The sequence below is a fragment of the Rhizobium changzhiense genome (assembly GCF_013087625.1).
Taxonomy (GTDB): domain Bacteria; phylum Pseudomonadota; class Alphaproteobacteria; order Rhizobiales; family Rhizobiaceae; genus Rhizobium; species Rhizobium sophorae.
Genome location: NZ_JABFCQ010000001.1, coordinates 1,283,789 through 1,340,860 on the forward strand (window position 1 = coordinate 1,283,789; position 57,072 = coordinate 1,340,860).

Sequence of the window (57,072 nt, forward strand, 5' to 3'; positions counted from 1 at the left end):
TCGTCGAGCCGGGGGCACAGGTGCGCCGCAACGACCGCGTCGTCGTGCGCACAAATGAGGGTGAGGTGATAGCCAAGGTGCTGCTGCGCCAGAGCCCGCGGTCGATCGAGCTGATGTCGCTCAATCCCGAACATCCCAACCGCACCCTCGAGCTTTCCGACGTCGACTGGATCGCCCGGATCATCTGGGCCAGCCAATAGGAAGATATTCCATGCGTCCTGCCGCCTTCATCACAGGTATCACGGGGATGGCGGTGGTGGCCGGCCTGCTGCTGGCAGGGCAAGCAAGGCTTGGCGGCGGCACGGCCGGGGAAGACATGGCGTCCGCAGAGGAGACGGTGACGGCAGCTGCGGATGCTGCTCCCAAAGCCGGCGAACGTGCGACAATCTCGGACGACCGTGCCGAAATGATCGCTCGCTCAGTGGAGCCAACGGCTCCGCCGTCCCCAGACCCAGGCGACAGCGGGGCACCCAAACCGGCCGATGTACCGCAACAAGCGGAAACGCCGGCCGGGGAAACGGCAAGTCCAGCCGCGAAAAAGGCGGTGGAACTGGCGCGGCCGATGGTCGAAAATGCCGGCATTCTTTCCTTTGGCGAACGCCGGCTTCTGCTTGCCGGCATCGTGCCAACACCGACCGACAGGATATGCGGGCCGGCGGGTCGGCAATGGCCCTGCGGCATGATGGCGAAGACGGCGCTGCGCCTGCTGTTGCGCAACCGCAGCGTCAGCTGCGATCTCGAGACGGTGGAATGGAAGGAAACAGTAACGACTGCCTGCCGGCTCGGCACAGAGGATCTCGGCTTATGGCTCGCCGAAAACGGCTGGGCGGAACCGGCGGCCGGTTCGCCGCTTGCGGCCGCCGCCGAAAAGGCCAGGCAGGCAGGAAAAGGCCTCTACGGCGACGATCCACGCCGCCATTAAACCGGCAGCCATAACAGCGGTCGGACAGCCCGGGATCGGGCCGATCCCTTGTAATGGCTGTCGCCAATTCCTAATCTGGGCTGACCGAAAAAGGAATCAGAGATGAACAAGCCGCTTTCCGCCCATGATGCGCTGATCTACGTGATGGTGATGGCATCCGCCGTCGACAGCACGATGAACGACAGGGAAATGACAAGGATCGGCCAATTGATCGGATTCCTGCCGGTTTTCCGGGATTTCGACGACGACAAGCTGATTGCGGTGGCGCGCGACTGCGCCTCGCTGCTGGCCGGGCCGGAAGGCCTCGACGTCGTGCTCGAAACCGTGCGCGATACCCTGCCCGCAAAGCTCTACGACACGGCCTATGCACTGGCCGTCGAGGTGGCATCCGCCGATCTCTCGGTCAAGGCGGAGGAGTTGCGGCTGCTCAGCCTGCTGCGCGACCGGCTCGGCCTCGACAAGCTGACCTGCGCGGCGATCGAGCGCAGCGCGATTGCCCGCTTCCGCAAGGGCTGAACGCACAATTTGGACTGCAGCTTCAATAGAGCCCGTAGGGGAAATAACGCAGATAGATTTCCTGGAGGCGGCCGTTGCGCGACAGCGTGGCGAGCGCGTGGTCGATGGCGGACGTCAGCACGCTGTCCTTCTGCCGCAGCATGATCGTCATGCCCTCGCCGAGGAAATGCTCGGAGAGATAGGGGCCGTCGAACAGCGCGCAGCATTTGGCAGAGGCCGGCGAAGAGACCCAGAAGGAAAGCTGCAGCGCATCGGCAAAGGCGGCATCGACCTTGCGGTCCTTGAGCGCCGCAAGCAGGGCGTCCTTCGTATCGAACGGCTCGGCCTTGAGCGTGGGGAAAAAGGCGGCCAGCATCGCCTCATGCGCCGTCCCCCTGACGACGCCGACCGGATGGCTGGAAAGCGCGGCAGCGGTCTTTCCGTCGAGCGGCACGGCGAGATTGCGCACGAAGCGCGCCGGCAGCATCAGATAGGGTCTGGAGAAGAGGAATTGCCGGCGCAGCTCCGGGGTCACGGCAAGACCGGCGATGATGGCATCGCCCTGTGAGGCGGCGAGCGCATCCCTAAGGTCGGCAAAGGGGAGCGCCTGGATCTGGCACTTGTCTGAAATCTCCAACTCGCTGCAGATTTCGCGGGCGAGGTCGACATTGAAACCGGAAAGCTTGCCGTTCTGATCGGTAAAATTGAAGGGCGGGAAATCGACCGACGTCAGGAAGCGCAGGCGCACCAGAGAGGAGAGATCGGGCCTCGCAAGACGTTCGCGCGCATCGAAGAGCAGCGGCAGCGAAGGTGCAGCCTGCTGGGCCGACGCGGCAAAACTTGAAAGCAGCGCGCCGAAAAACAGGCCGAGCGTGAAAAAACCCTTCAGAGTCAGGGATGCCAGCTTGGATTGCATCATCGTGATTGTGGTCTCAGGGTTAAGCGCGAAGCGTACGGCGTCGGCAAGATGTATCAGAGTCATGCGTGGTGGGGAATATGCGTGGGAGCGAGGGAAGCGGATGACGGTCACGAACTCATCGGCCTCGTAGCAGCGCGGCGCCCTCCAACGTCCCTCATCCTGAGGTGCGCAGGCCAAGGGCCGGAGCCTCGAAGGACACGCCGCAACGCCGCTCCTTGCATAGATCCGACGCCGGAATGCCCGCCTCGCCCTTCGAGGCCCCTGCGGGGCACCTCAGGATGAGGCTCTCTTGAATGCCGGTGCTCTGCGGCTTGGTCTTTGGGGGGCCATGGGACCCAATCTCTCAGTCCCTAAAAATCACAGCCAGCCACCGCCTCGTGTTAGCGCGGAATTAAAGAATATCGCCTTTTATTTGTTGCGACGACATCGGACCCCGCCAGCCGATCGCATGATGCAAGCGTCAGCCCAAACGTAATCCCTAAACCGCGATATTGAAGCAGCGTTTTTCTGCAACAATTGATTTCATCAGCACCGGGCGCGCGAGCACGCCCCGTCAATCGGGTGACATTTCCATGCTGAAACATCTGAAAATCCGCACAAAAATCATATCGGTCGTGGCGCTCCTGGGGCTGATCACGATGGCCGGGCTGATCTACGTCATTTCCGAGTTCCGTCGTGCGGACGCCGCCTACAGCGCCTTCATCGATCATGAGGCGCAGGCCTCGATGCTGAGCGCGCGTGCCAGCGCATCGGCGGTGGCCTCGGTGCTGCAGGTAAGCTTGCTTGCCGACATGAAGCCCGATACGCCGGAATTCCAGAAGGCGCTCGCCACACCGAGCAAGCTGCCGCAGGCGCGTGACCGCATGAAGCAGGCGCTGGCGCTGGTTCCCAGCCGAAAGCCGGCGATCGATGAAATCCAGGCGGGCATCGATGAGATCGAAACCCTGGCGAACAAGATCATCGAACAGAGCAAAGCCAAGGACGGCGCCGGCGCCCAGGCGAATGTTGCCCTGATCAATGCCAAGCTCGATGCACTGACGCCGAAGATGATCGCCAACAATGATGCGATGATGGCGATGCTCAACGATGGCGGCGATGCGCTCTCGGCTTCCGTCAACGAACGGATCGTCTTCTGTCTCGTTCTGATCGGCATCGCCGTTCTCGCTGCCGTCGGCTTCAGCGTGGTCGTGGCCCAGATCGGTATCGCCGGCCCGATGATGCTGCTGCGCCAGCGCATGACGCGGCTTGCCGAAGGCGATACGACAAGCGATGTCAGCGGCCTCGACCGCGGCGACGAAGTCGGCCAGATGGCAAAGGCCGTTTCGGTCTTCCGCGACAATGCGATCGAGCGCGCCCGGATCGAAGCGCGCGCCGAAGCAGACCGCGACATTGGCGACAGCGAGCGCCGCGACCGCGAAGCGCAGAAGGCCCGCGAAGCATCCGAGCTCGACCGCGCCGTCACCGCACTCGGCGACGGCCTGCGCCGCCTTGCCGCCGGCGATCTCGCCTCGCATATCGCCGAACCCTTCGTCGCGCATCTCGATGCGCTGCGTGAGGATTTCAACAACTCGGTCGAGAAGCTCAACGAAACCATGCATACGGTCGGCGCCAATGCCCGGGCGATCGGTGCCGGCGCCAACGAGATTCGTTCCTCCGCAGACCAGCTTTCCCAGCGGACGGAACAGCAGTCGGCCTCCGTCGAGGAGACGGCAGCCGCACTCGAGGAGATCACCACGACGGTGCGCGACGCCGCCAAGCGGGCCGAGGAGGCGAGCCAGCTCGTCGCCCGCACCCGCCTCGGCGCCGAGAAATCCGGCGAGGTCGTCCGCAAGGCCGTCTCCGCCATGCAGCAGATCGAGAAGTCGTCGGGCGAAATCTCCAACATCATCGGCGTCATCGACGACATCGCCTTCCAGACCAACCTTTTGGCTCTGAACGCCGGCGTCGAAGCCGCCCGCGCCGGCGATGCCGGCAAGGGCTTTGCCGTCGTCGCCCAGGAAGTGCGCGAGCTTGCCCAACGCTCGGCCAAGGCCGCCAAGGAGATCAAGGCGCTGATCAGCACCTCCGGTTCGCATGTGCAGACCGGCGTCTCGCTGGTCGGCGAAACCGGCAAGGCGCTCGACGCGATTGTCGCCGAGGTGCAGGAGATCAACCAGCACGTCCACGCGATCGCCGAAGCCTCCCGCGAACAGTCGATCGGCCTGCAGGAGATCAACACCGCCGTCAACACCATGGATCAGGGCACGCAGCAGAATGCGGCGATGGTCGAAGAATCCACCGCCGCCAGCCACAACCTCGCCACCGAAGCGGCAGCGCTCAACAATCTGCTCAGCCAATTCAGGCTGACCGGCACCGGCGGCTTCACCACCAGCGCGCCAATCGCCACAGCACCACGCGCTGCCGCCCGCCCGGCAGCCAGGGCAGCTCCGGTCCGCGTCGCCCGCGAAGGCACCGCCCGCCCAGCCGCCTCGCCGGCCCGCGCGCTCGGCCAGAAAATCGCCAACGCCTTCGGCGCCGGCAGCAGCATATCGTCAAGCCAGGATCCCGACTGGACGGAATTCTGAGCCGATCAAGACAGGCATCGGCAAGGGCGGCTGCGGCCGCCCTTTCTATTTGGGGACCTAACCCGGCCGCCAGCCGATCTCGACGAGGATGTTTCCGGGTGCCGTGCAATAGAATATCCAGCCGCCGCGCAAGGCGTTTCGGCAACGGATGGGTCATCACGCCTGGAGGAACCGGATCTTCGCCCTAATATCAATAAGTGGATGTCGCGTCCGGTCGCTCGATCACGACGTCCCCAGGGATGCTTCTCAAAGGATTGAAGAGCGGCATGAGCATTCGTGTCGTGAGCCCTATTCGGCGAGGCGTAGAGTGATACTATTCACGGCATTGGGAGGGATGGACATGAAACCTGCAGTCATCGGCCTCGTCGGCACGCTCGTTCTCGCGGGATGCAACACCGTCAGCTACGACGGACCGGGCCTCGAACCCATCCCCGGCAGCATCACCTATAGTGGCCAGCCGCGCACCAAACTCACCAAATCGCCGCCCGGCTCCAGCTTCCCACATGATTTCATCGACCAGTACGGCCGGCAGGTGGAGGAAACCTACATCATCCAGCCAGACCGAAGCCTGATCATCGCGCACCGCCAATACAAGCCGATCCGGTTCTTCGGGGATTAGATTTTGGAGATGGACGTGTGAAGAAAAGCGGTATTTTGTGACATCGAGTATAGCCTGCCCGAGCCGGACTAACCCGTCAGGGCCAGCCAATCACCGATCGTTTTTCCGTAACGCCGCGTCGAGCGGATGGCCGGAGCCGGCCGCTGTTGGGTTGCCACCGTCCTTCGGATTTCACGCGGGCTCAGCCCGAATTCGTGGATGAAGGCGCGCGTAAAATTGGCGGCGACCTCGAAACCGGCGGCTTCTGCGATTTCTGAAATCGGCCTGTGGTCGGCCGAATTGCTGAGATCCGCATAGGCCTGCAGCAATCGCCGCTTGCGAATATAATTGAGCACGCCTCCGCTCGCCTCAAACAGTTGATAAAGCCGCGTGCGCGAAATCCCCAACGCGCGGCACATCACGTCCGGTGTCAGGTTTTCCGAATGGAGATTGACGTGAATGTAGCGGTGCGCCCGCTCCATCAGTCCCATGTTGGCCTGGTTTTGACCGGTATCAGTCCTCGTGGCCGATGCGGCGCCCGCAACGACCATATCGCCGATGGTTTGGATGATCCGGGGCACTTCCTCTATCGTCAGATTCCCGAGGTTCGTTTCGAGGCCGGTGAGATAGCCCGTGAGCAACTCGGCGTGGCTGCCCGAAAGAACCGTGTTGCCGGCGCTCTGGAGAAGGCTCGCATCGCGAGCCAGCATCTCATACGGCAGGAACACCAGCAAAGCTTCGGTATCGGTCGTCCGTCCGCGATAGGGGCTGCCGAGAGACATGAAAAATATCTCGCCGGCACCGGTCTCGGTGACACGACGGTTGACCTCGGTCCAGGCCTGGCCGCTGCGCTGCAGGCCGACGTTCCAATGGTCGATGGGGCTCGATCGAAGCATGGCCTGATCGCGGATATATCTGTGGGCATGCGCGCGCTGCTGGACGATGAGGATATCGCCGAGATGCCAGCCGGTCTGCTCCGCGAGGAATCCGTCTTCGGGTGATTTTCCCTCCGGCAGATGAACATCCACGAGCGGCGCCATATGTGCCCGCCAGGCCTGGAATTGTTCTGCCGGTGGCAGGTCCTGCGTCGAGAATCGCAGCGGCTCGAGTGCAGGGGAGGCATGGGGTGGGCGTTCCTTGCGCATAGCCGGTTCACGCGGCCAGCGCCGCCGCTCCATATGCGCCGGCCGTTCCTGTTCCGCGGCAGGATCATCGTCGGATTCAGACCCTGTAGCCATCCAATTCCTCCAGCGCATAACCCGACCCGAGCCATGGAAATTGAGAAAAGCAATTGTTTTTGCGGCTGAAATCTCCGCAGAACTCCGTCTGAAAAAGCGGAAGCGCCCGAAGAGTCTCCTGCATAAGTTGTTTATCATATTCCTTTTCGCTCTGAAATGTACGGAGCGATAATTTCCAGGACGCGAGGATAACGACAATTGCTTTTCTTAGCTGTATCTAAATAAGCATCGGTTCATTCCAAAAGAAAAACCGGACGAATAAAATATTCGCATGATCGAACGACTTGGTTTCGCGATATGTCGAAGTAAATATCGAATATCCCATAGCAAACTCTGAAAACACGGGAGGTAGTCGTGAACTATCTTGGCAGGATTCGTGCGCGCTCTGTAAAATCTTCGGCTCGTGATGCAAATTGTCTATCCGGAATACACCACGCTCCCAAGAGAGTTCTTGTCACCGGCGGTGCAGGTTTCCTCGGATCCCATCTCTGCGAGACGCTTTTGGCCGCCGGACACCAGGTGATCTGCCTCGACAATTTTTCCACCGGCATGCGGCGCAATATCACCCATCTGAAGCGAGTCGATCGCTTCAATGTCATCGCCCACGATATCGTCCACCCGCTCGATCTGGAAGTCGACGAGATCTACAACCTCGCCTGCCCGGCATCGCCCCCGCATTATCAGGCCGATCCGATCCATACGACTAAGACCTGCGTGCTGGGCTCCCTCAACCTTCTGGAGCTGGCCGCGCGCACCGGCGCACGTATCCTTCAGGCATCCACCTCCGAAGTCTACGGCGACCCGAACGTCCACCCGCAGGTCGAAAGCTACTGGGGCAACGTCAATTCGTTCGGGCCACGCTCCTGCTATGACGAGGGCAAGCGGTGCGCCGAGACGCTGTTCTTCGACTTCCACAACACGCACGGCGTCGAGATCAAGATCATCCGCATCTTCAACACCTACGGCCCGCGGATGCGTCCGGACGACGGCCGCGTCGTCTCGAATTTCATCGTTCAGGCCCTGACGGGGCAAGACATCACGATATATGGCGACGGTTCCCAGACCCGCTCGTTCTGTTTCGTCAATGATCTCATCAGCGGCATGGTCCGCATGATGGCCTCACCGTCGTCGCTGACGGGGCCCGTCAATCTCGGCAATCCGGGCGAATTCACGATCCGGGAGCTGGCCGAGCAGGTGATCGGATTGACCGGCTCCCGGTCGCAAATCATCCATCGCGCTCTGCCGGTTGACGATCCCCGTCAGCGTCGCCCCGATATTTCGCTTGCCATGCAGGAACTCGACTGGCGGCCGAAGATCGACTTGTCGAGCGGTCTGCGTCAGACGATCGACTATTTCGATGGCCTTCTCACCCGTCCGGCACGCGAACTGGAGGCGGTCTGATGGATGCGCCCCGGGTCCTTGTCACCGGCGGTGCCGGCTATATCGGCAGCCACACCGCCAAGCTCCTCCGCTCGGAGGGGATTGAGCCTGTCGTCTACGACAATCTCACGACCGGAAACCGTTCGTCCGTGCGCTGGGGGCCTTTCGTCGAAGGTGACGTCCTCGACACGTCATGCCTGATCGAGGTCATCGAGAAATATGCTCCCGATGCCGTCATCCACTTTGCCGCCTCGGCCTATGTGGGCGAGTCCGTGCAAAACCCGGCGAAATATTACAACAACAATGTCTGCGGTGCATTGTCGCTTATCGATGCCTGCCGGCAGACGGGGCTTCAGAACGTCATCTTCTCATCGAGTTGTGCCGTCTACGGGGTCCCCTCCGTGCTGCCGATCGACGAGACGTTGCCGAAGGCTCCGATCAATCCCTACGGCAAGACCAAGCTGATCTTCGAGCATATGCTCGCCGATTATGCGGCGGCCTACGGCCTGCGGTATGTTGCCCTGCGTTACTTCAATGCCTGTGGAGCCGATCCGGATGGCGAGCTTGGCGAATGGCACGTTCCGGAAACCCATCTCATTCCGCGGGCACTGCTGGCCGCGGCCGGCCGGATTCCGCACCTGGAGATATTCGGCGATGATTACGATACCCCTGACGGGACCTGCATAAGGGACTATATTCACGTCGCAGATCTCGCGCGCGCCCATGTTCAGGCCTTCACCCATCTCGCCAAAGGCGGAGCAAACCTCGCTGTCAACCTCGGCACCGGGCGGGGTTTTTCCATCAGGGACGTCCTGCGCGTGATCCAGGAAACGACCGGGTGCGAAGTCCCGGTCGTCATCCATCCACGCCGGCCGGGCGATCCGCCCTGCCTCTACGCCGACGCCAGCCTGGCCCGCGAGACGCTCTGCTTCCAGCCTCGATATTCCGACCTCGAAACCATCGTGCGGACGGCGGCTCCGTTCTTCGGACTGGAGGCGCGCGCGTGACCGAACTTGCGATTACCCAAGCGACGCATGCTCCGGGACCCTCCCACGAGCCGCTTCTTGTCCCGGTTCTGACCGGGCATCGGCGGACCGAATATCTGTTCTCGGCGGCCGTATGGGCCTGCGCCTTCGCCTATTTCTGGATCTGGTGGCTGGAGCCGCGCCATCACGTCGATGCTTTCGGCACAATTACGGTGAGCCTCGTTCTTGCCTGGGTTACCGCTCTGCCGGCCTATTTCATCGTCGTCTTCTATCGGGCGGCAAGACCGAACGGTCCCTTGCGCCTGCCGGCGGGCAGTCGAGTGGCCATGGTCGTGACCAAGGCGCCGGCCGAACCCTTCTCGGTCGTCCGTGAAACCCTGCTGGCAATGCTTGCCCAGGAGGTGGAACACGACACCTGGCTTGCCGACGAAGACCCTTCCCCCGAGACTCTCGACTGGTGCTCCGGGCACAGGGTCCTCGTCTCGACCCGCAAGGGGCGATCCGATTATCATCAGACGTCGTGGCCCCGACGCACGCGGTGCAAGGAAGGCAACCTCGCCTTCTTCTACGACCACTACGGCTACAGCCGCTACGATTTCGTGGCGCAACTCGATGCGGATCATGTTCCCGCGCCCGACTATCTCTTCCACATGCTGCGTCCGTTCGCCGATCCAAAGGTCGGCTATGTCTCGGCCCCCAGCATTTGCGACAGGAACGCTTCCGAAAGCTGGTCGGCACGTGGAAGGCTCTATGCCGAGGCCAGCATGCATGGCTCGCTCCAAGCCGGTTACAATGGCGGCCTGGCGCCGATGTGCATAGGGTCGCATTACGCGGTGCGTACCGTCGCCCTCAAGCAGATCGGCGGCCTCGGTCCGGAGTTGGCTGAAGACCATTCGACGACATTGATGATGAATGCCGGCGGCTGGCGGGGGGTGCATGCGCTGGATGCCATCGCCCATGGTGACGGCCCCAGAACCTTCAGCGACCTCGTGACGCAGGAATTCCAGTGGTCGCGCAGCCTGGTCATGGTGCTGTTGCGGTACTCGCCGAGCCTCGTCGGCCGGCTGCCGCCCCGGCTCAAGTTCCAGTTCCTCTTTTCGCAACTCTGGTATCCGCTTTTTGCGTTCTTTATGTTGCTCATGTTTGCGCTGCCGATCATCGCGCTCGTGCGCGGCCAGAACTTCGTGACGGTGACCTATCCCGATTTCCTGGCGCATTTCGCACCGCTTTCTATCGCTCTCGTGGTGATGGCCTATCGCTGGCGCGCCAGCAGCTCTTTCCGCCCCTACGACGCCAAGATCCTGAGCTGGGAATGCATGCTCTTTCTCTTCGCGCGCTGGCCCTGGGCGCTCGCTGGCACGCTGGCTGCGGTGCACGATTTTGTGACAGGCTCCTTCGTCGATTTCCGCGTCACGCCGAAAGGGCGGTCCGAAGTCGATCTGCTGCCGGTGCGTGTCCTGGCGCCCTACGCTTTGCTGGCGCTCATGGCGGTATTGCCCGCCCTGGCAATCGACGATGCCGGCGCTTCCAAGGGGGGTTACTTCTTTACCGTCCTGAACGCGGCGATCTACTGCGCGCTGCTGTTGGTCATCGTCGGGCGCCATTCGAAGGAAAATACCGTTGCGGCGGCCCCGCGTTTCTACCGTCCGGCGATGGCGACCGTGCTTGTTGCGCTCGTCGCGCTGCCGGGGGTTGCAACCGTCATGCGCGGAAAGGATGCGACCGAGGCACTCGCCTGGGGCAGCGGCCGCCTGCAGCTGTTCGAAGAGCGCTATGCCGTCGCCGGTGCAGGCCGGGGCGGGACCGCCCTGCGCACGATCTTTTTCAAACCACGATGGATTTCCGATCCGGAGGAGATCCAACTGAGAACCGATGCCGCTCACCCGGATGTGCGGCCGAGCGTGGAGGAAGTACACAATGCATAGCCCATCCAAAATAGCCCTGTTGTCGTTAACCGGCCTGTTGCTGTCGGGAGTCGCGATCCTGCCGACCGCTCTGGGCAGCTCTGCCGAAGGGCAGCCGCTTGCAATGACGACATCGTCCATTGCGCCGCCGGCCAAAATGCCGGTCATCACGAAGGAGTCGATCACGTTCGGCGCCTATGATCCGCACGGAGATTTAGGCGCCTCGTCCGATTCCAAGATCGAACACCTCTTCCTGCCCTGGGAAGATGTCGATCTCCAGACGCTCGCCATCGCCGACAATTATGCGCAAGCGCGTGGCCGCACCCTGCTGATCTCGGTCGAGCCCTGGACCTGGTCACCCGATTGGCGCCAAACCTCGCAGGAACTGCTGCACAGCATCCTGGACGGTTCGCGCGATGCGAACATGGCCGCCGTCTGCTCGACTGCTGCCAAGCTGAAAAGTCCGGTCATCATTCGCTGGGGACAGGAAATGGACGAAACCGACAGCCAGTTCTCCTGGTCGCATTGGCAGGGCGCCGATTATGTCAAAGCCTATCGCCGGATGGTGGATGTCTGCAAGGTCCACCTGAAGACGGCCAAATACATGTGGTCACCGAAGGGCAATGAGGGGCTTCAAGCCTTCTATCCCGGTAACGATGTCGTCGATCTCATCGGGCTCTCGGTCTTTGGCCTGGAGCAATACGACAGGGACAAGACTGGCCGCGACCAGACGTTTGCCGAGCACCTTGCGCCCGGATACGCCCGTGTCGCTGGTTACGGCAAGCCCATCATGGTTGCCGAACTCGGCTACGAGGGCGACGAACCCTTCGTGCGAAACTGGGCCGAGAGCGTAACGAAACGCTATCCCCAGTTCCCGGCGCTCAGCGCCGTTGTCTACTTTAACGACCGTGAAGTCTATCCGTGGCCGGACGGCTATGGCCGCCCCGACTGGCGGCTCGTCCGCCAAAGCATCAATTGAACAAGAAGGAACCTGACCATGTTCATGCTTCAAAAAATGCTCCTGGCCGTGGCCCTGACCAGCGGTATCGCCACGGCTGCGTCCGCGGCCGGAACCAATGAGCCTGCGGGGATCGAGACCGCAAAGCCGATGAGCAGCTCGGAAATCTATCGGCTCTACAACCAGAATTCCTGGATGTGGAAAGCCGGCGCCGGCCACTTCTCCGCAAAGGCGCGTCGCTTTACCGCCTGGTCACGGGAAAATGGCTCGCCGTCCTTGGGCACGGGCCGCTGGTTCATCACGGAGTCGGGGAAACTCTGCTTCAACGCCGCCTGGCACGCCAGGACCGGAACGGCGACGGCAATCACCTGCTTCAGCCACCGCAAGAAGGGCGGCCTGATCTATCAGAAACGCGAACCGGACGGTGAATGGTACGTTTTCAAGAGCGCACCGGCACAAGCCACCGACGAATTCGCAAAGCTTCGCCACGGCGACTACGTGAGGTCTCAATTGGGGAGAATTGAGACGAGCGTCAGTAAGACCAAATAAAGGCGAAGCTAGGGGTTGCGCGCGGCCGAGGCGCCATCTGTGTCCTTGTAGGAGCCGATGTCTGCGCGCAACCCTTTTCATAAAATATCGCGAAGCGCCTTCAAAAGGCGGCGAACGAACGGCTGGGGCAGCTGGAGCGGGTGAAGGGAATCGAACCCTCGTATTCAGCTTGGGAAGCTGCTGCTCTACCATTGAGCTACACCCGCGATGAGCTGAGATTTCCAACAGATGGGGGCGGCTGTCAAGTCGCGCCAGATGTAATGCCTCAGATGCGGAAGTGTTTCGAGAGTTTCAGGCCCTGGGCCTGGTAGTTGGAGCCGAGGCCGGAGCCGTAGAGGCTGGCGGGCTTTTCCTGCATATGTTCGTAGACGAGGCGGCCGACGATCTGGCCGTCTTCGAGGATGAAGGGCACTTCGTGGCTGCGCACTTCGAGCACCGCGCGGCTGCCGCGTCCGCCGGCAGGCGCATGGCCGAAGCCCGGATCGAAGAAGCCGGCATAATGGACGCGGAATTCGCCGACCAGCGGATCGAAGGGGGTCATCTCGGCGGCATAATCCGGCGGCACGTGCACCGCCTCGCGCGAGACGAGGATATAGAACTCGTCGGGATCGAGGATCAGTTCGTTGCGGCCGCGGCTATAGAGCGGTTCCCAGAAATCATAGATATCGTGCTGGGCTTTCTTGTCGACATCGACGACGGCGGTGTGATGTTTGCCGCGATAACCGATCAGGCCTTCCTTATCTCCGGCGAGGTCGATCGACAGCGCGATGCCGCCGCCCGAAACGTTGGGCAGCTTGCTGGCGACCAGCGTCTCGCTTTCGTGCAGTTTCAAAAGTTCCGGCTCGCCGAGCAGAGCCTGGCCGACGCGGAAACGGATCTGCGACAGGCGCGAGCCGCGGCGCACGACGATCGGGAAGGTGCGCGGGCTGATTTCGAGATAGAGCGGGCCGGAATAGCCTGATGGGATCTTGTCGAATTCCTGGGCGTAATCGGTGATGACGCGGGTGAAGATATCGAGGCGGCCGGTCGAGCTCTTCGGATTGGCCGAGGCAGACATATCGGCCGGCAGCGCTAAGCTCTCCATCAGCGGCACGATGTAGACGCAGCCGGTTTCGAGCACCGCCCCTTCGGAGAGGTCGATCACGTGCAGGCTCAGCCGGTCAAGCTTATCGGACACAAGATGCGAGGGGCCTGGCATGAAGCTGGCGCGCACGCGAAACGCCTTGCCGCCCAAGCGCAAGTCAAGGCTTGCCGGCTGGATCTGGTCGCGGTCCAGCTCCCGTTCGGAGATCAGACGCCCCGTTTCGAACAGCGCGGAGATCGCGCGATCCGCCAGAATTCCCGTTTCGCGAGCCATCATGCCTCATCCATCATTTGCCGCCGACAAAACCAAACTCGGGGAATTGACGCAAGCAGCTAACAGCAGTATTGCAGAATTATCCCGTGGTGATTTGGCCGGTCGGCTTGCAGCCACGTTAAACAAGTGGCTAAAAAGACCGGGTTGAAACCGGTCTGCTTTTGCGACCGGTTTTTTTGTTATGTGAAGGTGATGGCATGAGCAAGACCTGGCGCCCGGCAACCCAACTCGTTCACGGTGGCACGCTGCGTTCGCAATATGGCGAGACGTCCGAGGCAATCTATCTCACCCAAGGCTTCGTCTACGAGACGTCGGAGGCGGCCGAAGCCCGCTTCAAGGGTGAGACGGAGGGCTTCATCTACGCCCGCTACGGCAGCCCCACCAACGACATGTTCGAAAAGCGCATGTGCATGCTCGAAGGCGCCGAAGACGCCCGCGCCACCGCTTCCGGCATGGCCGCCGTCACCGCGGCGATCCTCTGCCAGCTGAAATCAGGCGATCATATCGTCGCCGCGCGTGCCCTGTTCGGCTCCTGCCGCTGGGTGGTCGAGACGCTGGCGCCGAAATACGGCATCGACTGCACGCTGATCGACGGCCGGGATCTGGCGAATTGGGAAAAGGCGATCACAGCGAAGACGAAGGTGTTCTTCCTGGAAAGCCCGACCAATCCGACGCTCGAAGTGATCGATATTGCAGGCGTCGCCAAGCTCGCCAACCAGATCGGCGCCAAGGTCGTTGTCGACAACGTCTTTGCGACACCGCTCTTCCAGAAGCCCTTGGAGCTCGGCGCCCATATCGTCGTCTATTCCGCCACCAAGCATATTGATGGACAGGGCCGCTGCCTCGGCGGCGTCGTGCTTTCCGATAAGGAATGGATCGACGAGAACCTGCACGATTATTTCCGCCATACCGGCCCGGCCATGTCGCCGTTCAACGCCTGGACTTTGCTGAAGGGCATCGAGACGCTGCCGCTGCGCGTGCGCCAGCAGACCGAGAATGCCGCAAAGATCGCCGATTTCCTGGCCGAGCAAGGCAAGGTCGCCAAGGTGATTTATCCCGGCCGCAAGGATCATCCGCAGGCCGATATCATCGCCAAGCAGATGACCGGCGGCTCGACGCTGGTCGCCTTCGAGCTGAAGGGCGGCAAGGATGCCGCCTTTGCGCTGCAGAACGCGCTCGATATCATCAAGATCTCCAACAATCTCGGCGACAGCAAGAGCCTGATCACCCACCCGGCAACGACGACGCACAAGAACCTGACGGAAGAGGCCCGCGCCGAACTCGGCATCTCGCCTGGTACGGTCCGCCTTTCGGCCGGCATCGAAGATACCGACGACCTGATCGAGGATTTCGCGCGGGCGCTTGCCAAGGTTTCGGCCTGATCTAGGGGTAAAGGCGGCCGGACCTCTAAAGCGCGTCGCATTCGCTCCTCGCGCTTTAGTTTTTGTTTTACGCATGTCGTTATCGCAAAACCGCTGCACATTTTTGCGCGACATGCTTGGAGTTCGGCCGTGCCGGATCTCACCAAGGTGAGACCGGGGGGGAACAAGTTCGTCTGCCGCGGCGTTCCGAAACGGAATTAACACTGACAATTAGGCTTAACGATCGAAACCCCTTCGGATCACAGCCATTTCAGCGATGATAATTGTTCCGTTTCTTGACGGACAGGGCCTCTTATAAGATACGGGTAACATATCTTGACTAAGGTGCAAGGCATGTATCGCGCCCTCACAAGAGAGATCGAAGTAGTCGTCGAGCCGTTCTATCTGGAGGAGCAATCCGATCCGGAAGACGATCGCTATGTCTGGGGTTACCGGATTGTCATCAGCAACAATTCCAACATAGCCGTTCGGCTGGTCAATCGTTACTGGAACATCACCGACCAGAACGGCCAGGTGGACGAGGTGACCGGCCCCGGCGTCGTCGGCGAGCAGCCGCGGCTCAGCCCCGGCGACACCTACGAATATTCCTCCGGCTGCCCGCTCGACACGCCCTCAGGGCTGATGTTCGGCCATTACCAGATGGAAACGGACGATGGAGAGATGTTCGATGTCGACATCCCCGCCTTCTCGCTGGATTCGCCTGGACTGCTGCGCGTGCTCAATTGAGAGCGTAGGTTCGCGGTCGTTTCGTCAGTGCAAACACGGCGCTCGGACGCGGCCGGCTGCAGCCTTCCAGTCAGTACCAACATGGACGCCGTGCCCGCGGTCGTAAATCCTCGGGCTTGCCCAGTCATCAATCTGCTAAAGGTCAAAAGGATCCGAGGCCTGGGTGCCTGGCTTTGCTTCGAACGGATCTTTTGATTGTGGCGGCGCCGGCTGTTTCATGACCGCATCGTTTACCGCCTTTTGGCAGGCGAGCAACTCATCCGCTGCCCTCTCGGAATCTTTCAGACCGAGGGCAGCAATTTCTTTTCCGTTAAAGCGGGCGCGGAAACTCAGTTTACCAGAGAACTCCTCAATCAAGTCGGTATCGTCGGTATCGATCCACAATGATTTGAGGCCGTCGAGATCCAGACCTCTCGCGTCAGCCGTCCATTGAGTCTGGTCTAACGACAGTTCGATGGGATAATGCTTACCTTTCTCCAAGGATTTCCAGTTCGGATTTCCGAGCAGAATGTACAGAGGTTTGTCCTTTTTTCGAAAATTGAAGCCAAGACGAAAAATGGTGTCGTCATCAAAGGACGTCAGAACAAAACAGCCATTGTCTAAAGTCGGGTCGACAGCCACGGTCCAGCCGCCGACCTCTTTCCATTGGATTGTCTCGTTATCAGCCAAGCTCATTCGTGGCATCGCAGCTATGAGCGCGAGTACAAAAAACATAAGTCGCATCAACGCCCCATCCCGCTTCTTAGGCCAGAACCAATGAAGCAGAATAGGTGCACAGTGACTACCGAAAGTCGAGTCACTGTGCTGGATCATCGCTAATCTTTTGTATTCGTTCAACGTGTCCTTAACCGCGCCTACTCCGCCGGCTGGAGCTCGGCCGGCTCGAAGCGGTAGGTGGTCGAGCAGAATTCGCAGGTGACGGCGATCTCGCCGTTTTCCTGGCTGGCCTCGATCTCCTCGGCCGAAAAGCCCTTCAGCACGCCCTTGATCTTGTCGCGCGAGCAGCTGCAGCGATCGAAGACGGCGCGCGGTTCGTAGACGCGCACGCCGCGCTCGTGGAACAAGCGGAACAGCAGCCGCTCGGTGCCGACAAGCGGATCGGTGAGCTCGTCGGCGTCGATGGTTTCGACCAGCGAACGCGCTTCGACCCAGGCGTCGTCGTCGCCATGCGGGCGGCTGCCGGTGTCGCCGTCGCCGCCGTGCAGATCCGGCTGGCGCATGCGCTCCGGCGCCTCCGGCAGGAACTGGGCAACGAGGCCGCCGGCCCGCCAGCGATGGCGCGGCTTGCCGGCATCGTCACGGTCGAAAAGTTCGGCCGCGGCAAGGCGGACACGCGTCGGGATCTGCTCCGACTGGCGGAAATAGACGCCGGCAATTTCTTCCAGCGTGGTGCCGTCGAGCGGAACGATGCCCTGGTAGGGCTGGCTGAACTTGCCCTGGTCGATGGTGAAGGCGAGCACGCCCTTGCCGAGCAATTGCTCCGGCTCAGTTTCACCAGACTCGATCGCCTTGTTGAGCAGCGCCTGATCGAAACGGGCATAGGCGCGGACATTCTCCGGCGTCGAAAAATCGGCGACGAGAAGATCGACCGGGCCGTCACCCTTGGTCTGCACCGTGAACTTGCCGTCGAACTTCAGCGAGGTGCCGAGCAGCACCGTCAGCACGACGACTTCGGCAAGCAGCCGGGCAACGGGTGCGGGATAATGATGGCGCTCTAGGATCGCATCGAGCATCGGGCCGAGCTGGACGGCGCGGCCACGCACATCCAGCCCCTCTACCTGGAAGGGGACGACATGGTCATCGCCGGCGAAATCGAACTGGCCGAGGGCGGCTGCAGCTTCTGCCATGGCCTTCACTCCTAGTTTTCAGAGCGACGGGCCAGCGTGCCCTTCGCTCACGCGGTCGCGAGTCTGTGACTCGCGACATCCGATTATGGTTCAGATCGCGCCCAGGCACCAAGCAAGAATCGACTTCTGCGCATGAAGGCGGTTTTCCGCTTCATCGAAGACTACGGATTGCGGACCGTCGATCACTTCGTCCGTCACTTCCTCACCGCGATGGGCGGGCAGGCAATGCATGAACAATGCATCATTGCCGGCTTTCGCCATCAAGGCCGCGTTGACCTGATAAGGCTGGAAGACATTGTGACCCCGGGCCCGATGTTCCTGATTCATGGAGACCCAGGTATCGGTCACCACGCAATCGACGCCGGCGACCGCACGGTCGGCATCATGGCAAAGCATGATTTCGGCGCCCTCATTGCGGGCCCAGTTCAGATAGTGATCCTTGGGCTCGGAGCCAAGGGGTACGGCCATGTTCATGCGGTAGCCGAAACGCGCGGCACCCTCGACCAGCGAATGCAGCACATTGTTGCCGTCGCCGGTCCAGGCGATGGTCTTGCCCTTGATCGGGCCGCGGTGCTCTTCGAAGGTCATGATGTCGGCCATGATCTGGCAGGGATGGGTATCATCCGTCAGCGCATTGATCACAGGCACGGTCGCATGCTGGGCAAGCTCCAGCAGCCGCGAGTGCTCGGTGGTGCGGATCATGATCGCATCGACATAGCGCGACAGCACCTTGGCCGTGTCGCCGATCGTCTCGGCGCGGCCGAGCTGCATCTCGGTGCCGGACAGAAACAGCGTTTCACCACCGAGCTGGCGCATGCCGACGTCGAAGGAGACGCGGGTGCGCGTCGACGGCTTCTCGAAGATCATCGCCAGCATCTTGCCGGCGAGCGGCTTGTCGCCCGTGCCTGCCTTGAAGGCCTGCTTGCGGGCGAGCGCATCGTTCATGATCGTTCTGAGATCGGCGGATGTAACCGCCGAAAGATCGAGGAAGTGTTTAGGGCTCATATCGTCTTCTTACCTGTGCTGCGCCCGAAGGCGGCAATTTCTTCAAGCCGTCTTCTTGACCTTGGAAGCGCGGATGCTCTCGGCGGCGCGCTCGATGCGGACGAGCCCCTCGCGGGCTTCCTCGGCGGTGACCACGAGCGGCGGAAGAAGGCGGATGACGTTGTCGCCGGCGGGCACGCCGAGCAGATGGGCGGCGCGGATCGCCTGCAGCAGTTCGGCTGAGGGAACGGCAGCCTTGATGCCGAGCAAAAGCCCCTCGCCCCTGATATCCTCGATCACATCGGGATAACGATCCTTCAGCGAGGCGAGACCCTGGCGGAAGACAAGTGCTACGTCGCGCACCTGCTGGAGGAAGCCATCGGCAAGGATGATGTCGAGCACGGCGCTGCCGACGGCCATGGCAAGCGGATTGCCGCCATAGGTCGAGCCATGCGTGCCGGCCTTCATGCCGGAGGCGGCCTCTGATGTGGCAAGGCAGGCGCCGAGCGGGAAACCGCCGCCGATGCCCTTGGCGACAGCCATGATGTCCGGCGTGATGCCCGACCATTCATGAGCGAAGAGCTTGCCGGTGCGGCCGACACCGGTCTGGACCTCGTCGAGGATCAACAGCAGGTCGTTGTCGTCGCAGAGCTGGCGAAGCGCCTTCATGAACTCAGGCGTGGCAGGACGGACGCCACCCTCGCCCTGTACCGGCTCGATGAGGATGCCGGCCGTCGCCTCGGTGATCGCGGCGCGGACCGCTTCGATGTCGCCGAAAGCCACCTGATCGAAACCCGGCGCTTTGGGGCCGAAGCCTTCGAGATATTTCTCCTGGCCACCAGCGGCGATCGTCGCCAGTGTCCGTCCGTGGAAGGCGCCTTCGAAGGTGATGATATGGAAGCGCTCGGGATGGCCCTTGGAAAACTGATAGCGGCGCGCCGTCTTGATCGCGCATTCGAGCGCCTCGGCGCCTGAATTGGTGAAGAACACCTTGTCGGCGAAGGTGGCGTCCGTCAGCCGTTTTGCCAAGCGCTCCTGGCCGGGGATCTCATAGATATTCGACAGGTGCCAGACCTTGTCGGCCTGCTCCTTCAGCGCGCCGACCACATGCGGATTGCTGTGGCCGACGGAGGTGACGGCGACGCCGGCGCCGAAATCGAGATATCGCTCGCCGCTTTCGGTGATCAGCCACACGCCCTCGCCTCGCTCGAACCGCAGCGGGGCACGAGAATAGGTGTCATAAAGCGGCGTGGCTTCAGCCATTGCGCGATCTCCATCAAAGTTGCCGGGCAATGACTCCGGCTAAGGAAACAGGCCCGAGAAATTAAAAATGCCGCCTTGCGGCGGCGACTGGCACTATTTCCTTTTCGCGCTGCAATGTCAACAAAACTGCGCCCTTAGCCTATGCAGCAAGGGTGTACAGCGGCATTCTCAGTCTTCAACAGGCATTATTGCAGAAATGACACGCAGAGGCAGCAAGTTGGGGAAAACTACGAATTCGATTCATCCGGATTCATGCGACTCTTGTCACGGAGTCAGCCTCACACTAGGTTAAAGATCAATTACTAGACTGCATGCGGCGGAACTAGTCACCAAAATTGATCAAGCGTTTCTTGTTTCGGAGCTCCCGGGACAACGGTGAGGGATTCTGCCATCACCAACGCAAAAGGTGGAGACAGGGCATGAACTGGACAGACGAGCGGGTCGAGAAACTCAAGAAGCTTTGGGCCGAAGGACTGAGCGCCAGCCAGATCGCTGCGCAACTCGGCGGGGTCAGCAGAAACGCGGTCATCGGCAAAGTGCACCGGCTAAGCCTTCCGGGCCGCGCCAAGGCCGGCGGCACCAACACCGCGGCGCGAACGCCGAAACGCAATACATCGGCGCCGCGCGCGCCGAACTACGCCTCCCGGATCACCACCCGCACCGTTACCCGCCAGCAGGGCGCGACGATGCTGAAGGAAGAGATCGAGATCGAAACGATCGAGGAAATGGAATACGTGCCGAGAGGCAATGTGGTGGTGCCGATTTCGCGCCGCCTCGGCCTGACGGAACTGACCGAGCGCACCTGCAAGTGGCCGGTCGGCGATCCGCTGAAGGACGACTTCCACTTCTGCGGCTGCGAGTCCCCCGACAATTCGCCCTATTGCAGCTATCACCAGAAGCTTGCCTACCAGCCGGTCAACGAACGCCGCCGGGCGGCAGCGCGGGCAAGCTGAACGCGGGCAGCCATCGTCAGAATGTAGAAACGGGCCGAGTGGCCCGTTTTCTTATGCGCGGATGGAAGCTCAGGCTTCCCTCCGTCATGCTCGGCCTTGTGCCGAGCATCTGATCACCTCAACTACTTGAGGGAAAACCGTTTATTTTCAGTTGCTTAATTTGGCGTGCGCAGATCCTCGGCACAAGGCCGAGGATGACGTCGCGGGCTTTGCCAGGGCTTTGTCAGCAGGCTCAGATGGAAGCCCTCAGGCTTCCATCGAATAACCGGCGCCGCGGACGGTGCGGATAACGTCCTGCATGTTGGAAAAATTCAGCGCCTTGCGCAGGCGGCCGACATGGACGTCGACGGTGCGCTCGTCGACATAGATATCGTGGCCCCAGACGCCGTCGAGAAGCTGCGAGCGGGAGAAGACCCGGCCCGGCGACGACATCAGGAATTCCAGCAGGCGGAATTCGGTGGGGCCAAGGCGGACTTCGCGGGTCTTGCGATGGACGCGATGGGTCTCGCGGTCGAGCTCGATGTCACCGCATTTCAGCACCGTCGACAACACCTCGGGACGGGCACGGCGCAGCATTGCCTTGACGCGGGCAACGAGCTCGGGGGTCGAGAAGGGCTTGACGACATAATCGTCAGCACCCGTCGACAATCCGCGGACGCGCTCGCTTTCCTCGCCGCGCGCCGTCAGCATGATGATCGGCAGGCGCTCGGTTTCCGGCCGCATACGCAGGCGCCGGCAGAGCTCGATGCCGGAGACGCCCGGCAGCATCCAATCGAGGATGAGAAGATCGGGCGTGCGCTCCTGAAGCCTCATTTCGGCTTCGTCGCCACGAAGGATGGTATCGACCTCGAAGCCTTCCGCTTCGAGATTATAGCGAAGAAGCACGCTGAGGGCTTCCTCGTCTTCAACAACTGCAACTCTCGGGATCATGCGTCTCGATCTCCTCGCGCATGATCCTTAAACCAGGGTGATTTAAGCAATGCATCCTGCGCAAATTCAGAAATTGGCTGCGACCTCTTTGCGCGCCCGGACGGGCGCGCACGCAATTGACTGGTGTGGGCGCTATTCGGTGACCGCGCCGACGGTGTTGGCGCTGTCGTCCTTCGGACGATCGCCTTCCGGCTGCGCACCTGTCGCCATGTAAAAAATCGTCTCGGCGATGTTGGTGGCATGGTCGCCGATGCGCTCGATATTCTTGGCGCAGAAGAGAAGATGCGTGCAGCTGGTGATGTTGCGCGGATCTTCCATCATATAGGTCAGGAGTTCGCGGAACAGCGATGTGTACATCGCGTCGATCTCGTTGTCGCGTTCACGGATCGCATTCGCCTTGTCGGCTGAACGATTGGTGTAGACGTCGAGCACTTCCTTGAGCTGGACGAGCGCCAGTTCGGACAGATGCTCGAGGCCGCGGGCAAGCTTGCGGGGAACGCCGGTGCTTTGGACGGCGATGACGCGCTTGGCCGTGTTCTTGCCGAGGTCGCCGACACGTTCGAGGTCGGCGGCGATGCGGATCGAACCCATGATTTCACGCAGGTCCGAGGCCATCGGCTGACGGCGGGCGATCGTGACGATCGCCTTATCGCCGATTTCGCGTTCGGCGTGATCGAGGATCACATCGTCAGAGATGACCTTCTGCGCCAGCGCGGTATCGCCGTTGACCAGCGCCCGCACGGATTCGCCGACCATCTGCTCGGCCAGGCCGCCCATTTCGGAAATCCGCCTGGACAGGAACTTCAAATCATCATCATAGGCAGAAAAAATATGTGTCGATGCCATGGGGCTTTATCCTCGAATAACGGGAAGGCTTGGTGTCGCCAAAATCAGCCGAAGCGACCCATGATGTAGTCCTGGGTGCGCGGATCGTCGGGATTGGTGAACATCTTGTCGGTGTCGTTCTCCTCGACGAGATTGCCGAGGTGGAACATGGCGGTGCGCTGCGAGACGCGCGCGGCCTGCTGCATGGAGTGGGTGACGATGACGATCGTGTAGTTCTCGCGCAGCTCGTGGATCAGTTCCTCGACCTTGGCGGTGGCGATCGGGTCGAGCGCCGAGCAGGGTTCGTCCATCAGGATGACTTCCGGGCTGACGGCGACGGCGCGCGCAATGCAGAGGCGCTGCTGCTGGCCGCCCGAGAGACCCGTCCCGGATTCGTGCACGCGGTCCTTGACCTCGTTCCAGAGGCCGGCGCGCTGCAGGCTGGTCTCGACGATCTGGTCGAGATCGGCCTTCGACTTGGCAAGACCATGGATGCGCGGACCGTAGGAGACGTTTTCATAGATCGTCTTCGGGAACGGATTCGGCTTCTGGAAGACCATGCCGACGCGGGCGCGAAGTTCGACGACGTCGATATCGGGATCATAGACATCGTCGGTGTCCAGCGTGATCTTGCCGGTGACGCGGCAGCCGTCGATCGTGTCGTTCATGCGGTTGAGGCACCGCAGGAAGGTCGACTTGCCGCAGCCGGACGGGCCGATCAGGGCGGTTACGGTGTTTTCGCGAACGTTCAGGTTCACATCGAAAAGCGCGCGCTTCTCGCCGTAGTAAACCGAGACATCCTGGCCGATCATCTTATACGGGACGTTGCTCATCTTCTGATCCAGCGCCTTCTCAACTGCAGCTTCCGTCAACATGTTCATGATCTTGTAACTCCGTTTACCAGCGGCGCTCGAAGCGACGACGCAAGAGGATGGCGCCCATGTTCATGACGATCAGGAACAGGAGCAGGACGATGATGGCACCCGAAGTACGCTCAACGAAGGCACGTTCGGCCTCGTTGGCCCACATATAGACCTGTACGGGCAGAGCGGTCGAGGGATCGAGCGGTGTCGTCGGCGCATTGGCGACGAAGGCGACCATGCCGATCAAGAGCAGCGGCGCGGTTTCGCCGAGCGCGTGCGCCAGGCCGATGATCGTGCCGGTCAGGATGCCGGGCATGGCGAGCGGCAGCACATGGTGGAACACCATCTGCATTTTCGAAGCGCCGAGGCCGAGCGCTGCGGCGCGGATCGACGGCGGCACGGCGCGCAGTGCCGCACGCGTCGCGATGATGATCGTCGGCAGGGTCATCAGCGTCAGCACCAGGCCGCCGACCAGCGAAGCCGAGCGCGGCAGGCCGATGAAGTTGATGAAGACGGAAAGACCGAGCAGACCGTAGACGATGGAAGGGACCGCGGCGAGGTTGTTGATGTTGACCTCGATCAGGTCCGTCAGCTTGTTCTTCGGCGCAAACTCCTCGAGATAGATCGAGGCGGCGACGCCGATCGGCAGAGAAAGCACGAGCACGATCAGCATCAGGTAGAGCGAGCCGATCAGGGCGACGCCCAGGCCTGCGGCCTCCGGACGGCTGGAATTGCCGTTGACGAAGAGGCCGGTGTTGAACTGCTTGTGGAGAGCACCGCTCGCCTTCAGCTCGTTCATCCAGCCAACCTGCTTGTCGTTGACCTTGCGGTTCTTCTCATCGACCAAGAGGTCGATCTGGCCCTTGTTGGCGCTGTCGACATTGGCGTCGGCGAGCACCGTGACATTGACCGTCTTGCCGATGATCGACGGATCGGCGATCACCATATCGCGCAGCTGGATCGGCGCACTCTTCGACAGCATGGCGGATGCATCGCGCACGTCGGGACGGCTCGAGGCATTGATGTTCAGCTGCTTGACGATCGCGTCGCGCAGGAGAACCGGATAGTTGGCGGCGATCAGCACCGAAGGGTCGGTCGCACGCTTGTTGTTCGGGTCGATCGTCTTCTCGACGAATTCGATCGGCAGGGTGATCGCCGTCTGCTGGAAGGCGGTATAACCTTTGCCGATCACCGTCCACAGCAGGATGAAGAGGAAGACGAGACCGAAGGTGATGGCGGCGATGCCATAGGCCTGGAACCGGCGCTCGGCGGCATAGCGGCGCTTGATGCCAATATCGCGGCGGGCTGGCGCCTTGGAAACGGTGACGCCTGATGTGGGAGAAACAATATCCGTCATTCGTACTGCTCCCGGTATTTGCGCACGATGTAGAGCGCATAGATATTGAGGCAAAGCGTGATGCAGAACAGGGTGATGCCAAGGGCAAAGGCAACCAGTGTCTGCGGCGAGGTGAACTCAAGGTCGCCGGTCAGCTGGTTGACGATCTTGACGGTCACCGTCGTCATCGGCTCGAAGGGGTTGATCTGGATGCGGGCAGCCACACCAGCGGCCAGCACGACGATCATGGTTTCGCCGACGGCGCGGGAGGCAGTCATCAGCAATGCGCCGACGATGCCGGGAAGGGCTGCGGGCAAGACCACTTTCTTGATGGTTTCGGAGCGCGTGGCGCCAAGACCGAGCGAACCGTCACGCAGTGACCGCGGCACGGCGGTGATGATATCGTCCGACAGCGAGGACACGTAAGGGATCAGCATGATGCCCATGACGATACCGGCCGTCAGAACGCTCTGCGCCTGAATGAAATTGCTGTAGTTGCCGGAGAGAAGGCCGCTGACCTGGGCGGAGAAATCGCGCAGGAACGGGCCGACGGTGACGAGCGCGAAGAAGCCGTAGACGATCGTCGGAATGCCGGCGAGCACTTCAAGCAGCGGCTTGGCGATCGAGCGCACCTTCATCGAGGCGTATTCGGCCATGTAGATGGCGGCAAAGAGGCCGACCGGCACGGCGACCAGCATGGCGACCAGGCCGATATAGATCGTGCCGAGCAGCAGCGGGATCAGGCCGAACTGGCCGAAGGACGAGCTGCCGGCGCCGGCAAAGCGCGGATCCCAGACGGTGCCGAAGAAGAAGTCCATGGCGGGAACGGCCGCAAAGAAGCGGGCGGCTTCCGACAGCATGGAGAGCACGATGCCGATCGTCGTCAGAATGGCGATCGAGGAGGCGAGCAGCAGGCCCCAGAGCATGACGCGCTCGACCCGATTGCGGGCACGGAAGCGCGGAGCGATGGAGCGCAGCGCGTAGAAGGCGCCGGCAACGGCGAGAGCGAAGACGATCGCCGTCATGGCGATGCGGCTCGTCATGCTCATGGCGTTGAGCGTCCTGGCGGCGTCGATCATGTAAGGCAGCGGCTGGCTGGCAAGCGGCACGCCCTTTTCGAGGAGCTTGGCCTGCAGCGCAGCCGGATCGTTGCCGACCGCAGCGGTTTCATCCGATGTCAGCATCGTAAGGCCACGGGCAACCGTTGCCACCGTCGAATAGCCGAGATCCTGCTCGACCGAGACTTGAGCCCTGATGTCTTCGGGAAAAGCGCCGCGAACCGAAGACTGGATGATGCCGGGGCTGATGGAGAGCCAGAGGCCAAGGACGATGAGGGCGGGAAGAACTGCCCAGATCGCCGCATAGGCGCCGTAATAGGCCGGCCGTGAATGCAGTGAGGAGGATCTGCCTCCGGCAAGCGCCGTGGCACGGTTGCGCGCGACCAGATAGGCGGCGACTCCGATCACCACAAGGCACAAAAGTATGATGGATGTGCTCATTCGTTACGTCCCCAGGCCCATAGCCCCAAAAAGCCCGGCAGCTTGATCAGCCTGCCTTCAGCTTCCAATCATGGAGAAGGAATTCAACCCTGCAGCTCCGGAACCGCCGGCGCGCAGGGCATAAGCAATGCCGGCGCGGGCCAAAAGGCACCGCGCCGGCAAAAGTCATTACATAGCCTTACCGGCTTCGACGTCCTTGCGGATCGCTTCGCGCTCGGCATCCGGAGCGGCAACCAGGCCGTATTCGACGAGCGGGCTGTCAGGGCCGATCATCTGGTCGGATACGAAGAAGTTGACGTATTCCTTCAGGCCCGGAACAGCGCCGAGATGTGCCTTCTTGACGTAGAAGAACAGCGGGCGGGAAACCGGGTAGGTGCCGTTGGCGATCGTTTCGGTGGACGGAACGATACCGCTCATCGAAGCAACCTTGAGCTTGTCGGCGTTGTTTTCATAGAAGGAAAGGCCGAATACGCCGACGCCGGTCTTGTTGGCGGCGATGCGTGCGAGGGTTTCCGGATAGTCGCCGTCGATGTCGACAGCAACGCCGTCCTTGCGGACTGCGACGCAGGCCTTGCCCTGGGCAGCCTTGTCGGCGATTTCCTTGGCGATGACGTCGGTTGCGCCAGAGGCCTTGCAGCCGGCAGCGAGAACGTTCTGTTCGAAGACTTCGCGGGTGCCGTGCTTTTCGCCCGGAATGTAGGCGGCAATATCAACAGCCGGAAGCTTCGGGTTGACTTCCGACCACTTCTTGTAGGGGTTGGCGACGAGCTTGCCGTCGACGACGACCTGGGCTGCGAGGGCCTTGTAGATATCGGCAGGAACGTAAGCGAGATCAGGGTTGGAAGCGTCGGTTGCGAAGACGATGCCGTCATAACCGATCTTGACTTCCTGGATGTCGGTTACGCCGGCAGCCTTGCAGGCTTCCACTTCGTTCTTGTTGATCGGACGCGAGGAATTCGCAATGTCGATGGTGTCTTCGCCAACGCCCTTGCAGAATTCCTTCAGGCCAGCGCCCGAGCCGCCGGATTCGACGACCGGCGTCTTGAAGTTGGTGAAGGTTTCGCCGAAGGACTCGGCAACGATCTTTGCGTAAGGCAGGACGGTGGACGAACCAGCGATCTGAATCTGGTCGCGGGCGACGGCAGCGCCAGCGAAAGCAGCAGTTGCAGCGAGCGCGGCAACGGTGAGCTTGAAGGTGTTCATTAGAAATCTCCCGGCATTTGGGCTTGTGTGAGTGCGGCCATTAGAGAGGCCCTCGCAGTGCCTTTTTTCATCGGCGGGACTCTCTTAGCTCTTGAAGCCTCGTCCTTTTATGTCAAATCGATGAAACATTTGTGACAATATAAGATATTGATTTAAAACAATAAAATTATGCAACGTAAAAGTGTTGCGACATGTGGTCAGAAACGAACGGTAAAATCGGTCCCCTTGCCGACTTCCGACTTGACGATCAGCCGCGCCCGGTGGCGGGTGAGGATGTGCTTGACGATGGCAAGGCCGAGGCCGGTGCCCTTTTTCGAACGGCTGTCCTCGATGCTGACGCGGTAGAAGCGCTCGGTCAGGCGCGGCACATGTTCCGCCGGAATGCCCGGACCTTTGTCGACGATGCTGACCTCGACCGGCTGGCCGGTGCCGTTCTTCAGCCAGACATCGACGATCTCGCCTTCCTGGCCGTATTTGCAGGCATTTTCCATCAGGTTCTCGAAGACCTGGACGAGTTCGTCGCGGTCTCCCAGCACCTCGACCTTGCCGTCGGGCAGATGCAGGTTGATGTCGACGCCGACATCCCTGGCAAGCGGTACAAGCGCGTCTCTGACATGGCCGAGCAGCGGCACCAGATCGATCTTCTCATCCGGCGCGATGTGCGATTTCAGCTCCAGGCGGGAGAGCGACAGCAGGTCGTCGACCAGCCGGCTCATGCGCGTCGTCTGGTCGAGCATGATATTGAGGAAGCGCGCCTGCGCCTTCAGATCGTTCTTCGCCGGCCCCTGGATGGTCTCGATAAAGCCACGCAGCGAGGCAAGCGGCGTGCGCAGCTCATGGCTCGCATTGGCGACGAAATCCGACCGCATGCGGTCGATGCGGCGGACCTCCGATATATCGCGGAAGGACAGGATGAAATAGCGCTCACGTGGCCCGTCATCGGCCGCGAATTCGACGGGTGCGCTGCGCACGATATAGACGCGCTCGGAGGGCAGCCGCTCGGCATGCTCTATCTGGTTCGGCGCGTTGGTGGCGATGGTTTCGCGCACCATGTCGAGCACGCCCGGCGAGCGCAGGCGGGCCGATATATGGGCGCCGAGCGCCACTTCGCCGAAGGCCTTTTCGGCAGCGCGGTTCTGGAAGAGCACCGAGGCATCGTCCGAGAGCACCATGACGGGGATATCGAGGCCGGCAAGCGTGGCGGAAACTTCAGGCAGGCGGCTTGGCGGCAGCTCCGGCTCGATCTCGACCGGCTCGGCGGGTTCCGCCTTGATGATGGGCGCCTCGTTGAAAAGCGCGGTGAGGATCATCATAAGCAGCAGGACAAGCACAACCCACTTGTTCATACCGGCGGCAAGCGCGGCGAGCGCGCTGAGGATTGCCGCAAGCAGCACCGGCCGTTCGCGCCTTATGCGCGCCAACAGGCTTTTTCTCCATGGAGTTTCGTCTGGCAAGTGCCCTCGCGGCGTCGATTCGTTTTTCTTATATTGGAACTCTGCCTGATAGCGGCAATTCATGACAGAAGTTTTCGGCCGGCCGCTCCGAAGTGAAAAGCCGCAGCCGAACCCACGAAAAATTGCCGATCGACCGCGAGAGATTTGATTTTCAACGGTAAATATGTTCGCTTGCAGGAAGAGAAGCGATCGGGCGTGGAGGCTGATATGGACGAGGACGTCGAAAACAGGGCCGTGGAGCTGGAGATCCGCGGGAAGAAGCGCATCTTCGACGTCGACGATCCCACCCTGCCGGCCTGGGTGGACGAACGCGCGCTGGAATCCGGCGACTTTCCCCACAAGAAGAAGCTCAAGGAGGAGGACTATCTGGAGCAGCTGGAAAAGCTGCAGATCGAACTCGTCAAGGTGCAGTTCTGGCTGCAGGCGACCGGCAAGCGGGTGATGGCGCTGTTCGAGGGGCGGGACGCTGCCGGCAAGGGCGGCGCGATTTCGGCCTCCTCGGCCAATATGAACCCACGCCTTGCGCGGGTCGTGGCGCTGACCAAGCCGACCGACCGCGAGCAGGGACAATGGTATTTCCAGCGCTATGTCGCGCAATTTCCGACAGCCGGCGAATTCGTGCTGTTCGACCGCTCCTGGTATAACCGCGCCGGCGTCGAGCCGGTCATGGGCTTCTGCACGCCGCAGCAATATGAGGATTTCCTCAAGCAGGCGCCGCAGCTCGAAAAGATCATCGCCCATGAGGGCATCTTCTTCTTCAAATTCTATCTCGATATCGGTCGCGAGATGCAGCTCAAGCGTTTCCACGACCGCCGGCACGATCCGCTGAAAGTCTGGAAACTGTCGTCGATGGATATCGCGGCGCTGACGAAATGGGACGATTACAGCGACAAGCGCAACCGGATGCTGAAGGAAACCCATACGGATTTCGCGCCCTGGACGGTGATTCACGGCAATGACAAGCGACGGGCGCGTCTCGAACTCATCCGCCACATGCTGAACAAGATGGATTATGACGGCAAGGACAGACAAGCGCTCGGCACGGTCGACGCGGAGATCATCGGCTCAGGGCCTGGCTTTCTGAAATAGGGCACCGATCGCATCTGGCCCGACGCCACCGGCTTCGCCGGGGCTGGGGTCACCGGCTCTGCCGGGATCGGGGTCACTGCCCCGGCAGGATGCGGATGGCGAAGAGATTGATGCCGCGCGCCTTGCCGTCGAGATCGCTGTTGATCGTCAGCGTGCCCGGCGAATTCGGCGCCAGCGAGCGGTCGAACTTCACCTGCAGCAGCGCATCCGACTTTTCCCGAGTAACGTTGAAGCGATGGCGGGCGCAATTGCCGAGCGTCTGGAAATTGCATTCGACGGTGATCTGCGTCGGCTCGTCGGTGGTGGATTGCAGCGTCAGCGCGATCGTCGAGGATTTGCCGGCCAGCTGCTGCAGCACCGACGGCGGCACGCTGATCGAGACATTGCCATCGGCAGCCCCGCTTTCGGAAATCAGCCGGACGGCGGGGCCGTCGTTCTCGGCGATTTTTTCGGTGCGCGCCCGCGGGCCGCTCTGGATCTTGTCGGCGTCCTCAGGCTTGAACAGCGGGATCCAATCGGCCGAAAAGCTGTTCTGCGGATCGATGGTCACCGGCTGATCGGTGTGAGAGCCCGCATTCCCGGCGCCCTCGTCGTTGCCGGTAAAATCCTCGGGCTGCGTGCTTGCCGGCGGGTTGGCGACGCTGGTGTCGCGCTCGGCCGCCGTCATCAACAGGCCAGACGTATGCGCCCACCAGGCGCCGATGCCGATGAAGGCCAGCAGCACGCACCAGACAAGCAGCCGCGAAAAGAATTTTCTGGGCTTGCGTCGGCCTGCCGCCCGCTCCGGACGGAAATCCATATTGGTGGCGCGCTGACCGCGCGCGAGCCGCTCCTCGCCGACGGGGGCGGCAGCCAGGTGATCGGCGCTCCCGGCATGCACGTCGTCGAGGCTCGACTCGTCGCCGCGGTGCATACGCTCAGGCGCGCGGGTCTCACCTGATACCGCGGGGCCGTCGAACTCATCGGCTTCGGCTTTGTGAACCGGCGGCGCCGGCATTTCCACGACCGGCGGCACGGGCACTTCGGGCGGCCTCTGGCGGGGGTGAAGACGGTCGCGCTCTTCGCCTTCGATGGCGTGGATGGTGCTTTCCAGGCGATGGCGGTGATGGGCGACGACTTCGGTGTCGGTGATGTCCTGCTTGCGAAGCCCGGCTTCCAGCGCCTGGCGGGCCGACTGATAGATCCTCGCTCGAACCTCCGGATTATCGCGATCGGAATTCTCGAGCGCTGTTCTGATGGCCGTTTCTAATCCGCTCACATTCAGTCCTTCACCTTGAATTCGGCATCGGACTGCAATCCCTGCCGTTCTCCATCAAAATTCGGTAGCGGCAAGTGCGGCAAACCGCAAGCCTTGCAGGCCGCGCTGCCATTGATCGGCGGAGATATCGGCAGGTTTCACCGCTTGCGGGCCTTATTCTATTAGCTTTCTTGGACGCAGATATTCCGGCTGAAATCGACCAAGGCATGGCAGCCGGTCTTTTATCGGCTTTTCATCTCTGTTATGAGATTGACGTTTTCGTAAACGTCAATGGAAGTGGTGAAGCATGGCCCTGCCCCCGATCCTCAAGGACAGATTGAGACTGCCGGTTATCGGCTCGCCACTGTTCATCATCTCGCATCCGGCGCTGACGCTGGCGCAATGCAAGGCCGGCATCGTCGGAGCGTTTCCGGCACTGAACGCCCGACCGGAAAGCCAGCTCGACGAATGGCTGGCGGAGATTACCGAGGAGCTCGCCCGCCACGACGCCGCCCATCCGGAGAGGCCGGCGGCCCCCTTTGCCGTCAATCAGATCGTCCACATGTCGAACAAGCGGCTGGAGCACGACCTTACGCTCTGCGTCAAATACAAGGTGCCGATCGTCATCTCCTCGCTGGGCGCCGTGCCGGAGGTCAATGCCGCCGTCCATTCCTATGGCGGCATCGTGCTGCACGACATCATCAACAACCGCCACGCCCATTCGGCGATCCGCAAGGGCGCCGACGGGCTGATTGCGGTCGCCGCCGGCGCCGGCGGCCATGCCGGCACGCTGTCACCCTTTGCCCTTGTCCAGGAAATCCGCGAATGGTTCGACGGGCCGCTGCTGCTGGCCGGCGCCATCGCCACCGGCGGCGCGATCCTCGCCGCAGAAGCGATGGGCGCCGACATGGCCTATATCGGCTCGCCCTTCATCGCAACGCAAGAAGCGCGCGCCGCGGACGCCTACAAGCAGGCGATCGTCGAAGGGGCCGCCAGCGATATCGTCTATTCCAACTATTTCACCGGCGTGCACGGCAACTATCTCAAGCCCTCGATCGTGGCTGCCGGCATGGACCCGGACAACCTGCCGCTTGCCGATGTCTCGAAGATGGATTTCGAGCAGGCTGTCGGCGGCGCCAAGGCCTGGAAGGACATATGGGGCAGCGGCCAGGGCATCAGCGCCATCAAGGCCGTCGAGCCTGTCGCCAAACTCGTCGACCGGCTGGAAGCCGAATACAGGGCGGCGCGTGCCCGGCTGGCGCTCTGAGCCGCGCCTTCTTGGCCCCTCCCCTCTTTTTTGCCAAAGCCATGACAGGGCGCTTGAAATCTTCGATCAATGCCTGTATCAGCGCCATGCAAATCGCAGGCCGCATGCTTCGGCCGTGAAACGCCGCTTTAGCTCAGGTGGTAGAGCACATCATTCGTAATGATGGGGTCGCAGGTTCGAGTCCTGCAAGCGGCACCATTTCTTTAATGGCTTAGGTTGTACATCACCGGCCCAGCCGATTGGACATCAATCTATGCGGGCCAGTTATCTCGCCGACTGCTCATAAGGCAAACTGACGTTCGAATCCTGTCGGGTGCGCCATTCTCGAACGAAAGTGGAGTTTCCCGGCGCCTTGGGAAGCGGCCCTCGCGAGATTTGACTTCGAGCCGGTTACCCCTATGTCCTCCTCCTTGACGCGCACCTCCGGCATCACCATTGCCGAGGCTTATCGTTCTGATGCTTGTTTCGATCTGCTCTCTCGTCGGCCGACTACACATAGGTCTGTAGCAATGATTGCAGGCGATGCGGGTTAAGGGCATGCTCGATGATCTCGCTTAGCACGCGCAGGGATGCATCGAATGCCATGCGGGAGAGTTGCGTCAGGGGGCAAATTGTATAGTCGAGCGCGGGATCGATTCAATGAGGCGACGTGTATACGGGTGCTGCGGGTTTCCGATGACCCTTTCCGTCGGCCCCTCCTCCACGATCTCGCCAAGATAGAGGACATAAATGCGCTCAGTGATCTGGCGGACGACAGCGAGGTCGTGCGCGATGAAGAGATATGAGAGCTGGTGCTCAACTTGCAGGCGCCTGAATAGGTTGAGCACCTGTGCCTGCACCGAGACGTCGAGCGCCGATACTGGTTCGTCACAAACGAGGATTGCCGGTTTGACGGCAAGTGCGCGTGCGATGGCGACTCGCTGGCGCTCGCCACCCGAAAGCGACTCCGGACGGCGCGTTGCATATGCGGGAGACAAGCCGACTTCCGCCAGTAGCGACGCGATCCGGTCCGGTGTCGCTGCGCTCGTAGCACTTGCCGACGCCCCGAGCGCCTCCCTGAGGGCTTGCCCGACACTATGCATGGGATTTAGTGTCGAATACGGGTCTTGGAAGACCATCTGAATTGTCCGCCGAACACGGGCGCGGTCGGCCTTCGCCATGGCGCCGAAATCCGCTGCCGCAATGCCGTTAATGAGAATCGTGCCAGCAGTCGGGGTTTCGAGGCCGACGAGGCAGCGCCCCAGCGTGGTCTTGCCCGAGCCAGATTCGCCGACGAGGCCGACGCTTTCCCCAGGCATAATGTGTAGCGATACGTCCTTTACCGCACAGATCGGACGGCCCCGCCTGCCCACGAATGTCTTGACGAGCGCATCGACGCGAACGAGCGCCCCTGCGGTTTCCCCCCGGCGCGGCGCTATCGGCGCCGCCGAGAGCGTCGCCGTGCGCAGAGCGTCGAGTTCGCCCTGAATCTCGTCCTGGCGGATGCATGCAGTGAACCGGCTCGCATCGCGAGCAGCCAGCGGTGGCTTACCGGCGCGGCAAATCTGCTTCACCCAGTCGCAGCGGTCGGCGAAACCACAGCTGTCGACAACATCGGCCGCGCGCGGCACGGAGCCCCGGATCGCGACGAGCCGAGGCACGCGAATATCGACCGGCGGTTCCGAGAGCAGAAGTCCCAAGGTGTAAGGATGGAACGGCTGACGCTCGACAGCTGCCGCGTCGCCGACTTCGAGCATTGAGCCGGCGTAGAGCACATAGATGCGTTGGCAGGTCGAAAACGCGAGCCGCAGGTTGTGGGTAATGAGTATGAGGCTCATGTGTCGCTCGCGCTGGACACGACACAGGAGCTTGATGATCTCCGCCTGAGTCGTTACGTCGAGCGCCGTCGAGGGCTCATCGGCAATGAGCAGCTCCGGGTCGCGAGCAAGAGCGGCGGCAAGTGCGACGCGCTGGCACATGCCCCCCGATAGCTGGAATGGCATGCGGCGGGCTACATCCTCGTCGACTATGCCGACTTCTGCGAGGCGTCTTTTCACCTCCTCCGCTCTTGCGGCGCGCGAGGCGAATTCGGGCCGGTAGCGCAGCATCTCGTCAATGTGGTCGCCGCTTCGCATGAGCGGATTCAGCATCGTGAACGGATCCTGCATAAGCATCGACACGCGAAACCCGCGGATCTTGCGGAGTTCGCTCTCGGCAAGCTGCATCAGGGGGATGCCGTCGAGCGTGACGGCGCCTGTGGCATTTATGCCTGGCGGCAATATGCCGGCGATTGCCCGTGCCGTGAGCGATTTTCCGGACCCGGATTCGCCGACGATCGCAATGGTCTCGCCCCGCTCCACCACGATGCCCAAGGACGTCGTAATGGGCACCGCGCCGTGTGAGATCGCTAGCCCCTCGACCTCGAGGAGCGGACCCTCCTGACCTGCGCGCGTCACGGCCGTGTTCACTTTGCAAACCGCTCGAACAGCCAGTCGCCGATGAGGTTCATGCTGGCCGCGGTAAGGATGATCATTCCTGCGGGCAGGAGCAGCGCAACCGGATTGGAAAAGAGGATATTGCGGTTCTCGAAGAGCATCCGACCCCAGTCGGGCGTCCCGGGCTCAATACCGAGGCCGAGGAACGACAGCCCGGCGAGATTAACCAGCGCGAAGGCAAAGTCGAGGACTACATACGCGAGGATGATCGGCGCGACGTTCGGGAGGATGTGCACGAACAGAATACGCGTCTTCGAGATGCCGAGAGTGCGCGCGGCTTCGATATAAGGAAGCGGTCGCTGATCGAGGACCGCGCTCCGCACAATGCGCGTATCGGGGGCGGTGAAAAGGACGACCAGGACGAGGACGGCGGTCCAGTATCCACCTCCCACTACGCCGACGACGACAACCGCCACGAGCGGCCCCGGCAACGCGAGCATGAAATCCACCCAGCGCATGATCGTCGAATCGACCAGACCGCCGAGATAGCCCGAAAGGAGGCCAAGCAGGGTCGCGATCGCGAACGCTCCGGCGGCGACAACGACCGGGCCGACCAAGGCCGTTCTCGCACCGTAGATCACACGCGACAGCACATCGCGGCCGAGTAGATCCGTCCCGGCAACGTGGACTGGGGAAGGCGGCGTATCGCCGACCCCGAGACGCTGGAGGAAGGGCGAATCGGGGGCGATCCTCTCCCCAAGGACGGCGCAGATCGCCACCGCCGTGATAATCAGCGCAGCAATGAGAATGACGATTGGAACGCGCAATGGCTGCTTCCTCCTTCGTGTCTCGCTGATGGCTGGGGCGCTCATGACTCGACTCTGCCGAAACGGATGCGCGGGTCGATCAGCGTATAGATCACGTCGACCGCAAGGTTGACCAGTACGACGAAGGCGGAGAAAAGCAGGGTGGTGCCTTGGATCGTCGGAATGTCGCGCTTTTGGATCGCATCGACCGTCAAAGCGCCGAGACCTGGCAAAGAAAACGTGACCTCGACGTAGATCGCGCCGGCCACGATGCCAACGACGATGAGCCCTGCTGCCGTGACCACGGGAATGAGGGAGTTCCTGAGCACGTAGGCAAACAAAATGCGACGCGAACTCAGGCCGCGCGCCCGCGCAAAGGTGACGTAGTCTCGTGCCAGCTCCTCGACCATCGCCGCGCGCGTGATTTTCACGACGATCGCCATGACCGAGATCGCAAGCGCAAGCGCCGGAAGCGTCAGGTGCCAGGCACGGTCGAGGAATCCTCTTCCCGGACCGAAGATCGGGAACCAGTGCAGCAGAACGCCGAAGACATAGAGAAGGAAAATGCCGGTGACGAAGGCCGGCGAGCTGATGCCGAAAACACCGAACATGACGACTGCCCGGTCGAGCCGCGTGCCACGGCGGAAGGCGGCGACCGCACCGAGCAGGATGCCGAGGCCGAGAACAAGAATAGTGCTCATCAAGGTGAGGAAGATGGTGACGCCGAGCCGATCTACAATTGTGCTCGTCACCGCCCGGTTTCCCTGGATGGAGACGCCGAGGTCGCCTCGGATCACCTGCGACAGCCATTTGCCATATTGGACGAGGAACGGATCGTCCAAGTGGTAACGCGCGCGGATGGCTGCGAGCGTTGCCGGGTCTGAAGCGCGTGCGCCAAGCAAGGAGCGCACCGGGTCGCCGGGCGCGATGTGGACCAGCGCGAAGACGCCGAAGGAGATTATAAGGAGCAGTGGGATCGCCACGGCGAACCGTCGCGTGACGAAACCGATGAGGCTCGAGCCCGTCATCGGGGCGACCCGAGATAGCGGTCGAACCAGCCGATCGTGCGGCGCCATGCATCGAGCTGGTGCTCCCGCTCGCGCACGCCATGCCCTTCGCGCGGATAGACAACTAGCTCCGACTCGACACCGCGTTCGAGGAGCGCCGCATATAATTCCTGCGCCTGGCCGAGCGGAGTGCAGGAGAGATCCAAAGGGAAGCGCAGCTTGTGAAGTCGTCCGACGTTCGCTTCAAAAAGGTCCATCCTGCAGACACCTTCAATCCTCGGCTGGACGCACGGGCGCCGGTCCATGCGGCGAAAACAATGAAAATGGCCGTGCCCAAGCAGCGCAGCGATCCTTTACTTTAGGCCTAAACCCCGGATCGCCCACGGAATACTGTACCAGAAGGCGGTGTAGCCGGTGAGCTTGTACTTATTGTTGATCGCCATCGCCGAGTCGGGCCAGAAGATCGGCACGACTGCGACGTCCTCGTGGGCGATCGCGAACACGCGCTTTAACGCATCGGCGCGCGCCTTCGGCTCGGCGTTCTCGTTGGCGATCTTCAGTTTCGCTTCGACTTCGTCGTTTTTGAAGTTCGACCCGTTCATGCCACCCTTCTCAGCATTCCGCTTCGAGAAGAACAGGTAGGGATAGTTCGCGGCGTCGGGGTAGTCCGGATAGTACGCCATGATCTGCATGCCTAGTTCTTCGTGGTTGATGTAGGTCGTGAACCAGGTGTTGTTGTCGACGGGCTGGATGTGTGCGCGGATACCTATCTGCTTCAGGTTCTCCACCACCGACTGCATGATGTTGACCATATAAGGATCGTCGGTCGATGCGGGGATGGTGACGTCAAAGCCGTCCGGATGGCTGGATTGTGCCAGTTCAGCCTTCGCCTCGTTCAAGTCAAACCTATAGTGCGGCAGCAACGTAGCGTAGAAGGCGCGAACCTCGTCAGGAGGCAGCACGCCCGACCACATTTCGGGCGGGTTCAATTCCGTCGCCGGCTCGCCGTGGCCCTTGAGGAGCGCCTTGACCAGGCCTTCCCGGTCCACGGCATGGGCCACGGCACGACGCACGTGGATATCGTCGAACGGCGGCGCCGAATGGTCCAGAATAAGGGCAAACACACCAAGCGACGGCTTGGCGATGATTTCGACGTTGCCTAGCGCCTTCCACTGGTCGACGTCTGAGATGGCGAGATCGAAGGTACCGTCGATTTCGCCTTGCCGCATGGCAAGAAGCCGGGCCTGCCGGTCTGGAATCGCCCGGAGGGTAATCCGATTGACCACTGGCTTCGGCCCCCAGTAGTCGTCGCGCGCCTCGAGAATGACATGATCTGACGGAACGAATTCAACAAGCTTGTACGGGCCGGTCCCCAGCGGCAGAACCTCGGGCGTTCCGATGTTCTTGTCTGCGAGCTGTTCTTTCTTGAAGACGAATCCCGCCATGTGAGCGGCGGTAAAGGCGAACTGCACGTTCGGCGCCTTTAATTTGACGGTCACCTCATCGGGGGCCGTCGCCTCAACGTTCGCCACCGAATTGTAGAAGGAGGCGAGCGGCGAGCCGGAGTCCGGGCTCATGTGATACTTAAAGGTGGCGACGACATCGTCGCCGGTGAGTGGACTTCCGTCGCCGAATTTGACGCCGCTCCGCAGGTGATACTTGATGGTCGTCGGATCGACCTGCTCCCACTTGTCGGCCGATGCGGGTTTGAGAGTGAGATCGTCGCCGAAGGTTAGCGGTCCTTCCTGGACAAGCGACATGATCACGCCAGTATAGGTCGTCCAAGCACCCGGAATGAAAAGCGTATTGGGCATGCTAGGCAAAGCCAACGTGATCGCTTCAATTTGCTCGCTTGCCTTTGCCGAAGGCGCTATCGAGAGTGTCCCCATCATGACGACGGCGGCAGTGAGCACCACCCCGTTGAGTATAGCGCAACGTCGCGTCAACCCCTTGTCCATTTGCTCCCCCGTTGTTCGCGGAATCCAGACGCACAGGCTAACTGAATGTACGCGTCTAGTCGACTGCATCGCAAGTCAGTGAAAGGGGGCGTAGGAAGGCGGTAAAGGCGGCTAGCGCTTTGCCATTGTCGCGCCGCGTGCCAGCAGCGGCTTCGCGTAATCCGATAGTGATCAGTGCAGCACCATGTCGCTTATGCAACAAGCAGCAGCTTATCGTCTTCATCTGAAAGGATCCTTCGGCGGCGTTGAGATGACAAACGGCTGCTTTTCGAGTGGTAACCGACCTTGTACTGGTCCGATTCTGGTCGTCGAATTCGCAGCAATGAGCTATTGTTTCATTCCGTAATGACAGTGATAGGGGCAAAGCTCCCGCGCGGAGGCCGATTCTATGACATTGCCTCGGGTCGGGCGAAAACTGGCCGCAATACTGGTTGCGGATGTCGTCGGCTACTCGCGCCTCGTTGAGGCCGACGAAACCGGGACGCTGGCCGCGGTGAAACATCTGCGGCAATCCCTCATGGAGCCTCTGCTCGCCGAGCACCGCGGCCGCGTCGTTAAGCTGATGGGTGACGGTTTAATCGCGGAGTTCGGCTCCGTCGTCGATGGGGTGGCCTGCGCTGCGGCAGTGCAAAAACAGGTTGCCGACTGGCAGGAACCCATGAGCTCCGAACGCCGCATCGTCTTGCGCATCGGCGTAAACCTAGGAGACGTCGTGATCGAAGACGACGATCTGCTGGGTGACGGCATCAATGTGGCGGCTCGTCTGGAACAACTCTGCCCACCAGGAAGCGTGATAATCTCAGGCTCGGCTTACGAGCAAGTCATGGGCAAAATCGATGTCCATTTCGAATATGCGGGCGAGCAGCGGCTCAAGAACATCACCCGGCCCGTGAAAGTCTATCAGATGGTCGCTTCCTCGGCTCCGGCTAAGCCGGCAGCGCCGGAAGCGCGGGAGCCGAGCCCGGACGCCCGCAAGACGGTCACGATCCTCTTCACCGACATCGTCGATTCCTCGCGGCTCGGCCTCTCGCTCGATCCCGAAGCGCTCCGGAACCTGCTTACCCGCTACTTCGGCGAGCTGAGCGCTATCATTCAACGGCACGGCGGAATCGTGGATAAGTACATCGGGGACGCGATCATGGCGGTGTTTGGCGTGCCGCTCCTCCACGAAGACGACGCGCTACGCGCGGTGCGGGCGGCGGTGGAGATACGCGAAAAACTTGCCATCCTCAACCACGAGCTTCAAGCCGGTTGGGGCGTCCGCCTTGCGCACCGAATCGGCATCAACACCGGGGAGGTAATCGCCAGCGACAACACGCAGGGATATTTGTCAGTTGCCGGAGAGGCCGTCAATGTCGCGAAGCGCCTCGAGGAGGCAGCGGCGGCGAATGAGATCCTGATAGGGGAGCCGACGCACAGGCTCGTGCGCGATGCGGTCGTCGTCGAGCCGAGCGGGCCGCGCGGGCTCAAGCACGGCGAGACCATCCGCGCCCTTGTCGTGGTAAAAGTCCTCGCCCACGCCCCCGGCCTTGCGCGCCGCTTCGACTCGCCTTTCGTCGGGCGCGAACGCCAACGAGCCTTGCTCGAGACCGTCTTCCGCAATGCGGTCGGCGACAGTACCTGCCACCTGGTCACCATTCTCGGCGACGCGGGTGTGGGAAAATCGCGGCTCGTACGGGAGTTCGCGAGCGACCTTGCCGAGGATGTCACGGTCTTGCACGGCCGCTGTCTGCCCTATGGCGAGGGCATCACCTATTGGCCGCTGGCCGAGATCGTCCGGGAGCTCACGCGCGCGGAGGGACTGGACTCCGGCGAGCAGCTCGCAGCTGTGATCGGCGCGCGGCTCACAGGCGACGAGAAAGCCGGGCTGATTGCCGAGCGTGTGGCCGGGGCACTCGGGCTTGGCGGCGCGGGACAAGGGACGACCGAGGAGACCGCCTGGGCCGTCCGGAGGCTGTTTGAGGCGCTCGCGCGCGCGACACCGCTCGTTGTCGTGGTGGACGACGTCCATTGGGCTGAGTCGACGTTCCTCGACTTAATCGAGCATGTCGCCGACTTCTCACGCGATTTCCCGATCCTGCTCATCTGCATCGCGCGTCCGGAGCTTTTCGACACGCGTCCCGGCTGGGGGGCCGGCAAGCGCAACGCGACGTCGATCCTCCTCGAGCGGCTGAGCGACGCGGAATGCCGCGAGCTGATCTCCAACCTGCTTGGCCGCGCGCCTCTGCCGCCCGCGGCCGAGTCGAGGATCTCCGGCGCGGCCGAGGGCAATGCGCTCTTCGCCGAGGAACTCGTGGCGATGCTCGTCGACGACGCGTTGCTGCGCCGCGCGCCCGATGGCTGGGTCCCCGCGTCCGACCTCGCCGAGCTGCCCGTTCCCTCGACGATCAACGCGCTGCTGGCTGCTCGCCTCGAGGGCCTCCCGTCCGTCGAGCGCGCCATCCTGACGGCGGCAGCCGTCGAGGGCGCATTTTTCCATCGGAGTGCCGTCAGCGAGCTCGCCGGCCCCCTGCTCGACACACTCGAGGACGGCTTGCTCGCGCTCGTCCGCCGGGATCTGATCCGTCCGGAGGCGCCGTCATTCGCCGGAGAGAAGGCCTATCGCTTCCGTCACGTCCTGATCCGCGACGCCGCGTATCGCTCCCTGCCGAAGAACGCGCGCGCCGACCGGCACGAGCGCTTCGCCGCCTGGCTCGAACGAAGGGCCAAGGACCGGCTACGCGAGTTCGAGGAGATTGTCGGCCATCACCTCGAACAGGCCTTTCAGTACCGTGTCTCGCTCGGCCCACGCGATGCGCGCGCGGCTTCGCTTGCCGCCCGAGCGTGCGAACGGCTTGAGGCAGCCGGGCGGCGGGCGCTTGTCCGCAGCGACCTTCCGGCGGCGATCAGCCTGCTCGAGCGGGTTTCCCGGCTGCTTCCCACCGATGATCCACAGCGGATCGCGCTGCTTGCCGAGTTGAGCGGCGCGCTGATCGAAAGCGGCCGGCTGGACGATGCCGGGCGCGTGCTGGACGAGGCGGAGCGGTTGGCTGCCGCCGCTGACGACCAGCGCTTGGCTGCGCATGTGCTCGTCCGGCGGCAGTTCCTGCGCCTCCTCCAAGGCGAGAAAGGCGGGCTGGAGAAGGCGGCACATGCGGCGGCCGACGTGATCCCGATCTTCGAGGATCGCGGGGACGACCTTGGCCTGTGCCGTGCACGGCGGCTCGAAGCGTGGATTTTATTTAACGGCGCTCGCGGCGAAGCGGCCGCCGCGGCGTGGGAGCGCGCGGCTGCCCACGCGCGACGGGCAGGGGATCTGCATGAGTACTACGAGATTCTCACATGGATCGCGTCCGCGCTCTGGTTTGGGCCCACCCCGGCCGCCGAGGGAATCCGTCGTTGCGAGGCGATGCGCGCGGAGGTGGGCGAAAGCCTTGAGTCCGAGGCAGCGATCCTCCGCCAGCTCGCATGCCTGAACGCGATTGTCGGCCGCTTCGCGATTGCCCGCGAACTGATCGCGACGAGCAACGCCACCTACGCCGACCTCGGCCTCACGCTCTACGTGGCTTCATCCGAGCACGAGGCCGTCGTCGAACTGCTCGCCGGGAACCCAGCTGCAGCCGAGAAGAGCGCGCACGCGGCGTACCGCGCGCTTGAGGAGATGGGCGAACGGGCGTTCCGCTCGACGATGGCCGCGTCCCTTGCCGTCATAATCCTGGAACAGGGACGCGACGAGGAGGCCGAGGAATTTGCTAAGCTCAGTTCACAGCTGGCTGCGAGCGGTGACTTGGTTACGCAGGTCCGTTGGCGCCGCGTGCGCGCACGCGTGCTCGCACGGCGGGCGGATATCCCCGCTGCGGAGGCGCTGGCGCGGGAGGCATTGGCGATCGCCGAATCGACCGACTTCATCAACGACCACGCGGACGCACTAGTCGACCTCTCTCACGTGCTCGAAACCTCCGGCCGACGCGACGACGCGGTCGCCGCTGCGTCTGAGGCGCGGCGTCTATACGAGCTGAAAGGAAACGTGGTCGCGGCGGCCGCGACTCGACTCCGGCTAGGCAAACTCGTCAAAAAGTGACACTCTAGGAAGGCGGCAAGAGGGGAGGCGGCAAGGGGGTGCTGCCGGAAAGGTGTCCGCTGAAGTGCGTTTCGTCAGCGCCCGCGAGTTTAAGCTGGTAGGTCGCTAACTTACGCACCGGCAACTCTCCGAACGTTTCCTTTCCCTTTCTCATATCAAGCAGAAACCGATAATCCGACTTGTTGAATGCCCCTCTCCCACCGGGTGGGGATGCTACTTCTTGATATCACTTTCGAAGAGGTCAAGTATGGTCACGAAAAAGAATGCCCCAGCGAAACAGGCTTCCAAAGCGACGAAGGCACGAAACGAAACCCCGAGGAAGCTAACGCCGCGGCAACGCCCCAAATTCCCGAGCCATTACGCGACTTTCTCAAACGAACATCAATTCCCAAGGCATTCGTTAACACTAAGCCGATAGCGCTGTCGGAGCTGCAAAAGCGCCTGATTGAACTGAATCTGAGGCCAACCGTTTCGATAGAGCCACTGTTGGCCAGCGCAAACCGCATCGAGCCGGCGACCCTTCCCTTGAAGAATTTGCCGGAAGACGTCGAAGAGTCTCTCCCTGCGCTAAAGCCGGGAATTCGACGTTTTCACGGCGTTAAAATTCCGCTCTACTGGTTTCCGTTCCCGTGGCTGAGTTCTGCCTGTGCAGATCGTTTTGGGTACATGTCGTCACCGGCCACCCGTGAGGCAACGAAGTTGCCATTCAATGTCGCGACGCAAGCACTCCTCGGCCAGCTCGGTATCATGATGGGAGACGCCGGCCGTGATCCCAATCCTGCGTCTGACAATCCTGCTGACGCGGGCGTGTCTTCGATACCGGCAGGCTTCACTTATTTTGGTCAGTTTGTGGACCAAGACATCACGTTCGACGTCTCGTCGACTCTCGACGCCGATACTGATGCGAATACGATCAATAACATGCGCAGCCCGGCGCTTGATCTGGATCCTGTTTACGGCCGCGGGCCTGGCTTGGATCCGTTTCTCTACGATTTTCCTGCGTCCGGTCCCGCTACCGCAATCAAGCTGCACGTGGGCACGAACACTCCTGCTGGGCCAGGCGGTCCCAGCAACAACGCTAACCCATCGGGCATGGTCCCGCAGGCGAACTGGGATGTGCCCCGCATGCAGGGTACGAACACTGCCGCAATCGGTGATCCGCGCAACGACGAAAATCTGATCATCGTACAGTTCCAGCACGCAATGCTGCGCTTCCACAATGCCGTCGCGTTGACCTGCTGCTGGCTGTAGCATTCGCGGGGGACATCTTCGCAGAGGCCAAGCGAATCGTGACCCATCACTACCAATGGGCCGTGGTGCATGACTTTCTTGAAAAAACCTGCGGATCGGCTGCCGTGAACAACGCGATGACGAGCATTTCTGCTCCCACCGGCAGTCCGTTCCAAATGCCAGTCGAGTTCGCCGTGGCAGCATATAGGTTCGGCCACAGCATGGTCCGCGATACGTATTGGGTGAATTTCAACTTCCCGAATGCCACACTCGGAAAGGTGTTCGAGTTCAATCGCAATCCACGGCTGCCGGTCTTTTCAAACCGGGCCGTCGACTTCAATGCGTTCTTTGATACTGGAGTGCCAGTGCCGGTTCACAACAAGGCCCGGAAAATCGATAGTTTCATGGCGAACGGATTGGAATCACTGCCCGGCTTCTCAGGAATGATGGCGATCCTGGCAACGCGAAACCTCCGGCGCGCTCTAGCTCTCGGCCTGCCGAGCGGACAGGGCATGGCCAACGCATTCGGCATCGCACCCATGACCACGGAGCAATTGACATCTGGATTGCCGGCGGCCGAAGTGGCTGTGCTGAATTCCAGCGGCGGTTTACTGCTGAACAAGACGCCCCTGTGGTATTACATCCTGCGCGAGGCTGCGGTCCTCCACAGTGGAAATCAGTTGGGTCCGGTCGGCGGCAGGATCGTGGCGGAGACGTTTGTGAGGATTCTGAAGCGCGACGCCTCATCCTACCTCAACGTTGCTGGCGGGTTCACGCCTATTCTGCCTTCGTCCACTGCTGGGGACTTCACGGTGGCGGATTTGGTGACCTTCGCCGGGGCAACGCAACCGTAGAGATTGCGTGCGAACGCCGATGCCGGGACGTTCAGCCGGGCTGACTTCAGCTTCGCTCCAAAACCAGTTTACCTGTCGCACTGCAAGCCCTTCAAGCAAGTATTGCCGCAACCCAACCATCGGTTCCGAACAGTCGTATATTACTTTTGCCGCAAGACCTCCTCCACAGATTTCCCTTCGTTCATCCCTTGCTTCAGTTTGTCAATCTGGGGTTGGGCCCTGTCGATCGCCTCCCCGACCCTCCGTTGCAAAGTCTTAAGGACTTCGATCTGCATTTCGTATTTTTTGATAAAAGCGTCATCGATGACCATTTCATCCTCCAATCTATGCGTCGCTCGACGGTTACCGAGCTCTAAAATAGAATGATTGGGTCAAACCACCAATCGAACTCATGATCCCCTGTGACTTTATTGCGCATTGCCAGGAGCGTGATCCCCAATGCCGGCCCGGCATAGAGGGTTCCGCTTTTCCACCCAGGCTCGGCTGCAGTCCACTGGCCCGACACGAAACCTGTCCAAGAACTCTGGGCGGTGCTTTGACTGGGGCCACTCCAGATCATATCAGCTTGGTTCGTGCCGGTCCCCTGCACAACCCAGGCCTCGACCCACGTGGGCTCAAAGTTTGCGTGGAGGCCTGTCATCGGACCCGTCGGCCACTCGACTCGACCGTTCAAAAGCTTCTGAAGTGGTGCCCAATTTGCTGGCATGACATATCTCCAATCGTTGCCGGCGCGACTCGCCTCACCCGGAACCATGAACAAGAGATGAAACGGAACTTACCCTGTCCTGTTTTCTTAAAGTTAAACCTTGCGTGGATAGTATCTTATGGTTCTCCATCGCTAGAAGTAGTATAGCCCATTTTAAAGATTGAGACAATTTAACCAATAGTAGCAGTCCCAGTGCGGCCGATATCTTTACCTTTCTCACAACGACGGCGAACCAAGCTGCAGAGGCCGCACAAGCTCAAGAAAAAGACTACGACCGAGATGGAGAAATCGGACCGAGAACATATTAGTTAAGGATCAAGACTCTGCCTGCTGAATCTGGCAGTGTCCGCTCAGTTAGCACCACGCAACCTCGTGACGCGGCTCTGTTCCTAGCGCGCGGCAGTTCACGACAGTCCCTCTACCGCCGAACTTTCGGTTCGGGAAGCAACTGGCAGGGATCAAGTTTCGCGGCCGATGGTCCAGTTCTCAGTTTCATCCCTCCGGCGCGCCATTTTTCTCCGCCGCTTCAGAATAAGCATAGGCCGCTACGCGGACATCGATTGCTCTGCCGGGCCGGCGCATCAAATAGATCTTGATGGGATGTCGAGGATCTGGGCGCGCTCGATCGACCACAGAAATCCATTTCGGCGTTCATGCCGCGATATTCAGCCGTCACGTGGGTAGGCTTGTTTTGCTTCGTCGCGGCTTGGGAAGATCTTGTTCGATAAGTCGTCGAACCACAGCGACAGCGCATCAGCCTTGGAAAGGGTATCGATTGGGGCCAGTTCCGACGCGTGATCCAGCATGCCATCTGAATATAGCTTACCTCATCATCCAAGTCCTGGCCGTTTCCGAAAGGCTCCGATCAAAACGTCGAGGTTGTGCCCTGCCCTCTCGGGAATGACGCCGCCCGCGTACCGAATGTGTCCATTGAGGGCGACTTCTATAGCGTGACGAAGGTTGAACACGGCAAGGAAGATAAGATTGTCAGCCCTTGGCTCTTCCTGCAGCATCTTCTTGAGTAGGATGAGACCGGCGTCAAAGTAGCCTTCCCAGATTCGGCATTATCGCCATCCACCGCCGAACTTGAATTCTATACTTGGGGTGTCGTCCTAGGCCGGCGCGATGAGCCGCGTGCCGGTGCGCTCAGGAACCTGCCGTAAAGCGCCTCGGCGAGGCATGCCCGCAATGAGGATAAGGCGATTATTCGCCTTCCCTCCTGATAGAACGAAGGCCCGGCGGAATGGCGCCGGGCCTTCGTTTCGCCCGCCACTTCGCCGACATGCGCGAAAACGATGGCTGCCGTCAGAAACCGGTCGCGGACTGCTTTACCGGCCGGCCTCGAGAACGTAAAAGAGCGGGTATCACTCCGCAAGCGGCACATCGCCCCACACCCAGCCGGCCTGCCGATATTACCGGCATCTGCGGAGCACCCGAAGAGGATCGTCATGCCGAATGCAGCGCAACGCTCGAACCGCGTGCTTATCGTCGCCACCATCATGCTGGCGACCTTCATGGTGGCGATCGAGGCGACGATCGTGGCGACCGCGATGCCGCGCATCGTCGGGGAGCTCGGCGGCTTTTCCTATTACAGCTGGGTGTTTTCGGCCTTCCTGCTGGCGCAGTCGACGACAACGGTTATCTACGGCAAGCTTTCCGACATTTTCGGGCGCAAGCCAGTGCTGATCGGCGGCATCCTGATCTTCCTCGTCGGCTCGGCTCTCTGCGGGCTTGCCTGGTCGATGATGTCGCTGGTGCTGTTCCGGCTGCTGCAGGGGCTCGGCGCCGGCGCCATCCAGCCGGTGACGATGACGATCATCGGCGATCTCTTCAAGCTCGAGGAGCGCGGCCGCGTGCAGGGCGCGATGGCAACCGTCTGGGCGACGTCGGCCGTCGTCGGGCCGCTGGCCGGCGGCATCATCGTCGACAATATCTCCTGGGCATGGATCTTCTGGATCAACCTGCCGATCGGCGTCATCTCGATCATCGCCTTCATGGTCTTCCTGAAGGAGGACGTGGCGCCCAAGCAGGCAAAGATCGATTACCTCGGATCGGTGCTGTTTTCGATCTCGATCGTGGCACTTCTCGTCATGCTGACGGAAACCGGTGCGAGCGCCTGGATCCTGCTTTCGCTTTTCGCCGTCTTCGTGGTCACCGGCCTGCTCTTTCTCGCGCAGGAGAAGCGGGCACCGGAGCCGATCATCTCGATCCCGCTCTGGAGCCGAAGGCTGATTGCGACCAGCAATGCGGCAACGCTGCTGGCCGGCATGGCGCTGATCGGACTTTCGACAATCCTGCCGCTCTATGTGCAAGGCGTGCTCGGCCGCTCGCCTCTTGTCGCGGGGTTCACGCTCACCATGCTCGTCGTCGGCTGGCCCTTGGCGGTGATCCTCTCCAGCCGCTTCTACAAGGCCTTCGGTATCCGCCGGACGCTGCGCGTCGGCAGCCTGATGTTTCCTTTCGGCGCCTGTTTCCTGTTGTTCCTGACCCCTGACAGTTCGCCTGTCGTTGCCGGCGCCGGCTCGTTCTTCATGGGCTTCGGCATGGGTCTCATCAGCCTCACCAGCATCGTGCTTGTGCAGGACAGCGTCGAATGGTCGATGCGCGGCAGCGCCACAGCCTCGATCATCTTTGCCCGCAGCCTCGGCAATACGCTCGGCGCCACCGTGCTCGGCGCCATCCTCAATGCCGGCATCAACCATTATGCGAGCGGCGCGGCGGCGGCGGGCCTGCATCAGGCGCTGAACCAGCCGACCGGGCTTTCAACACTCGCCGCCGATCCGGCGATCCGCGCCGTCTTCAACGCGGCCCTGCACTGGAGCTTCTGGGGCGTGGTCGTCGTCGCGGTGCTGACCTTCTTCACCACCTGGCTGATCCCGGTCGGGCCTAGCCAGAAGCGCGAGAGGGCGGCTGTCGCCAGCGAGGCCGCCTCGCATTAAGCGGTTCAGCCGTTCGGCGCGACTTAGGTAAGAGGCTCTGATGGGTTACGATCTTCACATTACTCGCAAGACAAATTGGTTCGATGCGTCTCCGTCGATCGCTCTCGACGATTGGCTCGAATATGTCGCCAATGATTCCGAAATTCAGCATGACGGTTTTGCTGAAACCCCCACCGTCGACGGGGTGTTTTACGGGTGGAACAGGCGGGCATTTGCGTGTGGACAGGATACTCACGCGGCGAAAATCGGGAAAATGCCGCATGGCTTTGGTGGAGCGTAGGCAACATCGTCGTTAAAAATCCCGATCAAGAAATCCGTCGGAAAATGTGGCTTATCGCGCAATCTCTCGATGCCAAAGTCCAGGGAGAAGAGGGAGAATATTATGGCCGTGATGGCGAGATCATCGTGACGCCGACGAATGTCATACTCGCGTCCGAGCGTTCGGTGTCTCCCGATCCAAAGCGTCCATGGTGGAAATTCTGGTAGATTCCAGACAATGCTGTTCTGCACTGCCCTGTCACACCGGTGGATTATGTTGGGAGAGTTGTCGAACGATGGGTGTTTTCGTGTTGCTTTTGGGGTTCCCGGGCGTCGGGAAGCTGACAATCGCCAAAGAACTCAGCTCGCTTATATCAGCAAAGATCATCGACAATCACTGGTTTAACAACCCGATCTTACGCCTTCTCGACGAGGATCAAGCCGCTCCGCTGCCGAAGGGCATATGGGAGTACACCGCAAGGGTCCGGCAGGCCGTCCTGGATGCGATCACCGCCTATAGCGGCCCGTCGGCGAATTTCATCTTCACCCATGCCGGTGTCGAAGGTGATGAGCGCAGCATACGGACGTACCAGCAGTTCGTCGACGCCGCCAGACAGCGCGCCGCGGTCTTCGTTCCGGTGCGATTGCTGTGTGCCAAAGAAGAATTGGCGCGTCGCGTTTCATCCCCCGCACGGCGCGACCATCTGAAAACCACCGACGTCGAGACGTCGAGGAGCCGAAGCCGACAGGCCCTGGTTCTTGATATCCCACACCAACACGCGCTGACGTTGGATGTGACCTTCATGTCGCCGTCAGAAAGTGCCGCGGCAATACGGGATCATGTTGCGAGATGCAGCGCCTGAGGAGCGCAGCCGTTCGCGCCGATAGCGGAAGATCGGCCTCGGGCCGGAATGCACCGCGTGGTGGGATAGATCAACGAGAGCGAAAATGGGACGCCGTGACTTTGCCAGCCGATATGGGCACCCACGGCTGCAGCCGTTATGACAATCGAAACGGTCCATACGATTTTGACCAATGAGATCAAGCGGTGAACAACTGTATGTTTTTCTTCCGTCACGGCGCAAAGTAACCTTCCGAAGCACCTCGATGTCCTGAATATAATGTTGAATTTCTTCCCACCAAGAATGCTTGCCTTGGCCGTTGTCGCGAGGAAATTGCCCCAGCATAGTGAGTGCAAGCTTACAGGGCATCCTGGATATCGAAGCGGACGATCTTGTCGCCTTCCATGCAGAAGATATGCGTCACGGTCTTATCCTTCAGGCCATGACTTTGCCCTTCCAGCGGCCGGCCATCGAGGTCGAAGACCGACTGGATCACCTCGACAGCGATAGCGCCATCTGGCGTTTCTTCAAATGCGACCGGCTCGACATGGGGACTGATGACGGCCCACTGCCGTGTCCAATAGTCGCGTACGGCCTGACGGCCATGAACGTGGCCGCCATCCATGCCGTTGGCCCAGGCGACATCATCGGACAGGACGGCAAGGACAGCGTCGATGTCTCTGGCGTTGAAGCTGGCATAGATGCGCTTGATCATTTCGACGTCATTTTGAGACATGTCATGTCCTCGATGGGATTAAAACATTCGCTGCGCGGCATCGAAACGGCCTTGCCTCATGCCGCACGTCAATATACATACGTACATATATATCTCGCGGTCAAGCACAGACAAGGGGTCAAGCGGAATGGATGAAGACGTGCTTTCTACGCCGGGGCATCTCATCAGTCTTGCGGCGCGGGGGTTCGCCCGTCTCAGCGAGTCACGCCTTAAACCGCTCGGCTTCGGTGTCGGCCAGTTGCCTGTGCTGGTGGCGCTGCAAAATGGCAAGGCCAGCACGCAACGCGACCTCGCCCGCTTTGCCAGGGTCGAGCAACCGCCGATGGCGCAGATGCTCGCTCGCATGGAGAGGGATGGATTGATTGAGCGGACACCCGACCCGGCTGACGGTCGCAGCAGCCGCATCGTGTTGACGAAAACCGCGCAGGAACGCATGCCGGAGGCAATTGTCGCCTTGTTCCAAGGAAATAAAGAGGCATTGACTGGGTTCACGGATGCGGAAGCGGGACAACTTGTCGATCTGCTCACGCGGCTGATCGAAAATCTGGATCAGATTGCAAGCGCGGAATCCTCGGCGCGGTTTTAGAGGCGCGATCGGGCTTATGAGAGGAACGTTTATGCATAAAGGATCCTGTCTGTGTGGCGCGGTAGCTTTTGAAATCGACGGCGATCTCAGAGCGCCGGATGCGTGCCATTGCTCCAAATGCCGAAAACAATCCGGCCATTTTTTCGCTTCGACCGACGTGCCAAAGCGTCAGATCACCATCCAGGGAGGCGAAAGTGTCACCTGGTATCAATCCTCAGAAAAGGTGAGGCGTGGATTTTGCGCCGTATGTGGATCGTCGCTGTTTTGGGATCCACCTCATCATGACTGGATTGCTGTCGCGATGGGTGCATTTGATGGCCCGACCGAAACCAAACTGAAAATGCATATCTTTGTCGCTGACAAAGGCGACTACTACGACATCACCGACAACCTGCCCCAGAACGAGCAATAGGTAGCTGTTGCTCATCCGCGAGCGCCCTTCAATTTCTATTCTGGGACGGTGCCGCCTTCATTCGAACTCGTGCTGCCTTTCGGCAGTGAGGGGTTCTTCAAAACGCGCGACAGCAAGTTCCGTTTTCTCTTGCGCGGGACAAGATCAATATCGCTGACAAGCTTTGCGCCGCCCTCGCGCCGCTCCAGCGTGATCTTGCGGCTATGGAAGGCTTCGAGCTCAGCCCGATGCGCGACGCTGATGATGGTCACGTCAGGCAATTCATCGATCACCATCTGCATCATCTTATCCTGGCTCTTCTCATCGAGTGCTGAGGTTGCTTCATCCAGCACGATGATATCGGGATGGTGGAGCAGCAGACGCGCGAAGGCGAGCCGCTGCTTTTCACCGCCAGACAAGGTCTGGTCCCAGGGCGCATCTTCCTCGATCTTGTCGTTCAGATAATCGAGCCCCACCTTGTCGAGCGCCGCCTTGATCTTATCCAGTGTCCAGCTATCGGCGGCGCCGGGATAGGCGACGGCACGGCGAAGCGTGCCCGAAGGGATATAGGGCCGTTGCGGCAACATGAACAATCGTCTGTCGGCGTGGAAATTGACGCTGCCCTCACCCCACGGCCAAAGACCTGCGATGGCCCGCACCAGCGTGCTCTTGCCGGACCCGGATTCGCCGGCGACGAGCACCCGCTCGCCCGCTTCGATCACGACCTGGGTTTCCTTGACCACGGCGGTGCCATCGTCAAGCGATACGGAGAGATCGTTCAGGCTGAGCATCGCATCGCCTTCGGTTTCACCATGCTTGATGCGCCCCAGAGAGTCGCTCTGTTCGGCGCGCTCGAGCCCATCGAGCGACATCATCAGCGAAGCGATGCGCCGTGCACAGGCGTTCCAATCGGCAAGACGGGGGTAGTTGTCGACCAGCCATCCGAACGCGCTCTGAACGATGGCGAAGGCAGAGGCAGCCTGCATGACCTGCCCAAGCGTCATGCTGCCTTCGAGATACTTGGGAGCGCACAGCAAAACCGGGACGACTGGCGCAAACAGGCTCGATCCCTGCGACACAAGCGCTGTGCGCATGTGCTGGCGTGCAAGCAGCGCCCATTGCCTAAGCACACTGGCGAAGGTCTTGCCGAGGTCGTTCCGCTCCTCCTCTTCGCCGCCGAGCAATGCGATGCTCTCGCCGTTTTCCCGGACATGCGTCAGCGTATAGCGAAATTCGGCTTCCGCTTGGTTTTTAGCCTCGGAGACGCGGACGAAATGGCGGCCGATGACCGTCATCGAACTTGATGTGATCGCGGCATAGAGGACCGCAGTGATCACGAGAAAGCCGGGAACAGTGACGGTCGAACCTGCGATCGTCAGAGTGAGTGCTCCGCCGATCGTCCAGAGCACCAGGATGAAGGTCGAGGCCGACAGAAAGGCGGCAATGACACCGGAGATGAAATCGACAGGTGCTTCGGTGGCAATCCGCAAATCCTCCGCGATGCGCGCTTCGGGGTTCTTATGGTCGCCGCCGATGAGGTTCAGCTGATAATAACGACCGCTTGCGAGCCAGCGCGCGATGACGGCGGTCGCCAGCCAGGAACGCCAGCGGCGTTGAATCATCATGCGAAGGGCGACTTGTGTCGTAACAAGGGCTGCAGTTCCGAGCGCCAGTGGCAGGAATACGACGCTCAAGACATAGACGGTGCGGGCATTATGTTGCTCAAGGGCGTCAAAAATCGCGCGGTTCCAGAGATTGATTCCATACTGGAAACCGACATTCATGCAGATCAGGGTCAATAGGCCGATGGTGCACGGCCAGGCGAGTTTGTCACCACCACGGCCCCAATAGCGGCGCGCGCTGATCCAGAAACGCTTCAGCAAATACCGCTTGCGCGCCTGCTCGGCCTCCTCAGGCGTCAACTCCGGATCGGGTGGGATGGCATCTGGCGGCAGCACGACTTCGGCAGTCGACGCCTTCTCCTGGCGCGACTTCTCGGCACCGTGCGGTTCGGTGCCATCGACCGATTTCGGATTGAGTTTGGCGGCCGTCATGAGCACGATAACGGCTTACAAATCAAAAGGTTTCATGATGGCTGCCATCCGCCGTATCGAAAACATCTGCCCCTCGCCCTAACCCTCTCCCCGTAAAAACGGGGAGAGTGCGGGATATCCCCTTCGCCCCGTTTACGGGGTCAGAAGGACAGGTCGAGGCACGCATCGAAAAGGTTATTTCAATCGCTTTGATGCAGCACCCGGATCAGCCCAGAGGATTTGCCGACATATCGTGACGGATTTACCCGTCCATGCTGGCCGCCTTTCCCCCAGCCAGCATCTTGAATCTGATTTGCACCCTCTTGGAAAACCCTTCGATTCCAGACAAGATCAGCCGCTCTAGTGTCTGGGGAAATCCTGATGGAAAACCACGAGCCGTTTTTACGCGAGGCGATCGCGCTCTCGAAATCTGCGGTGGAAAACGGCGACGAACCGTTTGGGTCGGTGCTGGTGAAGGACGGCGAAGTCATTCTCCGCGCCGAAAACAGCGTCTTCACCGGCCACGATATGACGAACCACGCCGAGATGAATCTGGTTAAACTGGCGGCACAACACTACGACACGGCTTTTCTCGCGGGCTGCACGCTCTACACCAGCACCGAGCCGTGCGCGATGTGCTCCGGGGCGATTTACTGGTCGGGCATCGGGCGTATGGTGTTTGCATGCTCCGAAACGCGGCTTGGCGAGATCGCCGGGATCGGGCTGAACGCGCCGAGCCGGGCGGTGTTGCAAACCGGCGCACGCATCGTCACTGTGGTTGGCCCGGACCCGAATCTCGAAGACGAAGCCGCCGAGGTCCATCAGGAATTCTGGCCGAAGCATCTGGGCAAGGCATAGCCTCATTCCTCCCGAATGCCGCTGGCGAGCACATCGAAGCGGTGTCTGGAGTTGCTCCTCCTCAGGCGGTTTCGGTGGCGATCTGCGGCAAGGATTGCAGCAGAGTCTGGCGGGCGGAGTGCAGATGCGCGCGGCAGGCGGTTTCGATCGCCGCCTGGTCGCCGGATTCCAGCGCTGCGATATAATCCAGATGTTCGTGGATGGCGCGCTCGTTGCGCTGGCGCGCGGCGGTCTTGTTCCACTGGTAATGATAGTGGAAGACGATGGCGATGGCGTCGTAGAAATCGGCGATGAAGCGGTTCTTCGAGGCTCGGTGGATCAGCAGGTGGAAGCGCTCGTCGAGGACAGAGAAATCCTTGAAGCGCTGGTTGATGTCGGCAAGCATGGCGTGATGTTCGTCGCGGATGGCGGCAAGATCGGCCCAGCTCTGATTATCCTTGGGAAGCCGGCCGAATTCGGCGGCGGAATGCAGCTCGAACATTTCGCGCACATCGGCAAGTTCGAGGGCGAATTCGCGGGTGAAGCCTTTGAGCGTCCAGTGGCTGTTCGGCCGCTTCTCAATGAGGCCGAAGCGGGAGAAGCGGATCAGGAATTCGCGCACGCTGGTCGTGCCGGTGCCTATCTCGCGGGCAAGCTCCAATTCGTTGATCTGCATGCCGGGTGCTGCATCATCGGCAAGGATGCGCTGCATGAAGCTGCGCTCGATGATATCATGCAGGGAGTCGGTTTCTTCGGAGGGAAAGAGGTCGTGGTCGGTCGGCTGGCGCAGCACGATCTTCTGGCGTTTGTTCCAGCGGATGATGCCCTCTTCGCTGAGCCGCGTCAGGATGGCGCGCGCCGTCGAGCGGCTGACGCCGAGCTGGGCGGCGATCTCCGGTTCCGAGGGCAGCGCGGTATCCGTGCGCAGGGCTGCGGCATACCTGTTATAGGCTTCCTTGAAGACCGTATTCTGCCTTGCCACCAGACCCCGCTTTCCGCCCTCGTGACCGTCGCCCCGCTTCAAAGCAGGACGGAGCGGACCGGGGCTTGTTCAAACGACCTTTAGCTTATTTCCGGTCGCCTGCGGCTCATTGCCTCCCTCGTCCACAGGATCAATATTCCCGTTGACTTGAATATGTTTATTGTAGATAAAAAACAAAATCAATGCGCTTTCGCCGATGCAGCGAGCGTTTCGCTAGAACAGGATGATTTTAGGTGGGATGGCCTAAAAATCTGAATCCTGTTCTAAATTAAATAGTTAGAGCATGATGTCGTCCGAAAACCGCTGACACTTTTCGGCATCATGCTCTAGGGAGACGACATTGGATAAATTGCCTTGGATCATCCTTTCGGCCGGCGACAATGTCGCGGTCGCAACGGCGGCAATCGCGCCGGGTTCGACGGTTGCCGGCATTCAGACACGTGAGAAGATCGACCCCGGCCACAAGGTGGCGATAGCGGATATTCCGCTCGGGTCACCGGTGGTCAAATACGGACAGGCGATCGGCCGCACGACCGCCGAGGTCAAGGCCGGCGACCACGTGCACAGCCACAATCTGCATTTCGAAAACGACCGGCTGGCAGCGACCGCCAATTCGGCGCCGGAAGCGGCGACAGCCGACGACGTCGGGCGCACCTTCATGGGCTATCGCCGCGCCGACGGGCGGGCGGCAACCCGCAACTATATCGGCATCATCGCCAGCGTGAACTGTTCCACCACGGTCTGCCGGGCGATCGCCGACGAGGCGAACCGGACGATCCTGCCGCATTACGAGGGCATCGACGGTTTCGTGCCGATCGTGCACGACCAGGGCTGCGGCATGAGCTCGACCGGCGACGGCATGAACGTGCTGCACCGGACGCTTGCCGGCTACACAAGACATGTGAATTTCGGCGGCGTGCTGATGATCGGCCTCGGCTGCGAGGTCAACCAGCTGACGCTGTACGGCCAAAGTGGTGCAGGCGCCTCGAAGCGGCATTTCAACATCCAGGATGCCGGCGGTTCGCGCCGTGCTGTCGAGCGCGCCATGGGCATGCTGCGCGAAATCGCCGCCGATGTCGGCAAAGAAAAGCGCGTACCGATGTCGGTCGGGGAGATCATCATCGGCCTGCAATGCGGCGGCTCGGACGGCTTTTCCGGCATCACCGCCAATCCGGCGCTGGGTGTCGCAGCCGACCTGCTGGCGGCAGCCGGCGGCACGGCGATCCTGTCGGAGACCTCGGAAATCTATGGCGCCGAACATCTGCTGCGCAGCCGCGCCGTCAGCGATGAGGTGGCAAAGAAGCTCGACGACAAGATTGCCTGGTGGGAGCAGTACGTCGCCCTGCACGGCGCCTCGCTCGACAACAACCCGTCGCCGGGCAACAAGCGCGGCGGGCTGACGACCATTCTCGAAAAGTCGCTCGGCGCCGTTGCCAAGGGCGGGCGTTCGCCGCTGACGGCGGTCTATGGTTATGCCGAGCGGGTCACGGCTCCCGGCCTCGTCTTCATGGACACGCCCGGCTACGACCCGGTCTCGGCGACCGGCCAGGTGGCGGGCGGGGCAAACATGATCGCCTTTACCACAGGCCGCGGCAGCTGCTTCGGCTGTCGGCCGGCGCCGTCCTTGAAGCTTTCCAGCAATTCGGCGCTCTACGCCTCGATGGAAGAGGATATGGACATCGATTGCGGCACGATCGCCACCGGC

General features: G+C 61.1%; 50 protein-coding genes, 2 tRNA genes, 1 pseudogene and 1 riboswitch (2 of these 54 only partly in view). Of the genes and pseudogenes, 26 read left to right on the forward strand and 27 right to left on the reverse strand.

Annotated features, from left to right (window positions below; translation table 11 throughout):
• From G9X68_RS06415 to G9X68_RS06425, 3 genes are all read left to right on the forward strand, one after another.
• Positions 1-200: the 3' portion of a S24 family peptidase gene (locus G9X68_RS06415; protein ID WP_171601699.1), read on the forward strand. 478 nt of this gene lie to the left of the window's left edge; the window shows 200 of its 678 coding nt (coding positions 479-678); the start codon falls outside the window, past its left edge; it ends in the stop codon at positions 198-200.
• A gap of 11 nt (positions 201-211) precedes the next feature.
• Entirely contained in the window at positions 212-922 is a 711-nt protein-coding gene (locus G9X68_RS06420; protein WP_171601700.1) for a thermonuclease family protein, read from the forward strand.
• A gap of 102 nt (positions 923-1,024) precedes the next feature.
• Positions 1,025-1,438: a tellurite resistance TerB family protein gene (locus tag G9X68_RS06425; protein ID WP_003545221.1), complete on the forward strand. Its 414-nt coding sequence runs from the start codon at positions 1,025-1,027 to the stop codon at positions 1,436-1,438.
• A 22-nt stretch (positions 1,439-1,460) separates the two neighbouring features.
• Here the strand turns inward: G9X68_RS06425 and G9X68_RS06430 are convergent, their stop codons facing one another.
• Positions 1,461-2,336 carry a transporter substrate-binding domain-containing protein gene (locus G9X68_RS06430; protein WP_171602170.1) on the reverse strand — a complete coding sequence of 292 codons (876 nt, stop codon included), beginning with the start codon at positions 2,334-2,336 and terminating at the stop codon, positions 1,461-1,463.
• A 572-nt stretch (positions 2,337-2,908) separates the two neighbouring features.
• Between G9X68_RS06430 and G9X68_RS06435 the strand changes: the two genes are divergently transcribed.
• The gene (locus tag G9X68_RS06435; RefSeq protein WP_171601701.1) at positions 2,909-4,900 is read left to right on the forward strand and encodes a methyl-accepting chemotaxis protein; all 1,992 of its coding nucleotides are present in this window, start codon (positions 2,909-2,911) and stop codon (positions 4,898-4,900) included.
• Positions 4,901-4,957: 57 nt separating this feature from the next.
• On the opposite strand, the pseudogene G9X68_RS06440 reads toward G9X68_RS06435, so the two are convergent.
• Positions 4,958-5,035: pseudogene (locus G9X68_RS06440) on the reverse strand (VOC family protein); the annotation flags it as partial.
• Between the two features lie 205 nt (positions 5,036-5,240).
• On the opposite strand from G9X68_RS06440, the gene G9X68_RS06445 reads away from it, so the two are divergent.
• On the forward strand, positions 5,241-5,519 hold the full coding sequence (locus G9X68_RS06445; RefSeq protein ID WP_171601702.1) for a hypothetical protein: 279 nt from the start codon (positions 5,241-5,243) through the stop codon (positions 5,517-5,519).
• Between the two features lie 68 nt (positions 5,520-5,587).
• Here G9X68_RS06445 and G9X68_RS06450 read toward each other — a convergent pair whose 3' ends face one another.
• Positions 5,588-6,736, reverse strand: coding sequence for an AraC family transcriptional regulator (locus G9X68_RS06450; RefSeq protein ID WP_171602171.1), 1,149 nt, complete (start codon positions 6,734-6,736; stop codon positions 5,588-5,590).
• A gap of 354 nt (positions 6,737-7,090) precedes the next feature.
• Here G9X68_RS06450 and G9X68_RS06455 point away from each other — a divergent pair, with 354 nt between their 5' ends.
• The 5 genes from G9X68_RS06455 to G9X68_RS06475 are packed head-to-tail and all read left to right on the forward strand — an operon-like array spanning position 7,091 to position 12,513.
• Complete coding sequence (locus G9X68_RS06455) at positions 7,091-8,137, forward strand: NAD-dependent epimerase/dehydratase family protein (protein WP_171601703.1); 1,047 nt, start codon at positions 7,091-7,093, stop codon at positions 8,135-8,137.
• Positions 8,137-9,123: a UDP-glucose 4-epimerase GalE gene (gene galE, locus G9X68_RS06460; protein WP_171601704.1), complete on the forward strand. Its 987-nt coding sequence runs from the start codon at positions 8,137-8,139 to the stop codon at positions 9,121-9,123. The genes G9X68_RS06455 and galE overlap by 1 nt, the downstream gene beginning before the upstream one ends.
• Entirely contained in the window at positions 9,120-11,027 is a 1,908-nt protein-coding gene (locus G9X68_RS06465) for a glycosyltransferase family 2 protein (RefSeq protein ID WP_171601705.1), read from the forward strand. Before galE ends, G9X68_RS06465 begins: the two co-directional genes overlap by 4 nt.
• Positions 11,028-11,046: 19 nt before the next feature.
• Positions 11,047-11,985, forward strand: coding sequence for a glycoside hydrolase family 26 protein (locus G9X68_RS06470; RefSeq protein WP_171602172.1), 939 nt, complete (start codon positions 11,047-11,049; stop codon positions 11,983-11,985).
• An 18-nt stretch (positions 11,986-12,003) separates the two neighbouring features.
• A complete protein-coding gene (locus G9X68_RS06475; RefSeq protein WP_171601706.1) occupies positions 12,004-12,513 on the forward strand; it encodes a DUF995 domain-containing protein in 510 nt (169 codons plus the stop codon).
• 132 nt (positions 12,514-12,645) lie between these two features.
• On the opposite strand, the gene G9X68_RS06480 is transcribed toward G9X68_RS06475, so the two are convergent.
• Positions 12,646-12,719, reverse strand: a tRNA-Gly gene (locus G9X68_RS06480).
• Positions 12,720-12,778: 59 nt separating this feature from the next.
• Positions 12,779-13,873: a 2'-deoxycytidine 5'-triphosphate deaminase gene (locus tag G9X68_RS06485; RefSeq protein ID WP_003545195.1), complete on the reverse strand. Its 1,095-nt coding sequence runs from the start codon at positions 13,871-13,873 to the stop codon at positions 12,779-12,781.
• Between the two features lie 73 nt (positions 13,874-13,946).
• Positions 13,947-14,025, forward strand: a riboswitch (SAM riboswitch).
• A gap of 42 nt (positions 14,026-14,067) precedes the next feature.
• Here G9X68_RS06485 and G9X68_RS06490 point away from each other — a divergent pair.
• Together G9X68_RS06490 and apaG are read left to right on the forward strand one after the other, a co-directional pair.
• A complete protein-coding gene (locus tag G9X68_RS06490; protein ID WP_171601707.1) occupies positions 14,068-15,252 on the forward strand; it encodes an O-succinylhomoserine sulfhydrylase in 1,185 nt (394 codons plus the stop codon).
• 333 nt (positions 15,253-15,585) lie between these two features.
• Positions 15,586-15,978 carry a Co2+/Mg2+ efflux protein ApaG gene (apaG, locus tag G9X68_RS06495; protein WP_025393038.1) on the forward strand — a complete coding sequence of 131 codons (393 nt, stop codon included), beginning with the start codon at positions 15,586-15,588 and terminating at the stop codon, positions 15,976-15,978.
• A gap of 135 nt (positions 15,979-16,113) precedes the next feature.
• On the opposite strand, the gene G9X68_RS06500 is transcribed toward apaG, so the two are convergent.
• From G9X68_RS06500 to G9X68_RS06515, 4 genes are all read right to left on the reverse strand, one after another.
• Positions 16,114-16,701 (reverse strand): hypothetical protein, encoded by a 588-nt coding sequence (locus G9X68_RS06500; protein WP_171601708.1) that lies wholly within the window; start codon positions 16,699-16,701, stop codon positions 16,114-16,116.
• Positions 16,702-16,832: 131 nt separating this feature from the next.
• The gene (locus G9X68_RS06505; RefSeq protein ID WP_171601709.1) at positions 16,833-17,825 is read right to left on the reverse strand and encodes an Hsp33 family molecular chaperone; all 993 of its coding nucleotides are present in this window, start codon (positions 17,823-17,825) and stop codon (positions 16,833-16,835) included.
• A 90-nt stretch (positions 17,826-17,915) separates the two neighbouring features.
• Entirely contained in the window at positions 17,916-18,830 is a 915-nt protein-coding gene (gene argF, locus G9X68_RS06510; protein ID WP_064648672.1) for an ornithine carbamoyltransferase, read from the reverse strand.
• A 42-nt stretch (positions 18,831-18,872) separates the two neighbouring features.
• On the reverse strand, positions 18,873-20,072 hold the full coding sequence (locus G9X68_RS06515; protein ID WP_171601710.1) for an aspartate aminotransferase family protein: 1,200 nt from the start codon (positions 20,070-20,072) through the stop codon (positions 18,873-18,875).
• 419 nt (positions 20,073-20,491) lie between these two features.
• Between G9X68_RS06515 and G9X68_RS06520 the strand changes: the two genes are divergently transcribed.
• Positions 20,492-21,025: a GcrA family cell cycle regulator gene (locus G9X68_RS06520; protein WP_171601711.1), complete on the forward strand. Its 534-nt coding sequence runs from the start codon at positions 20,492-20,494 to the stop codon at positions 21,023-21,025.
• Between the two features lie 246 nt (positions 21,026-21,271).
• Here G9X68_RS06520 and phoB read toward each other — a convergent pair whose 3' ends face one another.
• The 7 genes from phoB to phoR form a co-directional block, all read right to left on the reverse strand.
• Positions 21,272-21,955, reverse strand: coding sequence for a phosphate regulon transcriptional regulator PhoB (gene phoB / locus G9X68_RS06525; RefSeq protein ID WP_003545181.1), 684 nt, complete (start codon positions 21,953-21,955; stop codon positions 21,272-21,274).
• Between the two features lie 132 nt (positions 21,956-22,087).
• A complete protein-coding gene (gene phoU, locus G9X68_RS06530) occupies positions 22,088-22,801 on the reverse strand; it encodes a phosphate signaling complex protein PhoU (RefSeq protein ID WP_003545180.1) in 714 nt (237 codons plus the stop codon).
• A 44-nt stretch (positions 22,802-22,845) separates the two neighbouring features.
• Positions 22,846-23,661: a phosphate ABC transporter ATP-binding protein PstB gene (gene pstB / locus G9X68_RS06535; RefSeq protein WP_168312375.1), complete on the reverse strand. Its 816-nt coding sequence runs from the start codon at positions 23,659-23,661 to the stop codon at positions 22,846-22,848.
• Positions 23,662-23,677: 16 nt separating this feature from the next.
• On the reverse strand, positions 23,678-25,000 hold the full coding sequence (gene pstA / locus G9X68_RS06540; RefSeq protein ID WP_171601712.1) for a phosphate ABC transporter permease PstA: 1,323 nt from the start codon (positions 24,998-25,000) through the stop codon (positions 23,678-23,680).
• Entirely contained in the window at positions 24,997-26,478 is a 1,482-nt protein-coding gene (pstC, locus tag G9X68_RS06545; RefSeq protein WP_171601713.1) for a phosphate ABC transporter permease subunit PstC, read from the reverse strand. The genes pstA and pstC overlap by 4 nt, the downstream gene beginning before the upstream one ends.
• A 168-nt stretch (positions 26,479-26,646) precedes the next feature.
• Positions 26,647-27,681, reverse strand: coding sequence for a substrate-binding domain-containing protein (locus tag G9X68_RS06550; protein ID WP_171601714.1), 1,035 nt, complete (start codon positions 27,679-27,681; stop codon positions 26,647-26,649).
• A gap of 197 nt (positions 27,682-27,878) precedes the next feature.
• Positions 27,879-29,102 carry a phosphate regulon sensor histidine kinase PhoR gene (gene phoR, locus G9X68_RS06555; protein WP_171601715.1) on the reverse strand — a complete coding sequence of 408 codons (1,224 nt, stop codon included), beginning with the start codon at positions 29,100-29,102 and terminating at the stop codon, positions 27,879-27,881.
• A gap of 240 nt (positions 29,103-29,342) precedes the next feature.
• Between phoR and ppk2 the strand changes: the two genes are divergently transcribed.
• Positions 29,343-30,224 (forward strand): polyphosphate kinase 2, encoded by an 882-nt coding sequence (ppk2, locus tag G9X68_RS06560; protein WP_020048334.1) that lies wholly within the window; start codon positions 29,343-29,345, stop codon positions 30,222-30,224.
• A gap of 73 nt (positions 30,225-30,297) precedes the next feature.
• On the opposite strand, the gene G9X68_RS06565 is transcribed toward ppk2, so the two are convergent.
• Positions 30,298-31,482, reverse strand: a complete 1,185-nt coding sequence (locus G9X68_RS06565; protein ID WP_171601716.1) for a regulator — start codon at positions 31,480-31,482, stop codon at positions 30,298-30,300.
• Positions 31,483-31,768: 286 nt separating this feature from the next.
• On the opposite strand from G9X68_RS06565, the gene G9X68_RS06570 reads away from it, so the two are divergent.
• Positions 31,769-32,728 carry an NAD(P)H-dependent flavin oxidoreductase gene (locus tag G9X68_RS06570; protein WP_171601717.1) on the forward strand — a complete coding sequence of 320 codons (960 nt, stop codon included), beginning with the start codon at positions 31,769-31,771 and terminating at the stop codon, positions 32,726-32,728.
• A 122-nt stretch (positions 32,729-32,850) separates the two neighbouring features.
• A tRNA-Thr gene (locus G9X68_RS06575) sits at positions 32,851-32,926 on the forward strand.
• A gap of 401 nt (positions 32,927-33,327) precedes the next feature.
• Here G9X68_RS06575 and G9X68_RS06580 read toward each other — a convergent pair.
• From G9X68_RS06580 to G9X68_RS06600, 5 genes are all read right to left on the reverse strand, one after another.
• Positions 33,328-35,175, reverse strand: a complete 1,848-nt coding sequence (locus G9X68_RS06580) for a dipeptide ABC transporter ATP-binding protein (protein ID WP_171601718.1) — start codon at positions 35,173-35,175, stop codon at positions 33,328-33,330.
• Entirely contained in the window at positions 35,172-36,014 is an 843-nt protein-coding gene (locus G9X68_RS06585; protein ID WP_171601719.1) for an ABC transporter permease, read from the reverse strand. The genes G9X68_RS06580 and G9X68_RS06585 overlap by 4 nt, the downstream gene beginning before the upstream one ends.
• Positions 36,011-36,976: an ABC transporter permease gene (locus tag G9X68_RS06590; RefSeq protein WP_171601720.1), complete on the reverse strand. Its 966-nt coding sequence runs from the start codon at positions 36,974-36,976 to the stop codon at positions 36,011-36,013. The genes G9X68_RS06585 and G9X68_RS06590 overlap by 4 nt, the downstream gene beginning before the upstream one ends.
• Complete coding sequence (locus tag G9X68_RS06595; RefSeq protein WP_206679629.1) at positions 36,973-37,212, reverse strand: alpha/beta hydrolase family protein; 240 nt, start codon at positions 37,210-37,212, stop codon at positions 36,973-36,975. Before G9X68_RS06595 ends, G9X68_RS06590 begins: the two co-directional genes overlap by 4 nt.
• A gap of 96 nt (positions 37,213-37,308) precedes the next feature.
• On the reverse strand, positions 37,309-38,913 hold the full coding sequence (locus G9X68_RS06600; protein ID WP_171601722.1) for an ABC transporter substrate-binding protein: 1,605 nt from the start codon (positions 38,911-38,913) through the stop codon (positions 37,309-37,311).
• Positions 38,914-39,301: 388 nt separating this feature from the next.
• On the opposite strand from G9X68_RS06600, the gene G9X68_RS06605 reads away from it, so the two are divergent.
• From G9X68_RS06605 to G9X68_RS31805, 3 genes are all read left to right on the forward strand, one after another.
• The gene (locus tag G9X68_RS06605; RefSeq protein WP_171601723.1) at positions 39,302-42,973 is read left to right on the forward strand and encodes an adenylate/guanylate cyclase domain-containing protein; all 3,672 of its coding nucleotides are present in this window, start codon (positions 39,302-39,304) and stop codon (positions 42,971-42,973) included.
• A gap of 210 nt (positions 42,974-43,183) precedes the next feature.
• Positions 43,184-44,224, forward strand: a complete 1,041-nt coding sequence (locus G9X68_RS31800; RefSeq protein ID WP_244956114.1) for a peroxidase family protein — start codon at positions 43,184-43,186, stop codon at positions 44,222-44,224.
• Between the two features lie 38 nt (positions 44,225-44,262).
• Positions 44,263-45,057 carry a peroxidase family protein gene (locus G9X68_RS31805; RefSeq protein WP_342355314.1) on the forward strand — a complete coding sequence of 265 codons (795 nt, stop codon included), beginning with the start codon at positions 44,263-44,265 and terminating at the stop codon, positions 45,055-45,057.
• 140 nt (positions 45,058-45,197) lie between these two features.
• Here G9X68_RS31805 and G9X68_RS06615 read toward each other — a convergent pair whose 3' ends face one another.
• Entirely contained in the window at positions 45,198-45,368 is a 171-nt protein-coding gene (locus G9X68_RS06615) for a hypothetical protein (RefSeq protein WP_171601724.1), read from the reverse strand.
• Positions 45,369-46,428: 1,060 nt separating this feature from the next.
• Entirely contained in the window at positions 46,429-46,569 is a 141-nt protein-coding gene (locus tag G9X68_RS06620; protein WP_171601725.1) for a hypothetical protein, read from the reverse strand.
• Positions 46,570-47,211: 642 nt separating this feature from the next.
• Between G9X68_RS06620 and G9X68_RS06625 the strand changes: the two genes are divergently transcribed.
• From G9X68_RS06625 to G9X68_RS06635, 3 genes are all read left to right on the forward strand, one after another.
• Positions 47,212-48,702 (forward strand): MDR family MFS transporter, encoded by a 1,491-nt coding sequence (locus G9X68_RS06625; protein WP_171601726.1) that lies wholly within the window; start codon positions 47,212-47,214, stop codon positions 48,700-48,702.
• 40 nt (positions 48,703-48,742) lie between these two features.
• Positions 48,743-48,982 carry a hypothetical protein gene (locus G9X68_RS31810; RefSeq protein ID WP_244956115.1) on the forward strand — a complete coding sequence of 80 codons (240 nt, stop codon included), beginning with the start codon at positions 48,743-48,745 and terminating at the stop codon, positions 48,980-48,982.
• A 274-nt stretch (positions 48,983-49,256) separates the two neighbouring features.
• Entirely contained in the window at positions 49,257-49,823 is a 567-nt protein-coding gene (locus tag G9X68_RS06635; RefSeq protein ID WP_171601727.1) for a phosphotransferase-like protein, read from the forward strand.
• Positions 49,824-50,160: 337 nt separating this feature from the next.
• Here G9X68_RS06635 and G9X68_RS06640 read toward each other — a convergent pair whose 3' ends face one another.
• Positions 50,161-50,538, reverse strand: a complete 378-nt coding sequence (locus G9X68_RS06640; RefSeq protein WP_171601728.1) for a nuclear transport factor 2 family protein — start codon at positions 50,536-50,538, stop codon at positions 50,161-50,163.
• 127 nt (positions 50,539-50,665) lie between these two features.
• Here G9X68_RS06640 and G9X68_RS06645 point away from each other — a divergent pair, with 127 nt between their 5' ends.
• On the forward strand, positions 50,666-51,124 hold the full coding sequence (locus G9X68_RS06645) for a MarR family winged helix-turn-helix transcriptional regulator (RefSeq protein ID WP_168314543.1): 459 nt from the start codon (positions 50,666-50,668) through the stop codon (positions 51,122-51,124).
• A gap of 31 nt (positions 51,125-51,155) precedes the next feature.
• Positions 51,156-51,536, forward strand: a complete 381-nt coding sequence (locus G9X68_RS06650; RefSeq protein WP_171601729.1) for a GFA family protein — start codon at positions 51,156-51,158, stop codon at positions 51,534-51,536.
• A gap of 35 nt (positions 51,537-51,571) precedes the next feature.
• Here the strand turns inward: G9X68_RS06650 and G9X68_RS06655 are convergent, their stop codons facing one another.
• The gene (locus tag G9X68_RS06655) at positions 51,572-53,569 is read right to left on the reverse strand and encodes an ABC transporter ATP-binding protein/permease (protein WP_171601730.1); all 1,998 of its coding nucleotides are present in this window, start codon (positions 53,567-53,569) and stop codon (positions 51,572-51,574) included.
• A 360-nt stretch (positions 53,570-53,929) separates the two neighbouring features.
• On the opposite strand from G9X68_RS06655, the gene G9X68_RS06660 reads away from it, so the two are divergent.
• A complete protein-coding gene (locus G9X68_RS06660) occupies positions 53,930-54,406 on the forward strand; it encodes a nucleoside deaminase (protein ID WP_171601731.1) in 477 nt (158 codons plus the stop codon).
• Positions 54,407-54,467: 61 nt separating this feature from the next.
• Here the strand turns inward: G9X68_RS06660 and G9X68_RS06665 are convergent, their stop codons facing one another.
• Positions 54,468-55,367, reverse strand: coding sequence for a GntR family transcriptional regulator (locus G9X68_RS06665; protein WP_171601732.1), 900 nt, complete (start codon positions 55,365-55,367; stop codon positions 54,468-54,470).
• Between the two features lie 340 nt (positions 55,368-55,707).
• On the opposite strand from G9X68_RS06665, the gene G9X68_RS06670 reads away from it, so the two are divergent.
• Positions 55,708-57,072: the 5' portion of a UxaA family hydrolase gene (locus G9X68_RS06670; protein WP_171601733.1), read on the forward strand. It continues 138 nt past the right edge of the window; 1,365 of the gene's 1,503 nt are visible here — the first part of the coding sequence; it begins with the start codon at positions 55,708-55,710; the stop codon falls past the right edge of the window.

Bases quoted from the DNA above. Each gene is read 5' to 3' on its own strand.
- G9X68_RS06650 (WP_171601729.1), top strand. From the start codon at position 51,156: ATGCATAAAGGATCCTGTCTGTGTGGCGCGGTAGCTTTTGAAATCGAC.
- G9X68_RS06655 (WP_171601730.1), bottom strand. From the start codon at position 53,569: ATGACGGCCGCCAAACTCAATCCGAAATCGGTCGATGGCACCGAACCG.
- galE (WP_171601704.1), top strand. From the start codon at position 8,137: ATGGATGCGCCCCGGGTCCTTGTCACCGGCGGTGCCGGCTATATCGGC.
- G9X68_RS06475 (WP_171601706.1), top strand. From the start codon at position 12,004: ATGTTCATGCTTCAAAAAATGCTCCTGGCCGTGGCCCTGACCAGCGGT.
- G9X68_RS06425 (WP_003545221.1), top strand. From the start codon at position 1,025: ATGAACAAGCCGCTTTCCGCCCATGATGCGCTGATCTACGTGATGGTG.
- G9X68_RS06500 (WP_171601708.1), bottom strand. From the start codon at position 16,701: ATGCGACTTATGTTTTTTGTACTCGCGCTCATAGCTGCGATGCCACGA.
- pstB (WP_168312375.1), bottom strand. From the start codon at position 23,661: ATGAACATGTTGACGGAAGCTGCAGTTGAGAAGGCGCTGGATCAGAAG.
- G9X68_RS06660 (WP_171601731.1), top strand. From the start codon at position 53,930: ATGGAAAACCACGAGCCGTTTTTACGCGAGGCGATCGCGCTCTCGAAA.
- G9X68_RS06515 (WP_171601710.1), bottom strand. From the start codon at position 20,072: ATGGCTGAAGCCACGCCGCTTTATGACACCTATTCTCGTGCCCCGCTG.
- G9X68_RS06435 (WP_171601701.1), top strand. From the start codon at position 2,909: ATGCTGAAACATCTGAAAATCCGCACAAAAATCATATCGGTCGTGGCG.
- G9X68_RS31810 (WP_244956115.1), top strand. From the start codon at position 48,743: ATGGGTTACGATCTTCACATTACTCGCAAGACAAATTGGTTCGATGCG.
- pstC (WP_171601713.1), bottom strand. From the start codon at position 26,478: ATGAGCACATCCATCATACTTTTGTGCCTTGTGGTGATCGGAGTCGCC.
- G9X68_RS06450 (WP_171602171.1), bottom strand. From the start codon at position 6,736: ATGGCTACAGGGTCTGAATCCGACGATGATCCTGCCGCGGAACAGGAA.
- argF (WP_064648672.1), bottom strand. From the start codon at position 18,830: ATGAGCCCTAAACACTTCCTCGATCTTTCGGCGGTTACATCCGCCGAT.
- G9X68_RS31800 (WP_244956114.1), top strand. From the start codon at position 43,184: ATGCTACTTCTTGATATCACTTTCGAAGAGGTCAAGTATGGTCACGAA.
- G9X68_RS06640 (WP_171601728.1), bottom strand. From the start codon at position 50,538: ATGTCTCAAAATGACGTCGAAATGATCAAGCGCATCTATGCCAGCTTC.
- pstA (WP_171601712.1), bottom strand. From the start codon at position 25,000: ATGACGGATATTGTTTCTCCCACATCAGGCGTCACCGTTTCCAAGGCG.
- G9X68_RS06550 (WP_171601714.1), bottom strand. From the start codon at position 27,681: ATGAACACCTTCAAGCTCACCGTTGCCGCGCTCGCTGCAACTGCTGCT.
- apaG (WP_025393038.1), top strand. From the start codon at position 15,586: ATGTATCGCGCCCTCACAAGAGAGATCGAAGTAGTCGTCGAGCCGTTC.
- G9X68_RS06445 (WP_171601702.1), top strand. From the start codon at position 5,241: ATGAAACCTGCAGTCATCGGCCTCGTCGGCACGCTCGTTCTCGCGGGA.
- G9X68_RS06615 (WP_171601724.1), bottom strand. From the start codon at position 45,368: ATGGTCATCGATGACGCTTTTATCAAAAAATACGAAATGCAGATCGAA.
- G9X68_RS06485 (WP_003545195.1), bottom strand. From the start codon at position 13,873: ATGATGGCTCGCGAAACGGGAATTCTGGCGGATCGCGCGATCTCCGCG.
- G9X68_RS06420 (WP_171601700.1), top strand. From the start codon at position 212: ATGCGTCCTGCCGCCTTCATCACAGGTATCACGGGGATGGCGGTGGTG.
- G9X68_RS06490 (WP_171601707.1), top strand. From the start codon at position 14,068: ATGAGCAAGACCTGGCGCCCGGCAACCCAACTCGTTCACGGTGGCACG.
- G9X68_RS06635 (WP_171601727.1), top strand. From the start codon at position 49,257: ATGGGTGTTTTCGTGTTGCTTTTGGGGTTCCCGGGCGTCGGGAAGCTG.
- G9X68_RS06585 (WP_171601719.1), bottom strand. From the start codon at position 36,014: ATGAGCGCCCCAGCCATCAGCGAGACACGAAGGAGGAAGCAGCCATTG.
- G9X68_RS06570 (WP_171601717.1), top strand. From the start codon at position 31,769: ATGGCCCTGCCCCCGATCCTCAAGGACAGATTGAGACTGCCGGTTATC.
- G9X68_RS06430 (WP_171602170.1), bottom strand. From the start codon at position 2,336: ATGATGCAATCCAAGCTGGCATCCCTGACTCTGAAGGGTTTTTTCACG.
- phoU (WP_003545180.1), bottom strand. From the start codon at position 22,801: ATGGCATCGACACATATTTTTTCTGCCTATGATGATGATTTGAAGTTC.
- phoB (WP_003545181.1), bottom strand. From the start codon at position 21,955: ATGATCCCGAGAGTTGCAGTTGTTGAAGACGAGGAAGCCCTCAGCGTG.
- G9X68_RS06505 (WP_171601709.1), bottom strand. From the start codon at position 17,825: ATGGCAGAAGCTGCAGCCGCCCTCGGCCAGTTCGATTTCGCCGGCGAT.
- G9X68_RS06620 (WP_171601725.1), bottom strand. From the start codon at position 46,569: ATGCTGGATCACGCGTCGGAACTGGCCCCAATCGATACCCTTTCCAAG.
- G9X68_RS06595 (WP_206679629.1), bottom strand. From the start codon at position 37,212: ATGGACCTTTTTGAAGCGAACGTCGGACGACTTCACAAGCTGCGCTTC.
- ppk2 (WP_020048334.1), top strand. From the start codon at position 29,343: ATGGACGAGGACGTCGAAAACAGGGCCGTGGAGCTGGAGATCCGCGGG.
- G9X68_RS06600 (WP_171601722.1), bottom strand. From the start codon at position 38,913: ATGGACAAGGGGTTGACGCGACGTTGCGCTATACTCAACGGGGTGGTG.
- G9X68_RS06645 (WP_168314543.1), top strand. From the start codon at position 50,666: ATGGATGAAGACGTGCTTTCTACGCCGGGGCATCTCATCAGTCTTGCG.
- G9X68_RS06605 (WP_171601723.1), top strand. From the start codon at position 39,302: ATGACATTGCCTCGGGTCGGGCGAAAACTGGCCGCAATACTGGTTGCG.
- G9X68_RS06520 (WP_171601711.1), top strand. From the start codon at position 20,492: ATGAACTGGACAGACGAGCGGGTCGAGAAACTCAAGAAGCTTTGGGCC.
- G9X68_RS06590 (WP_171601720.1), bottom strand. From the start codon at position 36,976: ATGACGGGCTCGAGCCTCATCGGTTTCGTCACGCGACGGTTCGCCGTG.
- G9X68_RS06625 (WP_171601726.1), top strand. From the start codon at position 47,212: ATGCCGAATGCAGCGCAACGCTCGAACCGCGTGCTTATCGTCGCCACC.